Here is a 56,770-nt window from a genome sequence, read left to right as displayed (position 1 = left end):
GAGGACGGCGAACCGGAGGAGGCCGAGGACGGCGGCGGTTCCCGGGCCGCGGCCGAGGTCACCGGCCTCGACCTGGACGAGGACCCCGACGCCGTACCGGCGGGGCCGCTCGGTGATCTGGGGCTCCTGTCCGACCTCGGGGTGTCCGAGAAGGACCTGCTGACCCTGCGCACCGACGCGCTGGCGGAGATCGCCGACGCGCTGGGCGCGGCCGATGTCCTGGAGGCCGTCCGTTAGGGTCCGCGGGTGACCGCACCACCACCGACACCTCCCTCACCCCCGCCCACCGATCCCGTACGGGATCCGTGGCAGGCATCCATGCGCCAGGCCCTGCACGAGGCGGCGCAGGCGGCGTCGGCCGGCGATGTGCCGGTCGGCGCCGTTGTGCTGGGCCCGGACGGCGCCCCGCTGGCCACCGGACACAACGAGCGTGAGGCGACCGGCGACCCGACCGCGCACGCCGAGGTCCTCGCCCTGCGCCGTGCCGCGTCGGTCCTCGGCGGCTGGCGGCTGACCGGCTGCACCCTGGTGGTCACCCTGGAGCCGTGCACGATGTGCGCGGGCGCGCTCGTCCAGTCCCGCGTCGCCCGGGTGGTCTACGGGGCGCGCGACGAGAAGGCCGGAGCCGCGGGATCGCTCTGGGACGTGCTGCGGGACCGTCGGCTCAACCATCGTCCCGAAGTGGTCTACGGCGTCCTGGAGGAGACCTGCGCGGCCCAGCTGACGGCGTTCTTCCGCGAGCGCTGAGGCCGCCTCCCGGGGGTTCGGCCGCCGGGCCGGGAATCGGATTTCGACCATGGCCCGGGATGGTCTAAGCTCTCTCTCGGTAGCGTGTCCGAGCGGCCGAAGGAGCTCGCCTCGAAAGCGAGTGTGGGGAAACTCACCGTGGGTTCAAATCCCACCGCTACCGCTCTCACGAAGGGCCCGACGCATCGCGTCGGGCCCTTCGAGCATGTCCGGCACGTATCCGTCCGGAGTCGGGGCGGGTACGGCTGTGGCCCCGGCTCCCGGTCGGGGACCGGAGACGGGGCCACGTGCCGCGTAGGCAGAGGTCGGGGGAAGCGGCATCGGGGGGACAAGCCGCTTCCCCCGGTGAGGACGGAGTCCGGTCGCGCCGCGGTCAGGGGGAAGTCGCGCGGCGCGGGCCTCATGGGCCCCGTCCCTCGGCCCGCCGCATGGATGCCATGAACGGGCCTGTCTTCCATGGTGCTCCTCGACAGAAGCCGCGACCGGGGGCAAAGGGCCTGGAACCACAGGCCCTTGGTCCCTAAAAGCCGCGTCAGTGATCCGCGACGGCCCCCGGAAACGAGCAGGTGTGCGGCTAGAATCTCCCGACTGCACTGGTGATCGACGGGGACAGGCGGGGGCGGGCTGTGGCGCACGCGAAGAAGATCGCGCTCTACTTGATTGTGGTCTTCGTGCTGTACACGATCATCACGTCCCCCGAACGCGCCGCCGACCTCGTCCAGGTGGGCTTCGAAGGCATATCGAGCGCCGCCCAGAGCGTCGGGGACTTCATGTCCGAGCTCGTGAAGTAGGAGAGATCCCATGATCCGCCACCTGGTCCTGTTCAAGCTGAACGACGGCGTCGAGCGGGACGATCCGCGGGTCGTCGCCGGGGCCGAGGCCTTCCGGGCGCTCGGCGGGAAGATCCCCGAGCTGCGGTTCTGGGAGTGCGCCTGGAACATCACGGACCGGCCCATCGCCTACGACTTCGCCATCAACTCCGCGGTGGAGGACGAGGAAGCCCTGAAGCGGTACGTCGAGCACCCGGACCACCAGGCCGCGGCCGGACGGTGGCGCGAGTTCGCCACTTGGGTGATCGCCGACTACCCGTTCTGACGTACCCGCGCGCCCGCCCCGAGGCCCCTCATCCTTCAGGAGAGGGGCTTTTCAGCATGTTTAAACCAAATCAGGGACAACACGACACTATGCGGTGCTTGCTTACAGTGGACATGTCTTGTGATGCTATGACCGCTTTTGACGGATGAGTTGACCGTAGTTGACCGCAAAGGGGTGGCGACACCGTGCCGGCCAGTACAGCGCCTCAAGTCCCGCCCCAGAACGTCCAGACCGACGACATCCAGACCGAGACCCCCGAACCCTCCGCGCCCGGCAGGACCCGGGGCGCGGACACCAGGGCGCTCACCCAGGTGCTCTTCGGCCGTCTCAAGGACCTCGAACCGGGCACCCCCGAGCACGACAGGGTGCGCACCGCCCTGATCGAGGCGAACCTGCCGCTGGTGCGGTACGCCGCGGCCCGTTTCCGCAGCCGCAACGAGCCGATGGAAGACGTCGTCCAGGTCGGCACCATCGGCCTCATCAACGCTATCGACCGCTTCGACCCGGAACGCGGCGTGCAGTTCCCGACGTTCGCCATGCCCACCGTGGTCGGCGAGATCAAGCGCTACTTCCGGGACAACGTGCGCACCGTGCACGTGCCGCGCCGGCTGCACGAACTGTGGGTCCAGGTCACCGGTGCCACCGAGGACCTGACGACCGCTCACGGACGCTCGCCCACGACCGCCGAGATCGCCCAGCGGCTGAAGATCTCCGAGGAGGAGGTCCTCGCCTGCATCGAGGCGGGCCGCTCCTACCACGCGACCTCGCTGGAGGCGGCGCAGGAGGGCGACGGGCTGCCCGGCCTGCTGGACCGGCTCGGCTACGAGGACCCGGCGCTGGCCGGGGTCGAACACCGCGACCTGGTACGGCATCTGCTCGTCCAGCTCCCCGAGCGGGAGCAGCGGATCCTGCTGCTGCGCTACTACAACAACCTGACGCAGTCACAGATCAGCGCCGAACTGGGTGTCTCCCAGATGCACGTGTCAAGACTTCTGGCCAGAAGCTTCGCCCGCCTGAGGTCCGCAAACAGGATCGAGGCGTAACCGGAACGGGTAGACCCTCCTGGGGCCCGTATCCGGGGCGTAAAAGCCGCACACCCCCTGTTTCCTGCGCGGTTTCACCGTTCACTTGTCGACTTGTCACTACAGCGTGTTGCCGACATGTGACATTCTGCTGGAACCGCGTTTGCCGCAGCCCTACCTCCGGTATTCAGGTGGAGGCTGCGTTCCTCCGATGGTCGTGGCCACCGCGACCGTCCGCGACCTCAAGGGGGTGGCATGTCCGTAGACCAGGGCAGCTCGAAGGTGCTCACGCTCACGAAGAGCGCGCCCGCACCTGCCGTGCTCACCAGCTCGTCGGAAGCCATCGACACCCGTACGCTGTCCCGCTCCCTGTTCCTGCGGCTCGCCGCTCTGGGACCCGCCTCGGGACCCGACGGGACGGACAGCCCGGAGCGGGCCTACGTCCGGGACACACTCATCGAGCTCAACCTCCCGCTCGTGCGCTACGCGGCGGCACGGTTCCGCAGCCGTAACGAGCCCATGGAGGACATCGTCCAGGTCGGCACGATCGGCCTGATCAAGGCGATCGACCGCTTCGACTGCGAGCGGGGCGTGGAGTTCCCCACCTTCGCCATGCCGACCGTCGTGGGGGAGATCAAGCGCTTCTTCCGCGACACCTCGTGGTCGGTGCGGGTGCCGCGCCGGCTCCAGGAGCTGCGCCTGGCGCTCACCAAGGCGAGCGACGAGCTCGCCCAGAAGCTCGACCGTTCGCCGACGGTCCCGGAGCTGGCCAAGGCGCTGGGCGTCTCCGAGGAGGACGTGGTCGACGGGCTGGCCGTCGGCAACGCCTACACGGCCTCCTCGCTGGACTCCCCCTCCCCGGAGGACGACGGCGGCGAGGGCTCGCTGGCGGACCGTCTGGGGTACGAGGACGCGGCCCTGGAGGGCGTCGAGTACCGCGAGTCGCTCAAGCCGCTGCTGGCCAAGCTGCCGCCCCGCGAGCGGCAGATCATCATGCTGCGCTTCTTCGCCAACATGACCCAGTCGCAGATCGGCGAGGAGGTCGGCATCTCGCAGATGCACGTCTCTCGGCTGCTGACCCGGACGCTCACCCAGCTCCGGGAGGGCCTGATCGCGGACTGACCTCGCGCGCACCACCCGGCACGCGGTGTCCCCGCACGGGGCGTCGCGCGGGCGTACGGCTCCATCGGCCGCCGGGGCGGCACCACCGCCGCTCCGGCGGCCGTGCCGTGTTCTCCGCGGGACCCCGGGGCCGACGGCGGGTGCGCCGCGGTCCGGGATGCCGACGGGGTAGAGGGTGGAGGACGGGGACGTGGTTCGGTCAGCCGAGCGCGAGCCAGGCGACCGCGCCGAGGATGACGACGACCGCGACGACGGCCACGATCACGCCGGTCTTCGGGCCGGACGGGGCCGCCGCGGTCTGCTGCCTGCGCTGCGGCTCGCCCTCGTCGACGAACGCGCGGAACATCTGCGTGCTGCCCGCCGGGTCGTGAGTGCCCTCGGGGCCCGGCTGCGGGGCGTGGGGGTTGTGTGCCATGGCCCGAGACCCTAGCGAACTCACCGGTATCGCCCAACCCCCGGGTCTCCTACGGCTGATGCCCCGTCACGGGCCGGTGGTCCTCCTGGCACCTCCGGCGCGGACCCCGGGCGGGGTCGACGACCGGCCGCGCGGCGTGCCGGACGTGCGCGCGGGGCGCCACGGGCGCCCGTCGCGGGTGTGCCGAGGAACACACGTACGGCATCGCGCCCCGTGTGCGCTGGGGGCTTGACCGCGACCCTACGGAGGCTTTTGCGTTCCTTTACTTCTGCAAGCCCCGTTTCGTTTGCCTGGGGCAACCAACGGCTTCTATCGTTGCCCTAAGCAACAAGATGCACCCGTGAGATCTCTGGAGGGCCGGTGGCCGCACGGAGCCAGTACGAAGAACTGGCCCGTCAGCTCAGCGCCGTCGGAGCCGTCAAGCGGGGCCTCGCCCGCATCCTGCCCGCCGAGTGTCCCGGTGGCTCGGCCTCCGTGCTGACGCTCCTGAGCAGGTACGGCGAGATGCGGATCACGCGACTGGCCGAGCTCCTGGCCGTGGACATGTCTGTGACCAGCAGACATGTGGCCCACGCCGTGGAGAACGGCTGGGTGGAGCGGCTCGCGGACCCCACTGACAGGCGGTCCCGCATCCTGCGGCTGACCCCCGCGGGTGAGGAACTCCTCGACGACCTGAGCCGGCGGACGACCGAGATGTTCGCCCACAACCTCATCGACTGGTCCGACGAAGAAGTCGGGCAGCTCAACACGTTGCTGGCCCGGCTGCGGGACAGCTTCGCCTGCCGAGGCCCCGGTGGTTGCACCCCCGGACGGCACAGCGGCGACTGCCACGTCGGGCACTCCGACGACTCGTACACCCGTACACCCGTGTAACAGAAGCAAAGACAAGGAAATCCATGGCTACGACCACACCATCCGGTGTGCGGGGCGGCCACGCCAAGCACGGGGCCCCCGAAGCCCCCGCAGGCACGCCGATGACACACCGGCAGATCATGGAAGCACTGACCGGGCTGCTGCTCGGCATGTTCGTCGCGATCCTGTCGTCGACGGTCGTCTCCAACGCCCTGCCGGAGATCATCTCCGACCTCGGCGGCGGCCAGAGCGCCTACACCTGGGTCGTCACGGCCTCGCTGCTGGCCATGACCGCCACCACCCCCCTGTGGGGCAAGCTCGCCGACCTGTTCAGCAAGAAGCTGCTGGTCCAGATAGCCCTGATCATCTACGTGGCCGGCTCGATAGTGGCCGGTCTCTCGACCAGCAGCGGCATGCTCATCACCTGCCGTGTCGTGCAGGGCATCGGCGTCGGCGGTCTCTCCGCCCTCGCCCAGATCGTGATGGCCGCGATGATCTCCCCGCGCGAGCGCGGGCGGTACAGCGGCTACCTCGGCGCGGTCTTCGCCGTCGCCACCGTCGGCGGCCCGCTGCTCGGCGGTGTCATCACCGACACCAGCTGGATGGGCTGGCGCTGGTGCTTCTACGTGGGTGTGCCGTTCGCGGTCATCGCCCTGATCGTGCTCCAGAAGACCCTGAAGCTCCCGGTCGTCAAGCGCGAGGTCAAGGTCGACTGGTGGGGCGCGTTCTTCATCAGCTCCGCCGTCTCCCTGCTGCTGCTCTGGGTGACCTTCGCGGGCGACAAGTACGACTGGATCTCCTGGCAGACCGTCGTCATGGTCGTGGGCGCCGTGCTGCTCGCGCTGATCTTCGTCCTCGTCGAGTCCCGGGCCCGCGAGCCGATCATCCCGCTGCGCCTCTTCCGCAACCGCACCATCACGCTGGCCTCGGCCGCCTCGCTGTTCGTCGGTATCGGCATGTTCGCCGGAACCGTCTTCTTCAGCCAGTACTTCCAGCTGGCGCGCGGCAAGTCGCCGACGATGTCCGGTGTCATGACCATCCCGATGATCGCGGGGCTCTTCCTCTCCTCGACCCTCTCGGGCCAGATCATCACCAAGACGGGCCGCTGGAAGGCCTGGCTGGTCAGCGGTGGCTTCCTGCTCACCGCGGGCCTCGGGATGCTGGGCACCATCCGGTACGACACCGCGTACTGGCACATCGCGATCTTCATGTTCGTGATGGGTCTCGGCATCGGCATGATGATGCAGAACCTGGTCCTCGCCACGCAGAACCAGGTGGCCCCGGCCGACCTCGGCGCGGCCAGCTCCGTCGTCACGTTCTTCCGTTCCCTGGGTGGTGCGATCGGCGTCTCGGCGCTGGGTGCCGTCCTGGGCAACCGCGTGACCCAGTACGTCAAGGACGGCCTCGCCGACCTCGGCCCCGAGGGCGCCAAGCTGGGCCACGGCGGTACCGGCGGCGGAGGCATCCCCGACCTGGACGCGCTCCCCGCCCCGTTCCGCACGGTCATGGAGGCGGCTTACGGTCACGGTGTCGCCGACGTCTTCCTGTACGCCGCACCGGCCGCGCTGCTCGCCTTCCTGCTGACGCTCTTCATCAAGGAGGTCGCCCTGAAGACGAACGCCGGAAACGACAAGGTCCCGGCCACCGCCGAGGCTCCCGTGGAGGCCACCGTCGGTGCCCCCGCCGCGGTCTCCGGGACGACGGCGCAGCTCCCCGCCGTCGAGGTCCAGGACGCCCCGCAGGCTCCGGTCGCGGCGCTCGCGGACACCCCGCCCGCTCCGCAGGGCGGCACCCCCGTCCGCGGTGTGGTGCGCGGCGCGGAGGGCGCACCCGTCGCCCAGGCCGCCGTCACCCTGATCTCGCTGGGCGGCCGGCAGCTCGGGCGCTCCGTCGCCCAGGCCGACGGCGGGTACGTCCTGGACGCGCCGGGCGCGGGCAGCTACGTCCTGATCGCCTCCGCGGACGGTTTCCAGCCGCAGGCGTCCACCGTGGTCGTCGGCGACGAAGCCCTGGCGTACGACATCCTGCTGGCCGGCACGAGCGGTCTCGCCGGGACCGTGCGGACCGCCGAGGGCGGTGCCCCGGTCGAGGGCGCGATGGTCGTGGTGACCGACGTCCGCGGTGACGTCCTCGCCACCGGTGTCTCGGACGCGGCGGGTGAGTTCGTCTTCGGCGAGCTGATCCCCGGTGCGGTGACGGTCGCCGTGACCGCCGCCGGCTTCCGCCCGCTGGCGCTGCCGGTGGAGATCGGCGGCCAGGGCGTCACCCGTGCCGACGCGGTCCTGCGGGCCGGTGCGCTGGTGCGCGGTGTCGTCAGGGCCGGTTCCGGCCGGGCGCCGCTGCCGGACGCCCGTGTCACGCTGATCGACGCGGCCGGCAACGTGGTCGGCACCTCGACGACCGGGGAGGACGGCGTCTACGCCTTCACCGACCTGGACGCCGGTGAGTACTCCGTGGTCGCGACCGGCTACCCGCCGGTGGCGGGCTCGCTGACCGTGGCCGGCGGCGGGATCGACGGCCACGACATCGAGCTCGCCCACCCGGGCGAGTAGACACCGAAGATCCACAAAGACCCCTGGCGGTACAGCGCTTCGAGCGGAGAGGCTGTGTCCGCCGGTGGAAATGGGCCCCGTGGCGGGAACGGCAGGCAGGGGACGGCCTGCCGTTCCCGCCCGGGGCCCGACTCATCGAGTCACCGAGTGAGTGAGCAAGGAGAGAGAACGGGATGGGACTTCGAGCACACGTACGCACGCGGGACGGCTGGGCCGTCCAGCACGCGGTCGTGACGGTGACCGACATGACGGGCACACAGGTGGTCCGGGCCACCGCAGACGAGGACGGGGCCGTCCGGACCGACGACCTGCTGCCGGCCGGGGCCTACACGGTGATCGTCACGGCGGTCGGATACGCCCCCGCCGCCTCGACCGCACTCGTCGCGGCCAGCGGCCGGGTCGAGGCCGGCACCGTGGTGCTGGCCCGGCAGGGCGGTGTGGAGCTGCCGCCGCCGGGCGCCTGGTCCCTGGACCCGGTGCACTCCTCGGTGGCCGCGGTCGCGCAGCACCTGGGGATCTCCAGCGTGCACGGCCGGTTCACCGAGTTCAGCGGCCGGATCGACATCGCTGCGGACGTCCAGCGCTCGCGCGTGGAGGCCTCCATCAGCGCCGCCAGCATCGACACCGGCAACGGCATGCGGGACAAGCACCTGCGCTCGCCGGACTTCCTGGACGTGGAGCGGTTCCCGGAGATCACCTACCGGTCCCGCGCCCTGACCCCGGCCGGTCCTGACCGCTGGACGGTGAACGGCGTCCTCAGCATGCACGGCGTCGCCCGGGACGTCGACCTCGACCTCAGCTACCTGGGCACCGGCCCGGACCCCTGGGGCGGGGTGCGGGCGGCCTTCCACGCCACCGCGGAGCTGCGCCGGGACGACTTCGCGATGAACTACAACCAGGTCGTGCAGGCGGGCATCTCGGCCATCGGCACGACCCTGCGGGTGGAGCTCGACATCCAGGCCGTACAGGGGGACGTGGTCCCGGCCTGATGCGAACGGGAAGCCCTAGGCTGGCCGCATGGCACCGAACATCGCGACCAACACCACCGTCGAGCTCGCGGATCTGCTGGACTTCGTTCGTCCCCGGCACCGGGCGATCCTGCTGACCACCCGGTCCGACGGCCGGCCCCAGGGGTCCCCGCTGACCTGCGGCGTGGACGACGCGGGCCGGATCGTCGTCTCGACGTATCCCGAGCGCGCCAAGACCCGTAACGCCAAGCGGGACGAGCGGGTCAGCGTGATCGTCCTGTCGGACGAGTGGAACGGCCCCTGGGTCCAGATCGACGGCTCGGCCGAGGTGATCGACACCCCGGACTCGGTCGAGCCCCTCGTCGAGTACTTCCGCAACATCTCCGGAGAGCACCCGGACTGGGACGAGTACCGGGCGGCGATGGTGAAGCAGGGGAAGTCGATCATCAGGATCACCCCGGAGCGCTGGGGCCCGATCGCCACCGGCGGCTTCCCCGCGCGGCTGTCCGACGGTGGCTGACATGAGCGGGCCACCGCCGGAGACCGGGCTGCTCGACCGCGCCCGGCTGCTGACCGCGCCGGGCCTGGACGCGTCGGTGGTCCGCGCGCTGGAGCGGATCACCGGGCGCCCGGCGGAGCAGGCGCCCGGTGCGGTGCCCGAGGGGCCCGTCCTGTACGTCGGGGACACCCTGCCCGACGCGCTGCGGGACGGGCGGCTGGTGTGGTTCCACAGCGTCTACGCGGGCACGGACGCGCTCCTGGCCGCCGGTCCCTGGCCGGACGGGGCACTGCTGACCCGGACCGTGGGCCGCATGGGTGAGCGCATCGCCCAGTACGTGCTGGGCTGGATGCTCGCCGAGTGCCAGTCGGTCCCGGAGCACACCGCGCAGCACGCCCGTGGCGTCTGGCACCGCCTCCCGTCCTCGCTCGTGGCCGGGGACACGGCGGTCGTCCACGGCACCGGGCGCATCGGATCCGCGGTCGCCGCCCTGCTGCGGGCGTGCTCCGTGCGCACGGTGGGTGTGCGCCGCACTCCCGGCGGCCCGCTGCCCGGCTTCGACCGGGTGGTGGCGGTCGGCGGCGCCGAGGAGGCGGAGGAACTGGCCGCCGCACGCTGGGTGGTGTCCACGCTGCCGCTGACCGGGGCCACCGAGGGGTTCTTCGGCGGCCGGCGGTTCGCCGCGATGCGGGGTGCCTCGTTCGTCAACGTCGGCCGGGGCGCCTCGGTCGACCTGGACGCGCTGGAGGCCGCGCTGCGCGACGGCTCGGTTCGCCGGGCCGTCCTCGACGTGCTGCCCGACGAGCCTCCGGGCCCCGACGACCGCGTCTGGCGGCTCCCGCGCACGGTGGTCACCTCGCACTCCGCCGGACTCACGGCCGACGAGGACGTCGTCACCGACTTCGAGGCGTGCTGGGACGCGGTGGCGCAGGGCAGGACACCCGCGCTGGCGGTGGACACCGGGCGCGGTTACTGACGCCGGAGCTCCGGGGCCGTACGGTCCTCCGTACGGCCCTCACCGCGGTCCGCCTCCCGTGCGCACATCGCCTCGATCCCGGTGACGAGGATGTCGAGGGCGAGCAGGAAGTCGCGTTCCCGCATCTCCTCCACGGTGGTGCCGCCGCGGGCGTCCATGATGGCTTCCGACGGCTCGACGATCCGCTTGAGCTCGGGATCGGCCCGGACGGCGCCGATCGCCTGCTGGTAGAACTCGTCCTGGCTGAGCCCGGCGTCCTTGGAGCGCTGCACGATGTGCCCCTCCTGGGTGCCGAATCCGTAGACGAACTGGAAGACGGCGGACATCGCGCCCGTCTGGCTGCCGAGCGGCAGCCCGGTGGCCCGGACGACGTCCTGGACGGCGTACGAGAACAGCATCGCGTTCGGGCCGATGTTCAGATATTTCCCGATGAGCGCGGACGCCCAGACGTGGGCGACCAGCATCTTCCGGTAGCTGGTGGCCAGTTCGCGCAGCCTCTCCGGCCAGTCGGCGTCCTCGCGGGCCGGGCCGATCTCGCCGTAGACCGTGTCGAGGGCCAGTTCCAGCAGATCGTCCTTGGTGTCCACGTACCAGTAGAGGGACATCGCCGTGACGTCGAGCTCGGCGGCGAGGCGGCGCATGGAGAACTTGGTGAGGCCTTCGGCGTCCAGCAGCCGGACGGTGGCCGCGGTGATCCGCTCCCGGTCGAGGCCGGCCGGCTGGTCGGCCTTGCGGGTACGCGCCGGTGTCCGCCGGTCCAGCCACACGCTGACCCGGGCGGAACTCTTCGCTCGGTCTGCCGCGGATCCCATGGCGCGTTCTCCTGTCCTGCCGACGGTACGGACATGTGGGGCGTCCGTCTCCACCGAAGCCGTACGCCGCTCACTGCGTCACGGCGTACGGCACGGTGTCCGTCCGATGCTATGCCCGCTGCTCAGACGCCGGGTCCACCGGACTGGGGCCCGGTGGCGCGGCGGCCTGGAGGCGTCCGGCCCGGCGCAGCAGCACGGCGGTCAGCAGCCCGCCGGCCAGCACCGCCACCGCGCCCACCAGCTGACTGGCCGCCAGTCCGTCGGCGAAGGCGCCGGTGATCCGGTGCCGCTCCCCCTCTCCCCGCGCGGCGGCCAGCGCGGCGGGCAGCGAGGCCGCCCCGACGGAGGCCGGCACGAGGGCCGTGAAGCGCGAGGTGAGTACGGCGCCGAGCACGGCGACGCCGAGGCCGTTGCCGAACTCGGCGAGCGTGCCGTTGACCCCGGCCCCGACACCGGCCTTCTCCGGCGGGATGGCGCTCATGATCGCGTTGGCCATGGCGGGCATGGCGAGGGCGATGCCCGCCCCCATGACGACGAGGCCGCCCAGCATGCCGCCGTAGGCCTCGCGTCCGAGCAGGGCGACGGCCGCGAGACCGGCGGCCAGCAGACTCATACCGGTGGCGATGGTGGCGGGCGTGCCCATCTTCGGCACGAGACGGGCGCCGAGTCCGGCGAGGTTGAGCACGATCACGGTCAGCGCGAGCGGGGCGGTGCGCAGACCGGCCTCCAGCGGGCTGTACCCCAGGACGAACTGGAGGTGCTGGGTGAGCAGGAAGAGCGAGCCGCCCATGCCGAAGGCCACGAGGATCGAGCCGGCGACCGCGCCGACGAACCGCTGGTTCCGGAAGAAGTGCATGTCCAGCATCGGATGGGGGATGTGGAGCTCCCACAGGACGAAGCCGGTGAGGAAGGCGATCCCCGTGAAGGCGGTCAGCAGGACCTGCCCGGACGTCCAGCCGTGTTCGGGGCCGGAGATGATCGCGTAGACGACGGCGGCCATGCCGAGGGTGGAGAGCAGGGCACCCAGCAGGTCGGGACGGTCGCCGCGCGGGTTCTTCGACTCCGGGACGAGCCGGACGACGGCGACGAGGCCGACGACCGCGACCGGGATGTTGATCAGGAAGATCGCGCCCCACCAGAAGTGGTCGAGCATCACCCCGCCGAGCAGCGGGCCCGCGGCGAAGCCGAGCGAGCTGACCGTGGACCAGATGCCGATCGCCTTGACGCGTTCGGTGTCGTCGAAGATCTGCACCACCACGGCGAGGGTGGTCGTCAGCAGCAGCGCGCCGCCGATCCCCATGCCGGCCCGGGCGGCGATCAACTGGCCCGGGGACTGGGCGAGTCCGGCCACCAGCGAGCCGATGCCGAACAGCGTGAGGCCGATGACGAGCATCTTCTTGCGGCCGTAGCGGTCGGAGGCGCTGCCCGCGGTGAGCAGCAGACCGGACTGGACGAGGGAGTAGGCGTTGATCATCCACTGCACATCGGCGGTGGAGGCTCCCAACTCGGTGGTGAGGGAGGGGATCGCGACGTTGAGGACGGTGTTGTCCAGCAGCACGGTGAGCTGGGCGAGGCAGATGACGCCGAGGATCAGCCAGCGCTGCGGATGGCCGCCCAGGGGGGGCGGGGTCGTGCCGTTCGGCGGCGGTGGCTGTCATACGGGCTCCTGTCTCCGAGCTCTTCTACGGCGTACGGGACGTTTTCTCGTACACCGTAGAACAGGCTTGTACGCCGTACAACTCGTTTAGGGGCGCGGCGGACGCGGGTAGCTCTCCCGGCGCGCCGGGAGCTGTCGGGAAAGCGGTGGAGAGGTGGTTCGGGGTGTCTCTGCGTCGCCGTACGGCGGGCCTGTCGATCGCCGCGGGCCTCTTGGCGACGGCGTTCGCGCCGCCCGCGGGGGCCGCGGAGCGAGGGCACGTGGTGCCCCTGCGCGTCGCGACATACAACATCCACGCGGGCGCGGGCATGGACGGGGTCTTCGACCTGGACCGGCAGGCGGCACAACTGAGAGCCCTGGGCGCGGATGTGATCGGCCTCCAGGAGGTCGACGCACACTGGGGCGCGCGCAGCGAGTGGCGCGATCTGGCGTCCGAGCTGGCCGAGCGGCTGCACATGAACGTGTCGTTCGCGCCGGTCTACAGCCTCGACCCGGTGGCGGTGGGTGAGCCCCGGCGGGAGTTCGGGGTGGCGGTGCTGTCCCGGTACCGGATCCTGGACGCCGAGAACCACGAGATCACCCGCCTGTCGACCCAGGACCCCGATCCGGTCCCGGCGCCCGCCCCGGGCTTCGGAGAGGTACTGCTCCGGGTGCGGGGGCTGCCGGTGCGTGTGTACGTGACGCACCTGGACTACCGACCCGACCCGTCCGTGCGGACCGTTCAGGTCGCCGAGACCCGGCGGATCATGGCGCGGGACCGGGGGCACAGGATCCTGCTGGGTGACTTCAACGCGACCCCGGACGCGCCTGAGCTCGCCCCGCTCTGGAAGGAGCTCACGGACGCCGATCCGGGGGCGCCGACGTTCCCGGCCGCGGACCCGGTGAACCGGATCGACTTCGTCGCGGTGTCCAAGGCGGGGAGGACGGGGGCCGGTCAGGTGCGGGTACGCGAAGCGGCGGTGGCCGAGACCCTCGCCTCGGACCACCGCCCGCTCGTCGCCGATCTGGAGCTGCGGCGTTAGGCCGCTCCCTTCCTAGGAAGTGCTCCCGCTCACCGGCTGGGTGAGGTCGTAGAAGGTCGCGCTCTGGACGGTGACCTCCTTGAAGTTCTCCTCCACCCAGGCCGAGATCTGGGACGAGGTGCCTTCGGAACCCGCCCCGCCGCCGCCCATGCCTCCGGACACGAAGTAGTGGATCTCTCCGTCGTCCACGTACTGCTTGAACTGGGCGAGCGTGGGTGACGGGTCGCTGCCGTTGAAGCCGCCGATCGCCATCACGGGGTCGCCGGTGGCGAGCTGGTAGCTCGCGGCGTTCTGGGATCCCACGGCCGCGGCGACCCAGGTGTAGGCGTCGGCGTTCTGGCCGAGCAGCGTCGTGGCCTCGGTGTCGACGGTCGAGCCGCCCAGCAGTCCGCCCATGCCACCGCCGCCCCCGCCCGGGCCGCCCTCGCCCATGCCGCCTCCGGGCATGCCGCCGGCCTGCGCACCGTTCCCGGGCGCCTGGCCCTGGTTCTGGCCCTGGTTCCGGCCCGGGGTGCCGCCGGGCGCGGTGCCCTGGGCGTTGCCCGGTGCCTGGCCGCCGCCCTGCTGGGTGCCCTGACCGGGAGGCTGCCCGCCGCCGGGCCCGCCTTCGCCCGGGCCGCCGCCCCGGCCGCCGCCCGGTCCGCCCATGCTCGCGCCGGACGGCCCGGCGGTGACGATCGATCCCTGGTGCCCGGTGTTCAGCGTGCTGACGGTGTACGCCGTCGGCCCGGCCAGCGACGCGGCCAGCCCCAGCCCGACCGCGCCCAGTGCCAGGGTCCTGCCCAGCCGTGCGGCCAGCAGCAGCCCCACCGCTGCCACCGATCCGCCGATCAGCACGGCCCAGCGCAGCCAGGGGAGGTAGTCGGGGGTGCGCCCCAGCAGGACGTACGACCACACGGCGGTCACCGCGACGGCCGTCCCGAGCGTGGCCCCCGCCCACCAGCGGGACCGCTCCTCCCACAGGACCGTGGCGCCCATGCCGGTCAGCGCCGCGAGGTAGGGCGCCAGGGCCACCGTGTAGTACTGGTGGAAGATCCCGGCCATGAAGCTGAAGACGAGGGCCGTCATCAGCAGCGAGCCGCCCCAGGCGAGGAACGCCGCACGCGCGGTGTCGGTCCGCTTCGTCCGCCGGGTCAGCCAGAGACCGGCGACGAGCAGCAGCAGCGCGGCGGGCAGCAGCCAGGAGATCTGGCCGCCGATCTCGGAGTTGAACATCCGGCCGAGGCCGGTCTCCCCCCAGCCGCCGCCCTGGCCGCCACCGCCGCCCCCGCCGACGCTGCCGGTCTCCTCGCCGTTGATCCGGCCGAGCCCGTTGTAGCCGAAGGTGAGTTCCAGGAAGGAGTTGTTCTGCGATCCGCCGATGTACGGACGCGAGGACGCGGGCCACAGCTCCACGAGCGCCACCCACCAGCCGCCGGCGACGACCATCGCGAGGGCGGACACACCGAGCTGCCCGAACCGCTTCCGTACGGACACCGGGGCGCACACCGCGTACAGCACCGCCAGCGGCGGCAGGATCAGGAACGCCTGCAGGGTCTTGGACAGGAACGCGAGCCCCACCGCGACCCCCGCCCACACCAGCCACTTCGTCCGGCCGCCTTCCAGGGCGCGCAGCACGCAGTAGACGGTCACGGTCATCAGCAGGGCGAGCAGGGCGTCCGGGTTGTTGAAGCGGAACATCAGCGCGGCCACCGGCGTCAGCGCGAAGACCGCCATGGTGATCAGCCCGGCACCCGCGCTGAAGCGGCGGCGCACGGCGGCGTACAGGACACCGGCCGTCGCGACGCCCATCAGGACCTGCGGGGCCAGGATCGCCCAGGAGCTCAGCCCGAAGACGCGCACCGAGAGGGCCATCGGCCAGAGCGTGGCCGGGGGCTTGTCGACGGTGATGGCGTTGGCGGCGTCCAGCGAACCGAAGAAGAAGGCCTTCCAGCTCTGGCTTCCGGCCTGGACGGCCGCGGAGTAGAAGGAGTTGGCGTAGCCGGAGGCGCCGAGGTTCCACAGGTAGGCGAGCGTGACGGCCAGGAGCAGGCCGAGGAAGGCGGGCCGTGCCCAGCGCGGGTCCTCGGGCCTGCCCCGCCACACGCGCTGCGGCAGTGAGGGGGCCGGGCGGCCGTGGCCGGATGTGCGGTGCGGTACCGCGAGGCGGTCGGGATGGGTGGCGGTCATCGCGCGTCCCTCGGTGCGTGGGCGGCCCCCGGCCGGGCGCCGGGGTGGTCGGTGCGCCGGTCGGGGAAGACCCAGGCGCGGAAGAGCAGGAACCGCAGCACCGTCGCCGCGAGGTTGGCGGCGATCAGCACGGCGAGTTCCGTGCCGTGCGACGGCGACCCGGAGGCCGTGTCCAGGGCCGCGAGCGAACCGCTGGTCAGCGCGAGGCCGATGGCGAAGACGACCAGCCCCTGCGCCTGGTGCCGTACGGACCCGCCCCGCCCGCGTACGCCGAAGGTGAGCCTTCGGTTGGCCGCCGTGTTGGCGACGGCGGAGACCAGGAGGGCCGCGCCGTTGGCGATCTGCGGGCCGGCGCCCAGCCGGAAGAGGGAGTACAGGGCGAGGTAGACGAGCGTGGAGAGCGCACCGACCACACAGAAGCCGACCAGTTGCCGGGCGAGGCCGCCGGGCACCCCCGGTACGCCGCGGTCGCGCGGGTCGTCGCCGAAGGGCCGCGCCAGGCGGTCCAGCGGCAGCGCCCCGGTGGCCAGCGCGCGGCCGACCCGCCAGACGCCCTTGAGGTCGTCCGTGGCGGTCCGCACGATGTGCACGGTGGAGTCCGGGTCGTCGACCCAGTCGACCGGCACCTCGTGGATGCGCAGCCCGGCCCGCTCCGCGAGCACCAGCATCTCCGTGTCGAAGAACCAGCCGGTGTCCTCGACCATCGGCAGCAGCCGCTCGGCGACCTCCCGCCGTATCGCCTTGAACCCGCACTGGGCGTCGCTGAACCGGGCGGACAGCGAGGAACGCAGGATGAGGTTGTAGGACCGCGAGATGAACTCCCGCTTCGATCCCCGCACCACCCGCGAACTCCGGCTCAGCCGTGAGCCGATGGCGAGGTCCGAGTGGCCGGAGATGAGCGGCGCGACCAGCGGCAGCAGCGCGTTGAGGTCGGTCGAGAGGTCGACGTCCATGTAGGCGAGGACCGGGGAGTCGGAGTGGGACCAGACGGTGCGCAGTGCCCGTCCCCGGCCCTTCTCCTCCAGCCGGTACGACCGCACCTGGGGGATCACCGCGGCGAGCCGGTCCGCCACCTGGGGCGTGCGGTCGGTGCTCGCGTTGTCCGCGACGGTGATGCGGAAGGGGTAGGGGAAGGTCCGGGTCAGGTGGTCGTGCAGGCGGAGCACACAGGGTTCGAGGTCCTTCTCCTCGTTGTAGACGGGAACCACTACGTCGAGTACGGGAGCACCGGCCGCATCGACCGCCGCGGCCAGGAGGTGCTCCCGGGCCGGCAGAGTGCTCCAAGGGGTGTCGGTTTGCATGACATCGACACTCGCCAACCCCGCTGTCACACCCGTGTGCTGTGCCTGTGGCCGCCCTGTGAGTGCGCCACGGCGCCCTCCGGGCCGCTCACCGGGGCTCCGGCGGCCCGGTCCTCGTACACCGCGTCCGCCGGCAGCCGGACCGCGAACGCCGTGTCCCCGGGCACCGAGCGCACCTCCACCCGGCCACCGTGCGCGGCCACGACGGCCTGCACGATGGCGAGGCCCAGCCCCGTCGACCCGGCCTGCCGGGACCGTGAGGCGTCACCTCGGGCGAACCGCTCGAAGACGTGCGGCAGCAGCCCGTCGGGGATGCCGGGCCCGTCGTCCCGGACCTCCAGGGTCACCCAGGGCAGGTCGCCGCGCGCCGGGCACACCCGGACCGTGACGGTCGTCCCGGGCGGTGTGTGGGTGCGGGCGTTCGCCAGCAGGTTGACCAGGACCTGCTGGATCCGGGCAGGGTCGGCGTGCACGGTCGCGGGCACCTCGGGCAGCTCCAGCCGCCAGTGGTGGGACGGCCCCGCCCCGTGTCCGTGCGCGGCCCGGTCGGCCGCGCGGGCGTCGCTCACCGCGTCGACGACGAGCGGTGAGAGATCGGTGCTCTCGTAGGAGAGCGGCCGTCCGGCGTCGAGTCTGGCCAGGAGCAGCAGGTCCTCGACCATGCCGGTCATCCGCTCGGCCTCGGACTCGATCCGTCCCAGCGCGTGCCGGGTGTCCGGCCCGGCCTGCTCCCGTCCGCGCCGGGTCAGCTCGGCGTACCCGCGGATCGAGGCGAGCGGGGTCCGCAGTTCGTGGCTGGCGTCGGCGACGAACTGCCGAACCCGCGTCTCGCTCCGCTGCCGGGCGTCCAGGGCCGAACCGACGTGGCCCAGCATCCGGTTGAGGGCCGCGCCGACCTGGCCGACCTCCGTACGCGGGTCGGCCTCGGCGTCGGGGACGCGTTCCAGCAGGGCGACCTCGCCGCTGTGCAGGGGGAGTTCGGAGACCCGGGTCGCGGTGGCGACCACCCGGCGCAGCGGGCGCAGGGCGACACCGACCATCGCGGTGCCCGCGATCCCGGCGGCGACGAGACCGGCACCGGTGACACAGACCTCGACCAGGATCAGGGTGGTGATCGCCTTGTTGACCTCGGCGGTGGGGACGCCGACGAGGACGGTCGTACCGCTGCCCGAAGGGACGGCCTCCACCCGGTAACCGCCGAGGCCGGGAAGCTCCACGTCGTGCGCCTCGCCGTCCGGGGTGACGGCGGCCGCCTCCAGGGCGCTCGTCTGGGCGCCGGTCAGCGGCTCGGTCCTGTCCTGGGCCGGCAGGCTGCCCCGCTTGGTCACCTTCGACTCGATGACGGAGCCGTCCACGTACACGGCTCCGAACGTCTTGAACGGCTGTCCGCTGCCCGCACCGATGAGGTCCAGCGGGTCGGCGCCGCCACCGGGGGCGGGCTTGCCTCCGCCGTCACCCGGGGGACGCGGCTGGGCGCGTGCGGCGATGTCGTGCAGCTGGCTGTCCAGCTTGCCGTACATGTAGCTCTGGAAGGCGATCGTGGTGACCGAGCCGATCACGGCCGCGACGACCGCGATGAGCGTCACCGCGTACACCACGAGCCGGGTCCGCAGCGTCCACGGCCTCCCGGTGCGCGCGCGTGCTGAGGCCATCGGGTCACTCACCGGGCTTGATCAGGTATCCCGCCCCGCGCCGGGTGTGGATCATGGGGCTGCGCCCCGCGTCGATCTTCTTGCGCAGGTACGAGATGTACAGCTCGACGACGTTCGCCTGGCCGCCGAAGTCGTAGTTCCAGACGCGGTCCAGGATCTGCGCCTTGCTGAGCACCCGGCGCGGGTTGCGCATCAGGAAACGCAGCAGCTCGAACTCGGTCGCCGTGAGGTGGATGGAGTCGTCCCCCCGGCTCACCTCGTGGCTGTCCTCGTCCAGGACCAGGTCGCCGACGACGAGCGTCGACTCGCTGCGCGCGACGGCCGTGCCCGAGCGCCGGATCAGCCCGCGCAGCCGGGCCACCACCTCCTCCAGGCTGAAGGGCTTGGTGACGTAGTCGTCGCCGCCCGCCGTGAGCCCGGCGATGCGGTCCTCCACCGCGTCCCGCGCGGTCAGGAACAGTACCGGCACGTCCGGGGCCTCCCGGCGCAGTCGGCCCAGCACCGTGAGCCCGTCCATGTCGGGCAGCATCACGTCCAGGATCACCGCGTCGGGCCGGAAGTCCCGCGCCGCCCGCAGTGCCTCGGCACCGTCCCCGGCGCTGCGCACCTCCCAGCCCTCGTAGCGCAGGGCCATGGAGAGCAGTTCGGCGAGCGGGGCCTCGTCGTCCACGATCAGGACGCGCACGGGGTGGCGGTCCGGCCTGAGCAGTTCGGTGCGCCCCTGGGGCGAGGTCGTCGTCGTCATGCCTCAAGGCTGTGAGACGGCCGTGAGAGAGACCTTGCGCCCACCTGTGAATTTCCTGAGAAACGGGCCCACCGGCCGGCGGTCAGCCGAACAGCGCCCTCGCGTTCTTGTGGCACACGGCCCGCAACCAGTCGTCGCCGAGCCCCAGCCGCTCCAGGGCGTGCAGCTGATGGGCGTAGGGATACGGGATGTTCGGGAAGTCCGTGCCGAGCAGGATCCGGTCCCCGAGGTCCGCCAGCCGGCCGCGCTCGGTGACCGGGAACGGCGTGAACTCCTCGGTGAAGTCGGTGAACGCCATCGTCGTGTCGAGCCGCACCTCGGGGTACGCCGACGCCAGCGCCAGGAACTCCGCGTACTCCGGCATCCCCATGTGCGCCACCACCAGCCGCAGCCGCGGGTGGCGGGACAGCAGCCGGCCGACCGGTTCGGGCCCGGTGTACTTCCCCGGCGCTGGACCGGAACCGCAGTGCATGACCACCGGGACACCGGCCTCGGAGAGCAGCCCCCACACGGGCTCCAACAGCGGGTCGTTCGCGTCGTACGCCCCGACCTGGAGGTGCGACTTGAAGACCCGCGCCCCGCCCTCGACCGCCTGACGCACATAGCGCTCGACGCCCTCCTCCGGGAAGAAGGTCGCGGTGTGCAGGCAGTCCGGCACCCGCGCGGCGAACCCGGCCGCCCACTCGTTCAGCCAGGCGGCCATCCCCGCCTTGTGGGGGTAGAGCATGGCGGTGAACCGCAGCACCCCGAAGGAACGCAGCAGGGCGAGGCGTTCGTCCTCGTCGTGCCGGTAGGTGATCGGCCACTCCATGCCGGTCAGCGGCCCCGCCGAGTCGAAGTACGCCCAGACCTTGCGGAGCACCCGCTCCGGCATGAAGTGCGTGTGGACGTCGATGATCCCGGGCAGCCCGAGCCGCTCCCAGAACCGCACGACGTCGTCGCGGTCCCCGTCCCTGTGCCTGTTCGCGTCCCCGTCCCCGTCCCGATTCCTGTCCCTGTCCATCCGCCGCACCCTCCGCTCTCCCTTTGCCGGCCCGCGACGAGGCTTCTTCTCGACGGCCCGCCACGAGGCTTCGCCTGGCCTGCCCGCGACGATCTCAGAACAGTCCGTCCTGCACCCCACCGGCCCCCACGGCGACGAGCGGCACGCTCACCCCCGCACGCGCGTCGGCAGCGGCCAGCTGCCAGCCGGTGATCAGCCGGGTGTCCAGGACGACCGTGCCGTCGGCCGGGGTCTGCAGATACAGGTCGGGCCCGGCCCCCGCGACCAGGCGCCCGGCCACGACGCCGCCGTCCACCAGTCCGCTCACGGCCCGCACCGGCGCCCCCGCGCTTGTGAGGGCGAAGATCCCCGCGTGGTCGACGGCCTCGAACGGCAGCCGCTCCAGGGCCTTCGGCCACCCGGCCCCCTCCAGCGCCACGGCCCGCCGGTAGAGCCCCTCGACCTCGGCGGACCGCTCCTCCGTCCCCGGCAGCCCGCCCCGCACCGCCCGCTTGCGCGCGTACGGGATCCGGTCGGGCACCCCGAGGGCGGCGCGCAGCAGCTCCTCCGTACGCCGTGCGGCCATCAGCGGCCCGCGCCCCAGCCAGCTGAACACCACCGCCCCCTGTTCCCGCAACCGCGCCCCGCCCCGGGCCTCCCCGGTGATCCCGACCTTCACCGTCCCGGGCCCGAACCAGGCGAGATAGACGCGGTACGGGCGCGGGTCGTCGGCGAGCGTGTCGGCGGCCACCGAGTGCGCCCGGTCCAGCCGCGCACACTCCGGGCACCGCGCCCCCGTACTCCGGACCGGCACCACGGCCACCAGGGGGCACGGATTACCCCGGGCCCCCACACAGTGCCGCTCCCCCTCGGCACGGAACCCGAGCTCCCGCCCGTACGCCAGGGCGCTCACCCGCCGGACGTCACCGCCGCGCCACCCCAGCACGGGCCCGTCAGCAGGCCCCTCACCGGGCCAGCTCAACCCGGTGCAGTGCCAGCTCATGCGTCCAACTCCCCGCTCCACGTCACCGCACCGAACGACCGAACGACCGACCGACCGGGCCGCCGACGCCCGCCGTGTCGCCCGACAGGCATCTGAAAAGGGTAGGGGAAATCACGGTCGGACACTCTCCCAAAGGCGACCGTGGACACCCCCCGGGGAACAGTTCTCGACCGCGCCGCCGCAATCCGTTTCATGGACGGAGTCGCGATGAACGGGGCTCACCCCAAATGCGTTTCCGCATGGATCGAACCCGAAGCCGACACCCATATGAAAAGCGAGCTTCCGAAGGCCGTGGGCACCCCGCGGCAGATCGGGACTCGTCGGCGCTCCGCCCACACCCCCACCGGAGACCTGCATCCTGGGCCCGATGAAGCGGTACGACTTCACGCTGCTGCCCACGGGCGGCAAGCCCGGCTCGGCCGGGGAAGCCGAGCCCGGCCTGCCCGGCGACGATGACGACAAGCGGCCGGGCGCGGCGAAGCCCGGCTCGGGCACGGGCCACTCGGCGCAGGGCGGCGGGAGACCGGCCGGCCACCCGGCCGTCTTCACTCCGTTTTCACTCTGTGTGCTTTCAGCGACCGTCGGCACGCGCCGTAGGTCCGCTATGCGCACTTTTCTCCGCCTTCCCGTAACAGGGCGTCAACTCACGTGTCACAGGGCCGTCTTCATGCGAGGTCGACCGCAACGCCTCACCCGCAGGTAGGTGTCCTATGAAACAACAGCGCCCGCTCAGCCGGAGCGAGCGCGAGGACACCGCTCTCAGGAGTACCGATGCGCGTCAAGAAGATGTCCGCCCTCGCCCTCGCCGTCGCCGCCGCCGGTCTCTCGCTGACCGCGTGCGGCGGCGACGGATCGGACGCCGCCGCCGACACCAGCGGGTCCGCCACCGCGAGCAGCTCCACCGGCGGCCAGGACTCGACCGCGGATTCCGGTTCCTCCTCCGCGTCCTCCACCGGATCCGGCAAGGGTTCCTCCACCACCTCCGGCAAGGGCAGCGAACTCGCCGCCAACAGCGGGTCCACGACATCGGGCGCCCTGTGCAAGACCGACGATCTCACCCTCAGCGTCTCCCCCACGGGAGTCGAGGACCCCGACGAGAAGCAGATCGTCGTCAACCTGAAGAACGACGGCTCCGGCACGTGCAGCATGCGCGGCTTCCCGGGCGTGCAGCTCGTGGGCCCCGACGGCCTGGGCGACACCGGCCCCGACGCGGCCCGCACCGACACCTCGGGGGACGCCGTCACCATCGCCTCCGGCGAGGAGACCCGCTTCCTGCTGCACTACATCCCGGACACCAGCGGCTCCGGCAAGACCTACACCCGGCTCTCGGTCACCCCGCCCGACGAGAAGATCTCCGCGATCGTGAACCTCGGTGACCTGGCCATCACCGTCGCCGCCCCCAGCACGACCTCCCCGGACGTCTTCGTGGACCCCATCGGCTACCACGTCGGCTCCGGCAAGTGAGCTGAACGCAGCCCTTCACCCGATCCGCCCGGCCTCACCCGATCCGCCCGGCCTCACCCGATCCGCCCGGCCCGCCCGGCCCGCCCGCTCCGTCCGACCCCGGACGAGCCGGTCGGGGCCGCGGGGCCTGGGCACGCCCCGAGTCCGGACATACGCCAGAGGCCCCCGGGATTTCTCCTGGGGGCCTCTGGCCTGCTGTGCACTCGGCAGGATTCGAACCTGCAACCTTCTGATCCGTAGTCAGATGCTCTATCCGTTAAGCTACGAGTGCTTGTCGTCGGTCTTACCCGGCGGCTTCGCTCCCCGGGCTTTTCTGCCTGGTCGGCGTTGCGGGAACAACATTACATGACCTGCGCCGTGACGCGAAATCCATTAGTCATACAGCCCCTGACCTGCGGTTATGCCCGTCAGTGACGACCTCGGGGCCCGATCGGGACACCAGGGACGGCCCGGTCACGACCGAAGCCCCGTGCCAGGGGCACGGGGCTTCGGGATCTTGCGGAGGCGGAGGGATTTGAACCCTCGATGGGCTTTAAGACCCAAACCGCATTAGCAGTGCGGCGCCATAGACCGGACTAGGCGACGCCTCCAGCACACCTCGCGCGAACGCGAGTGGTGCGTGCAGATGATGACACAGTCGAGCGTGCTGTCACCAATCGCGGCTCACGGTACTAGGCAGGTGGGCGGCTAGGCAAAGCGCCCTGCGGGCGGGTCACCGGCGGGCGCGTCCCCGTTCGGCCCCCATGAGTTGCGCAACGTGCGGGCGTCCGGAGCGTTAGAGAAGGCGAGGGCTCCGCCCTCTGTCCGCCACCGCCCACCCGCCCCGCGCGCGTACGCCCACATGGCGCACGCCGGAGCGGTACCGGCGCGCCGACGGCGCGCCAGAACACACAGGAGCTCCCCTCATGCTGCGCCGCCTCACCCTCACCGCCGTGGCCTCTCTCGCCGCGCTGTCCGCCGCCGCGCCCGCCGCCACCGCCGTCACGCCCCTGCTGCCGCTGCCTCCGCTCCCGGTGCTCCAGCACGACCGGCTGCTCTCCCCGGCCGAGCCCGCCGACGGGACCCGGCTCACCGTCACCGTCTCGGACTCCGGCAATCCCACGGCCGACGGCACCTTCGAGCTGGAGTGCGGCCCTGCGGGCGGCAGCCACCCCCAGGCCCAGCGGGCGTGCGACCTGCTGGACGAGGCGGAGCAGTCGGGCAAGAACCCCTTCGTACCGACGGACCGGAACGCCATGTGCACCATGCAGGCAGGCGGGCCCGCCGCCGCCCGGGTCGAAGGCACCTGGCAAGGGCAGCCGATCGACGCCCGGTTCAGCCGCGCCAACGGCTGCGAGATCTCCCGCTGGAACAACCTCGTGCCCGTGCTCCCCACCGCGCGGTAGCCGGCGCGGTAACCGCCGTACCCGCCCCTCGGGTGATCGCCCGAGGGGCATCTACGCATGTCACAGGGAGCGCGCGGCCTCCGGCACAGGCCACCGGCGTACGCCGCGTGCACAGAACCTTGGTGAGAGCTCCCCCTCATCCGCCGCCCCACCGCCCCTCCCTGCCTTTAGACTCCTTCCATGACGGTCCGAGGCCCACGCGACGAAATGGGTCCAGCCGTCAGCACGGTGCGGTAATCAGGGAGGAAGCGTCTCGTGAGCAGCAGGCCATCCCGAGGCGCTGCTCGCCTCGCAGCCATACTCGACGCCCTCCCGGACGGGCTCCTGCTCGTCAACTGCAACGGCACGGTCGTCAACGCCAACACCATCGCCCTCGAGATGTTCGAGACCCCGGGCACCGCGCTCGTGGGGCGCGGACTGCTGGATCTGCTGCCGGAGTTCGACTCCAGGCTGATCCCGGGGTCGATGCGCAGGCCGGATGCTGCGGACGAGCAGGGCAGGACCAAGCCCAGGCGCATGATCGCGCGCCGGACCGACGGCACCGAGTACCCCGTCGAGGTCACCAGCGCGAGCCTGGACAGCGGTCAGGCCGCCTACAACGACATCCACTCCAGTTACACCGGCGACGAGCTGCTCATGCTCGTCATCCGGGATCTCACCGGCACCGTCGACACCGAGGCCGAGCTGGCCCGTTCGCAGCGGCAGACGGAGATGATCCTGCGCGCCGCCTCCGAGGGCGTCGTCGGTACGGACATGGACGGCCGGGTCGTCCTGGTCAATCCCGCCGCCGCGCAGATCCTCGGCTTCCGCGCCAGCGACCTGGGCGGCAAGGAGCTGCACACCCTCGTCCTGCACTCGCGGGCGGACGGCGAGCCCTTCCCGTACGACGGATCACCCCTGGCCGACACGCTCAAGTCGGGCCGCAAGCACCGGGTGCGCGGTCAGGTGCTCTGGGCCAAGAGCGGCGCGGCGGTGCCGGTCGACCTGACGACCGCGCCGGTGCGCGACGGCGACCAACTGGTCGGCGCCGTGATGACGTTCACCGACCGCAGGCCGTACGAGGAACTGACCGAGCAGCACACGGCCGAGACCGAGCGGCTCACCGAGCGGCACGCCGCCGAGATCGCCGAGCTCACCGAGCGCCACCAGGCCGAGACCACCGCGCTCACCGAGGCGCACACGGCCGAACTGGCCGACCGCACCGAGCGGTACGCATCCGAGCTGGAGGAGAAGACCGAGCGGCTCACCAGCCTCGGCGAACGGCACACCCAGCTGACCGCGGTCCTCGGTGAGTCCCTGCGCGGCCCGCTGGAGGAGCTGCGCGGCGAACTCTCGGCGCTCGCCGCCGACCCGGCCGGCCAGCTCTGGCCCGAGGCCAACCAGATCCTGCACCACCTCGCCGCGGGCTACGCCCGGATGGCGACGCTCGTCGACAACGTCCTCGGCTACCAGCGGCTGGACAGCGGCGCCGAGGAGCTGACCAAGCAGCCCGTGCTGCTCGACTCGGTGGTGACCGCCGGCATCGACGGCGCGGTCGAGCTGATCGGGCCGGGCCGGGCGCAGTTCGCGGTGCACGCGCCGCCGATCGAGGCCGAGGTCGACGCGGCCCGGCTGGTCACGGCGCTCGCCCACCTCGTGGCCGACGTGGCCGGGGTCGACTCGACGGGCCGGGCGAGGCCGGTGCCGGGTGGCGGCTATGTCGACTCGACCGTCGTCGTGGCGGCGGCGCAGCGGGGTGACGTCGTCCGGATCGAGGTGCGGGGGCCGTTCGCCGGGGGCGACCCGGTGCACGTACCGATCGTCCGGGGCATCGTCCGGGCGCACGGCGGGGTGCTCCAGACGCACGAGATGCCCGGGATGAGCGGCAGTGCGTACGTCCTGGAGGTGCCGATCGGCGCGGGCGCGGGAACGATCGCGCCTCCGCCCGAACCGGCGGCCGCACCGGTGTCCGAGCCCTCTCCCGCCCCGATGCCTGAACCGGCTTCCGGCCCGGTGGCGGCCCCGGTACCTCCCGCCGTGTCCGCTCCGGCGCCGCTTCCGGCGGCCGAGGCGCCCGCCGTGCCGGACGCGTCCGTAGCGGGACCGGCCGTGCCCGGGCAGGCCGTCGCGGAGTCCGAAGCGCAGCCCGCGCCGGGCGGTCGGCGCCGGGCGCGCAGGTCGTCGACGGACGCGTTCCTGGAGAGCCCCGTGGCGGACGGCCCCGCCGACTCCGTGGACGTCCCGGTGGCCGAGCCCACGGGGCGGCGCAGGGCACGTCGTGCCGTGGCGGCCGATGAGGCGCAGGCTGCGGAGGCGGCCCCGCCCCGGCAGGGTGAGGGTTCCGGGCGCAGGCGTGGCCGCCCCAGCCCGGCGGAGTCGGGTACGGAGGCGGCCGCTCCGGGCGAACAGTCCCGGCAGGCACTCGCGTTGCCGGCGCCGGTCGGGGCCCCGTCCGAGGGGTCCGTGGTGACGGCGGCCGAGGGTGCCCAGGGCAACACCGGCCGCCCGCAGCGCGGGCAGACCGTGCCGCCCCAGGGTGTTCCGCCCGAGACCGCGGCCCGTCAGGCATCCCCGGGGGGCGAGAACCAGCACGCCCTTCCGGCCGTGGCCTCACCGGATCCCGCGACGCAGCCCGGACAGCCCGGTCAGCCGGGCCGGCAGACCGGCGGCCGACGGGCCCGCAGGGCCCTCACGCTGTCCCAGGAGCGTTCCGCGCCGCCCGAGTCGGCGGGACCGCGTACGGCGTTCGCGCTGCCGCCCGCCGACGCCGACCGGGTGCCGCCCGCGACGCCCGGCGCCGTGGCCCCCGGGGGCCCCGCTCCCGGGCTGCCCGTCGCCCCGGGCGTCCCCATGCCCGCGCCCGACGTCCCGGGACGCGCGGGCGCCCCGGGGCGCCCCTCCGGCGACCAAGGTGTGCCGACGGCGCCCGGGGTCCCGGCCGAGCGCCACGACGCCGTACGCACGGCGCCCGACGCCGACCACACCCCGCCGCAGGCCCACCCCGTACCGTCCGGCCGCCGCAGGGCGCCTCGTACGGACGTCCCGGAGCAGCCGGCCGCCGTCCGGCCCGGTCATCCCGTGCCCGGACAGCCGCTGCCGGCCGTCCCGCCGCAGCCCGACTGGGTGGAGGCCGGCGCGTCGGGGCAGGGTCCGGCCGTGCTCACGGACCAGGACGACGCGCCCGCTCCGGCCGCCGACGCGCCGTGGGGGGTCCCCGACGGCACCACGCACACCACCGGCACCCTCGCGGCCGGTCCGCACCCGGACGCCGCTTCCGGTCCCGTACCGGACGCGCGGCGCCAGCCGCTGCCTGCCGAGGCGCCGACGTCCGCGTCGTCGGACTCCGCGCAGAGCCGTGCCTTCAGCGTCCGGACCCTGGGGCAGGGGGTGCCGTTCGCGCAGCACCTGGCGCACCAGCAGAACCAGACGCTCGGCGGTGCCGGCCGGCGCCGCAAGCTCGCCGCCCCGCCGGCCGCGGAGCCTCCGGCCCCGGCCGGACAGCCCGCGCCTCCGCAGCCGGTACCGCCCCGGTCCGCACAGCAGACTCCCGCGCCGCCGGCGCCCGCTCCCGTACCGCCGCAGTCCGGGCCCGTGAGCGCGCCTCCGGGCGGGACCACGCAGGGTTCGGGGTCCGGGCAGTTGCTGTCCGCCCCCGCCTCCGAGGGGCGCGCCTACGCGATAGGCGCACCGGACGAGGGAGCCGAGGGCCCGGAGCCGCTGGACGGGCCCGGAGGAGCCGTCGAGGTGGCCAACCGTCCGCAGCCGCAGCCCGTCGACGACGAGCTGCCCCCGGAGCCGCTGGACAACCCGCGCCGGCTCCTCGTCTGGCCCGCGCCGGACGTCACCACACAGCAGGCGCTCAGCGACCGCGGCTACCGTCCGGTGATCGTCCACTCCCGGGAGGAGGTCGACGCCCAGATCGCGGCCTTCCCCGCCGCGCTCTTCGTCGACCCGCTGACCGGTCCGATCACCCGTACCGCCCTGCAGTCGCTGCGCCAGGCGGCCGTGGCAGCCGAGGTGCCGGTGCTGGTGACGGCCGGTCTGGGGCAGGCGACCAGGGAGGCCGCGTACGGCGCCGACCCCGCCGTGCTCCTCAAGGCGCTCGCACCGCGCGACAGCGACCAGCACCCGCCGCGTGTGCTGGTGATCGAGGAGCACGAGGAGATCGCGCTCGCCCTCACGGAGACGCTGGAACGCCGCGGGATGCAGGTGGCCCGGGCCGCCGGCGACAGCGAGGCGGTCGAGCTCGCCGGCCGGATGCGGCCGAACCTGGTCGTGATGGACCTGATGCAGGTACGCCGCCGGCGCGCGGGGATCATCGACTGGCTGCGGGCCAACGGCGCGCTGAACCGTACGCCGCTCGTCGTCTACACCTCGGCCGGCCTCGACGCGTCGGAGCTCGGGCTGCTGGCTTCGGGCGAGACCGTGCTCTTCCTGGCTGAGCGTTCGACGAGCGACGAGGTACAGGCCCGGATCGTCGACCTGCTGGCGAAGATAGGGACGAACTGACGCGCCCGACGGCACGTCACGGGACGAGGGCGGTACGGGAGACCCGTACCGCCCTCGTCGTGCGTCGGACCGTGGCTCAGAGCCGGGTGACGTCGAGCTCGCCGTCCGCGTACTGCCTGCGGATCACCTTCTTGTCGAACTTGCCCACGCTCGTCTTCGGCACCGCCGGGATGATCGTCCAGCGTTCGGGCAACTGCCACTTGGCGACGGACCGGGCGAGGAAGGCCTTGAGCGCCGCGTAGTCGGCGGTGGCGCCTTCCTTGAGGACGACGGTCGCCAGGGGGCGTTCGCCCCACTTGTCGTCGGGGACGGCGACGACCGCGGCTTCGGCCACGTCCGGGTGCGCCATGATCGCGTTCTCCAGTTCGACGCTGGAGATCCACTCGCCACCGGACTTGATGACGTCCTTGGCCCGGTCCGTGAGGGTGAGGAACCCTTCGTCGCTGATCACGCCGACATCGCCGGTCTTCAGCCAACCGTCCTCGCTGAACTTGTCCTCGGGGCGCAGGTCCTCGCCGCCCGCCCCGCCGTAGTAGGCACCGGCGATCCAGGAGCCGCGCACCTCCAGCTCGCCCGCGGACTCGCCGTCCCACGGCAGGTGCTCACCGCCCGGTCCGACCAGCCGCGCCTCCACCCCGGCCGGGAAACGTCCCTGGGTGACGCGGTACGGCCACTCCTCCTCGGCGGTCAGTCCGGCGGGCGGGTTGGCCATGGTGCCGAGCGGGGACGTCTCCGTCATGCCCCAGGCGTGGCAGAGACGGACACCGAGCTTGTCGTACGCCTCCATCAGGGACGGCGGACAGGCCGCGCCGCCGATGGTGACGCGGGCCATGGAGCTGAGGTCGCGTGGGTGGGCGGTGACCTCGGCGAGCAGCCCCTGCCAGATGGTGGGGACGGCGGCGGCGTGCGTCGGCCTCTCGCTCTCGATCATCTCGGCGAGCGGGGCCGGCTGGAGGAAACGATCCGGCATCAGCATGTTCACACCGGTCATGAACGTGGCGTGCGGCAGCCCCCACGCGTTCACATGGAACTGCGGGACGACGACGAGGCTGGTGTCCTTGTCCGTCAGCCCCATCGACTCGGTCATGTTGACCTGCATGGAGTGCAGGTAGATGGAGCGGTGGGAGTAGACGACGCCCTTGGGGTCCCCGGTGGTCCCGGAGGTGTAGCACATGGCGGCGGCCTGGCGTTCGTCCAGATCGGGCCAGTCGTAGGCGGTGGGCCGGCCGGCGAGCAGTTCCTCGTACTCGTGCACCCGCGGGGCGGCGCCGTCGAGCACCGAACGGTCGCCCGGGCCGGTCACGACCACGTGCCGGAGGGACGGCAGGTGGGGGAGGAGCGGAGCCAGCAGCGGCAGCAGTGAACCGTTGACGATGACGACCTGGTCGTCGGCGTGGGCGACGACCCAGACCAGTTGCTCGGGGGCGAGACGCAGGTTGAGGGTGTGCAGCACGGCGCCCATGGAGGGGATCGCGAAGTAGGCCTCGACGTGCTCGGCGTTGTTCCACATCAGCGTCGCGACCCGCTGGTCGCCCGTGACGCCGAGTTCGTCGCGCAGGGCGTGGGCGAGCTGCGCGGCCCGCGCGCCGATCTCGGCGAAGGACCGCCGCTGCGGTTCCGGCTCGCCGGTCCAGGTCGTCACCTGCGACTTCCCGTGGATGGTCATCCCGTGCGACAGGATGCGGGTGACAGTCAGCGGTACGTCCTGCATGGTGCTCAGCACGGCGTCCTCCCGGTGGGCGCTACGCGGCAGTAAGGTTGCGCTGATTCTGCGCACATACCAAGCGGTATGTCACTACTTCCGGGAGTACGAATCGGTGAAGCGGGTGAATTCGGGGCGTCGGCCGCCCTTCCCGCTCAGTGCACCGGAGCCAGCTCAGGGTCCGCCCGGAGCTTCCCGAGCGCCCTGGAGACGGCGCTTTTCACCGTGCCGACGGAGACGCCGAGCACCTCGGCCGTCTGCGCCTCGCTGAGGTCCTCGTAGTACCGCAGGACGACCATGGCCCGCTGCCGGTCCGGGAGCCTGAGGACGGCACGCCACATCGCGTCGCGCAGCGACTGCTGCTCGGCGGGGTCGGGGGCCGGCGGGGCCTCCTTCTCGGGGACCTCCCCGCAGGCGTACTCGTCGACCTTGCGCTTGCGCCACTGCGAGGTGCGGGTGTTGAGCAGGGCACGGCGCACGTACCCGTCGAGCGCGCGGTGGTCCTCGATCCGCTCCCAGGCGACGTACGTCTTGGTCAGAGCGGTCTGCAGCAGATCCTCGGCGTCACTGGGGTTCGCGGTGAGGGAGCGGGCGGTCCGCAGCAGTACAGGCCCCCGCGCCTGTACGTACGACGAGAACGACGCGTAGCGGCGGTGTCCGGCGGGGGCGGCGTACGCCCTGGAGGCGCCGGTGCAGACTGGCGTGGTCATGTCTCCACGCTAGGAGCGGGCGGCCGCGGGGGGATCGGCCCCAGGTCCCGAAGCCGGGTCCGCCTCAGGTTGTAGGGGTAGGGCGGGCCCCACCTCCTGAAGGTGGAGGGCGGCCGGGCCGTCTCAGGGTCCTCACCCTGGCGCGCACCCGGCCCCTCCTCCCGGACGGCTCCCCTGGACGACCCGCCCGCCGCTCCCCTCCCCCGTGCGTCGCGTCACGGCGGCGGGGCGCCCCGGGACCCACGCGTCGGCGCCGTGCCACCGCGACACCTCACCGGGCCCGCCCCACTGCCCGCCGGTCTCACCAGAGCGGCGAGAAGTACACCGCGACGATGTCCGTGGACTGGTCGATCGAGGTGAAGGCCGAGCCGTTCACCTGCGCCGCGTTGCTGTGGTTCGACGCGCCGTCGCCGGTGGCCTGCTGGAGCGAGGTGGAGGAGTTGCCCGAGTTGTTCCCACCGACGCCACCGGACCCGATCGTCGCCACCGCGGCGTTCGAACCGTCGTTCGCGAACGAGCCGTTGTCGGCCACCGCGACCCCGCCGAACAGGGCGGCGGCGAGAGGCAGAGCGGCAACGGCGGCGAGAGCGCGAGCAGTACGGGTGTTGGCCATGTCAATTTCCTCCGGGAAACGAGAAGTTGGCTTCGATACCGCGTGATTCGACTGGTCCGACTGTTGGGCTTTTACGATCACGACGTCGCGAGACCAAAAGTGCCCAACGGCTCCCCGGCGAACCTCACGGGCCACCCGATTCCCCCGCAAGCGTGATGAACACCCGATAAACCTCACGCGGGCATCCAACTGATCGCGTTCCCCCGCGCACTCCGCCTCGGGAACGGCGGAAGAGGGCCGCAGCCCCTTGGCTCGCGACCCTCTCCTCGTCCCGGTGAAGCACGACGAGACGCCCTCTCAGGCCCTGTCGGTCAGCTCCTCGGCGAACACCTGCGACAGGGGCTGCGGCCCCACGTACTGCTGGCAGTTGCACTGGCCGGCCTCGTACCGCAGCGGCTTCTTGTTCTCGTCCCAGGCCGTCGGCGCCTCGACCCGCTCATGGCACCGGCCCTGCTTGTCGTGCTTGGCGAGGTGATGCGTGCACCCGCACACCGGCTCCGGCGGCTGGTGCGCGGCCTCCAGAGCCAACCGCTCCTGCTTCGCCGCCTCCAGCATCTCCATCTTGCGCTCGTGCCGGTTACGGAGAGCGGTGCGGGTGTTGTCGGCCACCCACGCGAAGCCCCCCGTCCAGAAGATGATGAGTAGCACCCAGAACCAACTCATTGGTTTCCCCTTCCCCCTGTGCTGCTGGGTTCAGGGTAGGCGCACGTGCGCCTCCTGACCCAGACGTGACGCGCGATCGACGCGCCCCCGAGGCCACAACACCCGTGACCGGCAGCGGCCGGATCGCCCCGTCGGCACGTGCGCCGACGGGGGCGGGCGGAGGAGCGGACGGGCGGACGGGGCGCGAAAGGGGCGCCTCTACGTGAGAGACGCCCCTGCTGATCAGCGTCTACGCCGACCTGCAAGCGGTGTATGTGGGATCTGCCCCCGGCGACTCGCGCCGGGACGGTTTTCACGAGAGTGCGGGGGGGAAGCGTCCTCGACGTGGTTGGCCTGCTGTTTTTCCGTACCAGGGACTCCCCGCCGCCGATGGCGGTCCACGTCGGATCCGCTGGGCCAGAAAAAGGTGCAACCTATTGCTTTGGCCCCTTGCAGACGAGTATGCCGCCCAGGCACCTGACACGGAAAACGCCCTCTGCCCGAATGGTCTCGTCGACCCGCTCCCGGGCGCGCTCGATCGTCTCCAGGAACGGAACGCCCATCTTGTCCGCCCAGGCTTCGTACGAGGCCAAATGCGCGACGACCGGTTCGGCGTCGGTCACCTCGATCACCCCGGGAAGGGGGATCGTGCGGATCTCGCCGAAGACCCTACCGAGGATCGCCGGCGCATCCTCCAGGGTGAAGCGGGCTGACAACTGCACTCGGGCCGGGCCCTCCTGGATGCCCAGCACATCGCCTGCGGCCTGGCGCCAAAGGTGCTCCAGTTCACGCTTGTCGGCATGACTGTTCGTGGAGACGATCGCCATGCCGCCGGGTGCCAGTACGCGGCCCAACTCCCGCACGGCCTGGGCCTGGTCCTCGACGTGGTACAGCATGTGCAGCGCAAGAACCGCGCCGAGGAGCCCATCCGCGATGGGCAGCTGTTGGACGTCCGCGACGACGGCTCCAGGGATGGCGCAGAGGATGCCGTGAGAGACGTCCATGGGCAGCACGTTCAGGTCGGGGCGGTCCTCTCGTAGCCGGGCGACGAACCTCCCGTTACCGCAACCCACGTCCGCGACCGCGCCTCTTACGACGGCCAGTTCGTCAACGACGATGCCCGGAAGATCGTGGCTCGGGGTCTGCCACTGATAGAGGGACTGGCGGGCGGCCAGGTGCTGACCCGTGCCGTACGCCTTGCTGGAAAGAAGGCTGCGATCGGTCACCGAATGATCATGCCTGGGCTGGGCGGTCATCGGGGCTCCGTAGGATCGGCGGCGAGAGCGGGCCGGACTGTCACCTCGTGAATGTGCGCGCGGAGATCAACTGCCGACTGTGCGCCACGGTACGGCTCGCTTCCGAGGAGCGCGGCCAGATTGCGAAGCCTGATGGTGATACTCGCCGTGTATCCCTCGGCGCCGAACACCTCCGAGAGCTTCGCACCGGCCCCTTCGACGTCACCGCTGGCAAGGTAGGCCGTGGCCAGGTCCAGATGGGCGGCCTGTAGATCGCCGAGGGAGCGGTCGCCTTCCGGCCCGGCCTGGTACAGCTCCACGGCGCGATTGGACGCGCTTACAGCCTGCCGGATCTGCTCGTCGCCCCCGACGGCCAACAGGGTGGTCCCGGCGTAGGCCCACTGCTTGGCCTCGGGAAACGAGAAGACCCCGGGCAACTCGTCGGGCGACTCCGGCCAGACGTGGGGACCTCGCACGGAGGTACGCGTGGGCGAGGACCCGGTGGCCCCGGAGAACCCGGGCCGCTACCCGCCGTGCGTCTGCCCCCGCTGCTCGCAGCAGGCCCGGAACGCCGTCGTGTCCTTCCGGATGGTGTCGTGATGCGTTGCCCGCACTGGCGCCGAGTGCCCCTCGACCTGGCACGGGAAGCACGGGAGGAGACGGCCGCCCCGTACATCGACAGGGCCGTGCAGTGCCAGCTGTCCGCGCACGACGAGGGTGAGCACTTCGGTCTCCTCACCGACACCGGCGCGTACGCCACCGCGCTGTGGCTCCGATGGCACGGGGCGGACGAGACGGAACTCGTCGTACTGCCGGACTGCCCGGTGACCGCCCCGGGCCCTGACGGCGAGGGCTGCTGCCTGTTCACCGACCACGCCAAGCAGCACACCTGGGAAGACGCCCCGGAGGAGGTCTCGTGCACCAACTGATCGCAAGCCCGCACGAGACCTGGCGTCTCGCTTCAGCACGTTCTCTGACCTGCTGCGGTGGGTGTGGGTTATGAAACACACGGTGACTCGCGCCACGACGGTTTTCAAGACCCTTCGACGGTGGAGCGGGTGTTGGGCTAGTCCGCTGGTCAGCCGGGTACGGGTACGGGTACACCAGGACGCCGTCGCCACTGTCGTCGTGCCCGCTGCGTGCCCCTCACTCGTGATCATGCCCACCGCCTTGTCAGCGACCCGGCCGTGACCTTCCGCGAAGGTACGTTGTCAATCATGGCCACCCAGATCTTCACCTTGGTCGGCGTTCTCATCGGCGCCTTGACGTCCTACTTCGCCACCGCCGTCGCCGAACGGGCCAAATTCCGGAGGGAGATGGCCACACGATGGGACGAGCGAAAGCTAGACACGTATATCGAGTACGTGACCTGCATCAAGGAGATTCAGAGGGCCGCCATGGATGCCGGACGGGCCCGTGAGCAGGGAGCGGACGCGTCTGGAGCGTTGGCGGCGATGGAGGAGAGCGAGAACAGGAGATCGATCCTCTTCGAGACCTTCATCCTGCTGAGCGACGCAAAGGCTGCCACCGCTGCCCACGCCGTCAACCAGCGGACGTGGGAGCTGCTGAGAATGGCCCGGGTTCCTTCGAGCGGAATGACCGAACTCCGCCCGATTCCACTGGTGGAGGCCCTGAACGGGCTCCATGAGGCAGCACGAGCAGATCTGACGATATCGAGCAGCATCCGGATCCGGTGAAGTCTGGTAGGGGGCCGCGACGCACATCGGCCACTGCCCGCGTCTACGGTCGGGGGCCGATCGAGCGGGCCTGAAATGGTCATCAGCGCGAAGCGCCGTGCACAGAGCCTCCATCGTCAGCTTCCGCCACCTCGTCGTCACGACCAGCCACGGGCCGGGCGTAGCGGACGGCAGGCCGGTGCGGTTGTCGACGAGTTGGGAGCCGTACGACCTCACCGCCGGCACACTCGTCGTCCTCCCCTGAGGGAGAGCCGCATGCCGGGGCGGGAGTCGTGAACCGCACGACCGCGAGCGGAGTCACCGTCAGCCATGCGGTGGAGCAGCCCGAACCCCGGCACGCGAGCGCCGAGGACGTACTACAGCGACCAAGGCCGCCCCGTAGAGACTGCGGACATCGTGGGCCCGCAGCACACTGCGAGATCGTCTACGAGATCCCGATCCCTCGCTGAGCGGCCGTACCCCCTTGCCGGAAACGTCGGAGCGGGCATGATGCGTGCGTGGGAATCGATGTGGAACTGCACTCTGCTCGCCCGGCGCGCAACTGGAAGAAGGCACGCAGGACGTTCTTGCGAGGTTGCTACGGGTACGCCGAGGCGTTGGCCGACGCGCTTGGGTCGCTTCACTATCTCGGCGTCCCTGGTCGCCTTCCAGCCGTCGATCTCTACGGAGACACGGTGATGAACGAGCAAGAAGCCGCAGCAGCGCTCGTCGAAGTGCCCCTCCTGAGAGAACAGTGCGCGGACGAGCGCCAGCGCGCGGCACTGGACGATCTCGCGGCGGTCCTCGAACAGTGCGCGGCCACCCCGGGCAGCTATGTGTGGTTCGCAGGTGACTGAGGCGCAGGTGCTGACATCTGTCTCGGTGCCCCCACGTGCCCCCTTCCGCGCCCGACAGAGCGGGAAACCAGGGGGAACGGCGGTGCCGGTGGGGAACGGGCATGGCAGAGGCCCCCGACCATACGTACTGGTCAGGGGCCTCTCGCCTGCGGTGGGTGTGGGATGCAAACCCACGGTGACTCGCGCCACGACGGTACTCAAGACCTTTTGCCGGTCGGGCGACTTCTGGGCTCCGTCGCAGGTCAGACAAGTAAGGGCCCCGAGACGGAACCGTTGTCGACGCCATCGTGTCCGCTGCGTGCCCCTCGCTCGCGATCGTGCCCCGCCACCACGTGGACGCCGTCGCCGCCGAGCTCAACGACCGCCCCAGGAAAAGCGCTCAGCTGGGAAGCCCCTCCGAGCCCCGGGGTCAACTCCCGCGAGCATCTGACCAAGCGGGCCGATCCGGGCGCCGGACACATGGACCAGCCCTAAGGTGGTGGCATGGCAGCGTCAGAGTGGGAACGACTCACACGCGCTCGGGCAGGTCAACGCATGAAGATGGTCGGGCGGCACATCATCCGACGTCCTCTGTTGATCGCTGGCCTCATCGGCGTGCTCGTCCTGTTCAATTTGGTGAAGGACGACTTTCCCCTGGCCTCCGGGCTGGCAGCCCCAGCCGGAACTTTTCTGATCATGGCCAGCATGGGCCGCTACCGCAGACCGCCTGAAGACCCGGCACCCGAAGACGCTTCGCTTCATGATCAGAGGTCGTCGGACTGAGCCGGTGGGGAGTGGCAGTCAGTCCGACGCAGCGGACGCCGAGCTGTCGTTTTCAGCGTCCGACCCGCTGAGCCAGGAGTCCGACGCCGCCGCCACCTGGTCGTCACGGCCAGCAACCGGTCGGGCGTAGTGCCGAGTGGTCACGCTCGCGTTCAAGTGCCCGAGCCTGTGGGCTGCGGTCATGACGCCGTACCGGTCGGCGACCCACGTGCCGTGCGAGGCGCGGAGATCGTGCGGCGTGACGTCGGTTAGCCCAGCCGCCGCAACCGCAGGGTCGAAGTAGGCCTTGCGCCACTGGTTGTAGCGCAGAGGCTTGCCTCCAGGCGTGACGAACAGGAGAGCGTCCTCCCCACCGGCCAGCGTCTCCAGGTGCCGGCCGATCCGCGCCGCGAGTGACGGCCCGACCCGCAGACCCGCGTAGGCGAGCAAGGAGATCAGCAGGTCACGCGGTTTCGTCGCACTGCGCACGATCCGTGAGGCTTCCAGCGGGGTGGAGGATGTGCGGCTCGGTCTGCGGCTGCGATCAATGAGTCGGCGGAGAGCGCGTCCGGTACTTCTGCCTCGACCGTCGTGAACCGGGTGTGCTCCTCCACGCGCGGGCGGAGGCCGGCGGCAGACAAGCGGGCGGCGATAGCCGCCGCGGTCACTTCCGAAGCGGACACAGCGCGTGGAGACAGCGGACATCGTGGTGCCCGCAGCGCACTGCGAGATCGTCTACGAGATCCCGATCAGCCGCTGACGAGCTGCCCCCGGCAGCTCCGAAGCCGTGCCCCAGCTGTGCCCCCCGCGTGCCCCTTCCGTGCCCGATAGAGCGGGAAACCAGGGGAAACAGCGGTGCCCGGCGGGGAGCGGGCATGGCAGAGGCCCCCGACCATACGTACTGGTCAGGGGCCTCTCGTCTGCGGTGGGTGTGGGATTTAAACCCACGGTGACTCGCGCCACGACGGTTTTCAAGAGAGTGCTGCGGGAAGCCTGATGTACGAGGCTGACCTGGTCGTTCTGTACGATCAGGGCCCCGCGCCACCGCTGGTGGTCCACACCTGGTCCATTAGGTTGGCTCCCCCTGCTTGCTACTCGGGCCCGACACCTGAAGTCTTGATCCGTAGGATCGGGCACAGCCTTGCGGGGTTCCGAGGGCCTCCCTAACTGTTCGTTCATGATCGCGATCACGGGCCGCCATGTGCCGTCGTTGCCGTCCCTAAGATCTCGTAACACGATCATGCTGACTGGTCCTGGTGGGGCGTGACCGATGTGATGATCCGGCCGTTCGTGAGGGTGTGGGTACTCGGCCGTGGATCGTGGACGATGAGTTGTGGGCGTTGATCGAGCCGTTGCTGCCGCCGTGCCCGGAGCGGTCGCCGGGACCGCGGGCGGTATCGGACCGGTTCTGTCTCTAAATCATCCTGTTCGTTCTCCACAACGGCATAGCGTGGCAACTCCTGCCCCTGAAAATGGGGTCTGCTCCAAGCGTGCTGGCGTCGCCTGGACCGGTGGCAGAAGGCCCACCTACACCAAGTCCTGCTCACGGAGCTCAACCCGACGAACTTGACTGGTCACGGGCGTGCGTGGAGGCTCCCACATCCGCGCGAAAGAGGGGGCCCTACACAGGTCCGTCGCCGGTCGACTGGGGGAAGACGGGCAGCAAGCATCACCTGATCTGCGACGGACGCGGCACCCCGCTCAAGGTCACCACCGCGGCCAACGTCAACGACGTCCTGAGTCGAACGGCGCTCAATTGCTCCCTAGCCGGGGACGTGGATACAGGCGAACAGCATCTGGGGCAAATCCTTCCAGGCCGACGATGCTATCTGCATAATTCAAAGATACTTTCAGGCCTTCGATCTGCTTAAGGGGGGTGATGTCGGTGATGTCCGGTAGCGCTGCGCGACAGTTGATGAAAATGCTCTTCAGGTTAGGGAATACGTCAGGGACCAAGTGCAGTTGTGTATCTGAGTCGTTGGGCGTCAACTGTAGGTGTGTCACGTTGGGCAGGGGTGCGGCCTGCCCGAGATCATAATCAGAGATATAGAATTCCGTCAGGTGGGGTAGCGAAGAGATTTCTCGCCACTCTGCAGGGGTCGGCCCTGTGTTGATCACCAAGGTTTCCAGAAGCTGCCACTTGGAAATACCCCGTAGGGGCGTTCCGATCCAGCCGCCCAGCCGCAATGCCGTCAATGCCAGCGGCGCGGGAATATCACCCAGGCTGCCGCACGGGAGGCGGGTATAGAGGGCAAGGTCCGTGAGTTCCGGCAGTGAATCCAGAGCGTTGAACGAGACGTCTATTGGAAACTGCAGGAGGCTCAAGTGTGACAGCGAAACTCCCGCAAGGTCGTCAATGTGTGCGAGCTGGTTGCACTCGGATAGGGCGAGTTCTTTCAAAGCGGGAAGTTGGTGGACAAATTTCAATTCCGTCAATGCTTGACCGGAATAGATATTTACTCTACGGGTGCGCCCTGGCGAGAGGTGCTCGATTATTTCTTCAGCGGTGAAGGACTCTCGAAAGGTGACGTCAGCGATAGGTTCCAGCAACCGCAGGGCATTGCGCTGATCTTCAGTGTTTACCACCAGACTTGGGAAGCCCCTGAAGGGGAGCAGGATGTCCAGTGCGTAGGATACAGAATCGAAGTTCTTCCAGCCGTCGACGAGTTCGTAGGGTGCTGACTCAGAATTCATGGACTGGGCGAAGCGATTAAGGAAGGCGTAAGCCTGATCGCCGCCGATGGTGGCAGCAGTCTGGATGACGGGGCCTACTTCGTCGTGTTCCAGTCCATGGGGCCCCGGCAGCAGATCCAGGATGCCTGGCCCGAGCGCGGCAAGTGTGGTCGCCTCTTCCGAGGAGCGGGGAGGCATCAAGACACGCGCACGTTGTTCGACCAGTCTGCGGACTTCGGGTTCGATTTCGGTGGCGTACTGCAGGCTGACGGCTGCTAGGAGGTGGAGTCTGCCTCTGTGTTCGCCCTCACTATCCCCGCGTTCGACGAGGCGGCGGAGGAGGTCGGCGCTCTCGGCTGGGCGGGCGTGGGCGACGGCCATGCGTATGACGTCCTCCCACTGGTCGTCGTGGGCATTGTTGACGAGCAGGGGGAAGTCGTGGGCTTCGATGGCGGCTTTGGCTCCGAGATAATCCTGGAAAGTGCGGTGAACGAAGTCGATGGTGTCCGCGGTTGGCTGGCGGAGGAGTCCGCTGCGGCCGACCAGGTGCGTCAGGACCTGGTCGGCAGTGCCCTGCTCGGCCACGGCCTGCATAGCCGGCAGTGCATCGTCGACCAGAGCCTTCGCAGTAGCTCGTTCCATCTCGGTCTGGCGGTTGCGGATGAGCCAGTAGGCCAGACGCTGCAGTAGCTGCACGCTCTGGTGTTCGGTGAGCTGAATACCCTCCGGGACGTCGATGCTGCGCTCAAGGTCGCGGCGCACGAGCAGCATCGATAGCGCTGCCTCGTACAACTCCATTCGGCCGTGCGGCAGATGACCGCGGCGGTCCCGGTGCAGCGCGCAGATCAACGCACACATCAGAGGGGTGCTGGAGAGCTGCGCCAGGTCACGCTGAGCACGCACTGTGACCTGGAGCGTTGTTTCGAGATCATGCAGTTGTGAGTGTTCGGCGTCGGTTGCCGCATTGTGTCGGGCTGCAGTGTGCCACCGGTGAACGAAAACTCCGATGTCGGCGGCGCTCATGGGCCTTACAGACAGTTCGGTGAAGCGCGATGAGCCCAGCCAGCCTTCGGGAACAGCTGACGGGCGCGTAGTGACCACGAAGCGGGCGTCCCTATAAGCCGCCAAGAGCCGCTCGAGCCAGTCCCGCGTGGCGCCCCGGTGCTCTTGAGGAACTTCATCAATGCCGTCGACCAGGACGAGTGCCTCCCCTCTAGCGAGTACAGCATCGGCCCAGCCCTCAGGTTGCGAGACGGCCAAGGGGGTACCGACTGCAGACAAGAAATCGTGTGGCTCCGGAAGCGGCCCCCGCCGCGCCAGCGTCCGCAGCGGCAGGACGAACGGAATCTGCCCCCGCCAGTCCGCCAGTTCCTCCGGCAGTCCATCGCGCGCCGTAGCGATAGCCAGCCACTGCAGCAGCGTTGTCTTTCCGCTGCCAGCGAGCCCTCGCAGAAGAACACGCCGACAGTCGGCCAACGCGTGCTCGGCACGCTTCACCACGACGGATGGCCGGTCCGCTTCTTCACTGCCTGCGGGCCAGTCCTCCAGCCTCTCCGCCAGTTCCAAGCTCAAGTACGCCGCGTCCATCGGCCAGCACGCACGTTCCGGCCGGCTCAGGTCCAGCCCTACCACGGTCAGCTGGGAGTGCCGTTCCGCCACGTAGCTGAGGTACCGCTCCTCGAAGGAAGGCTTCGTTTTCGGTCGTACTGGCCTGCGGCGGGCGGCTCCTATCGGAGAGCTCTTGCGTGCTCGCAGTACGGGTGCGGCGGCTTCGCGCAGGGCCAGTAGCGGGTTTACATCCGCACCCAGTGCCTGCGCCAAGGCCACCAGCGTGGCCTCGGAGGGCACCGCTTGACCGTTCATCGCCTGACTGAGCGTTGTCCGCCCCAGTCTGGTCCGCTGCTGCAACCCGCCCATCTGCAGACCTCGCTGCGCCCGGAGGGTGCGCAGCCGCAGCGCGAGCTCCGCCAGCGGATCCTCGTGCACGTCCCCCATGTCCTGCTTCTCCGTCCCCCAGGCGACCGTCTTCGTTCATCTTTGTTCGCCCTGAACCCCGGTGAACACCGGAACCGCGAAATTCCTTGGAGTCGTTGTCATCGATCACTTGGGGAAGAAGGCATGAACACTCCATCCATCCACTTGATGCTCCTGGCCCTGCTCCTCGCGGTCGTCACGCTCTTCTGCATGCTCGTAGCAGCGGCGGCCGGTCTGCTTGCCCGCATCGATGGAGCCACCTACCCCAGCGCCCTGCTGCGCGGAGCCGTGGCCTTCGCGGGCAGTGCCACCCTCTCCCTGGCACTACTGACCTTCGTCCTGGCCACACTGTGAACGGCGGGTGCGTTGTCGCACTTCGAAGGCGCGCGTGGCGCCCAGTACAGCGGAGCTGTCGGGATCGTGGAAGCCGGGGATACCCCGGTCACGGCCAGGACGGCGGGGCAGAGACAGCTGTCCCATCTGCCGCGGGGCTATGCCCCGGGCGAGGCGATCCCGTTGCGGACTGTGGAGGCGGCCGCATTCCGGTTCCCGCTGACCGATCCGGGCCACCAGGCCCTCAGCTCCAGGCAGATCGTGGCGATGATCGCTATGGCGCGGCGGGCGAGGGACCGGTTCCTGATCGCGCTGCTGGCGTGTGCAGGTCCGAGGATCGGGAAGGCTTTGGGGCTGTGCCGGGAGGATCTACATCTGCAGGTCTCTTCCCGGGTGCTGGGCTGCGGCACTGCGGGGCCGCAGCCCCACGTACGCCGCCGCAGTGACAACCCCAACGGTGCGCTGGCCAAGTCCCGGCGTTCGCGCATCGTTCCTGTCACCGCCGATGAAGTCATCAGCACCGAGATGCAGGAGTGGTTCGACGAGAACTGTACGTAGGAGCTTCACGAAGCACTTCTTACTCTGCGCTGACCATCATGTGTACGTGGCGACTGTGTACGCCGTCGGCCCGGTGAGTCCAGCATCAGAGCCATCACTCATGTCCAGGATCTCGAAGCCGACGTATCCCGCGTACTGTTCGAGCTCGCGCGGGAAGAGGACCCGTCTGCGGATCTCGTCCTGGGCCTCGTCCCCGGAGGGGAGTGCCCAGTGCCGGTGCATGGTGTTGGGGCAAGTCGTCCTGTCGTCCAGCTCGGCACGCGTCGGCTCCGGCTGGACAGACTCGGGTGAGTCCTACGACTCCCGCGGCCTCAAGAAGCGCGCCCGGCGGGCCACCCGCGAGGTGCCCATTCCCCCGGTCCTCGTCCGCCTGATCCGGGACCACATCGACGAGTTCGGCACGACCGACGACGGACGGCTCTTCCGCGCTGTCCGGAACGGCGGCCTGCTCAGCAAGGAGTACGGCGACGTCTGGAAGGCCGCTCGCCTGTCCGTCCTCACCGAACAGGAAGCAAAGACGCCCCTCGCTGAAGTCCCGTACGGACTTCGCGCTGCCTGCGTCTCCCTCTGGCTGGAGTCCGGTGTCTCCCCGGCCGAGGTCGCCCGCCGCGCCGGCCACAGCATCGCAGTCCTCTTCCGCTTCTACGCCAAGGCAATACATGGGTCTGAAGACAGAGACAACGCTCTGATTGAGAGTCGTTTGCTCTAGCGTCACTTCGACGCGACCTGCCCGCTCACCTCTCCAGCCGGAGCAGGAATAGCGATGGCAGATTCCCCACCAACCTCGGGCCTCTCAACGAATTGATCGAGAAAACCCTCCAGGCGGGATACGACGAATTCCCACTCATCGAGAACAACAGAGGAAGCATTCAGAAGACCTGAGCGGCCATGCAAAATATCCGATGACTTCTTGTAGATATGGCGAGACAGTCTAATTACGCCAAGAACCTCTCCATATCTACCCTGCTCGACAAGGCCGAGCACAAAAGCTAGTTGAGCATCCGCACCGTTTGAAATTGTCGGAGGCCGATCCGGCTTACAGACAAGCCTGTAGGCGTCAGACGAGACCCTCTCGATCCGAAGCCTCAACTCCAGAACCTTGATTCTGCGCAACGAGAGGTCGGTCACATCCATTCAGAAATCCCACTCACCAAGCGTCGAGCATGCATCAAGCCCTGCCTTGATCTCCAACTTCAAATCGGCCTTCGCTTCTTCTCCGCCATGTGCAGCGCTGTTCCACTTGGCAACGTGATGCCCACACGCCTGCCGAGCCTTGTCGACAGGGTGAGAATGAGTCGGATCCAAAGAGATGATCTGCTTAGCTGCATCGAGTCGCTTGGTGGTTGTCATCGCTCCATCCAGAAGCCCCAACGACGTAGCCACGTTCTCCCCAGAGAAAAGCGAGTATCGAACGACGCACTGCCTCAACGCCTCATCCAGCGCCTGCCGCAACAACCCTCGAATAATCTGAACCTCATTGAGGTATCCCGTAGACGACACCTTGGGTGAGAACTGCCATACCGACTCCGCATCCCTAATAAGGACGCGCCAAAGCTCGTCGGTCTTCTCAACAGAGATCTCTCCCCGGATCCCATCACGACTCACGACCCACGCCTCGCACACATGACTCCGTGCCAGAAGATGCTCCTTCAAACGCTCATCGTGAGTTAGAACGATGACGCGCCTCCCCTTGGCCAGGTCCGAGATCACAGCGGCGAGCCTGTCAACCCTGATTTCATCGAACGAATGGACGGGATCGTCGAGGATCAGAAAATTGAAGGGTCCAGAACCAGCCGTCGCAAACAGCGGAGCGAGCAAGAAGGCATTTCTCTGCCCCGCGCTCAGCATGGCAAGCTCCAGCTTGTTCCCGTCAGCTCCCTGTACGGAGATTTCAGCTCGCGTCCGCTTGAGGCTTACCGATTCCAGGACGATTCCAGCATCTTTTAGTAGACGCTCTACCTGTACACCGGCCTTTCCTTCGAAACGCACAGTGCGGCCAGCGCGGAGACGGTCCTCAAGTTCACCGATACACTTGCGTGTCGCCTCCCAGAGGGGAGCAGACTCAGCTTCCTCATTCTCCTGCTCCCAGGCCGCAATGTATGGCTCTAGTGTGGCTCTACGCCCCCGTCGCCACTGAGCGGAAATATCACTCAGCTCGATCGCCTTACTATAAAGACCCTTCCAGGACTCTCCTGAGAGTTTCGCTCGAATTCCGAGGAATCCCGTTACTACAGGGGCAACAGGCTGCTCGCCGTACGCCTCAAATGTCGCCAGAAGAGCCGCGTACTCAGATCGGAAACCGTCGAGCAATGGTTCATCGAAATCTGCTACGCCTGAGACTATGTCGAGAACCATCGGGATGATCTCAACGGCTCCACGAAGTGCCTTCAGTGAGGCGTTTGCCGCATTTCTCCTGGGGGCCGTCTCTGTCACACTTGCCAGGTTATCGGCAAGACGCTCCACCCAATCGGAAACCTCGCTGTCGCAGACCGGGCAGATGTATCCGCAGTTAGCAACCTGCTCGACTTCCGAATGGAGAGAAGTCAGGTGAACCGCCAGACGATGGTGAACTGTAGGAACGTCCCCTAGCACCAACTCCAGAGCGCGGTCGACATCGCGCAGCGAAGCATCCAGTCTTTCGATTCCAGCCGCTGTAACCTCAGGTAGCGCTGCTCCGACTTCAGTGAGGCCGTTCTCAGTCAGCCAGGCCCGCATGTCGCCCACATCCTCACTCCAGGACATGTCTGGAAGATGGTGCTGCGGTTCGAGTTCCAAGAAGTGGGCGTCTACCCTTGCCACTCTCTCCTTGGCACCCTTGAGTGCGGCTGCGAGACGCTTACGACTAGCAGTTGCGGAAGAACTGATCTCCTCAACGCGACGTTCCAGGTGATCAAAGCAGCCACCGAGCGCGAGCAGATTCTCAATATACCTCTGAAGATCTTCGTGCTGCTGCACACGCCGCTCTACATCAGCATACGAAAACACCGGCGGATGAGATTCCACGGCATAGCTCCAGGGGGTCTCCGAGATTTCAAAACTCGAAACTCCCCCACTGGAAAGCTGACGGATGGAATCGAATTTATTAACCTGCCCATCCTTGCCGATTCGGGCTGTAAGTCGAAGTGACTCTTCACCTCGCGTTAGAACGACTTCAACCGTAGATTCTTCTGCATCGCGGGCACAGTTCACTTTCTCCCATAGTGGACTCTTCCCGCTCCTTGCAGTCGCCGGAGCAACAGCTGCCCACCAGTCCGATCGACCCGAAAGCGCCGTCCGAATCCCATCAGAGATGCTCGACTTCCCAGACCCATTAGGCCCGTGAAGAATGGTCACGCCAGGCGTCGGGTCGAACTGGAAGGAAAAAGGAACAGTGGCGCCCTGAAACCCCTCGATCCTCAGTGAAACGAGGTCCCATGAAAGGCCACGCGTAGGATCCCATGCATCGATTCTCCCCGTTCCTCCGATCTCTTCGATCAGAGCGAGAAGGTTCCCCCAAGCCTGCCTTTTCTGGGGGCTGTTCGCACGAACCTGTGCGAACTTGCTTTCCTCGGCAAGATCCGCATACGTGAGGAGGCTCAGCTCGCTAGAGCCGGCCGAGGATCGGGCGTGACCGCCATCGGGGGCCGAACTGGTAGCCGTGTGACGATGAGGGTCCACCGATGCTCCCTGTGCAGAACGCTCCTTGCGATTTGCGATGCTACCCAGGTAACTAGAGCTGGTGCATGGGTTTTTGCCCGATTCCCTTCCCCTCTGCCTGATGCGCAAGTGGTGGTCCACGCCTGGTCCACACTCGGTGATCCAAAGCGGCACACAGGCGGTGCAGGGTGAGACAGCTCCTACAACGAAGGGGTGCCCCTGGTCGGGACACCCCTTCTGATCAGCACGATCGCCGACCTGCTGCGGTGGGTGTGGGATTTGAACCCACGGTGACTCGCGCCACGACGGTTTTCAAGACCGTTCCCTTAGGCCGCTCGGGCAACCCACCCCGCGTCGCCGTCGGGCCCGGGAATCCGGTCCGCCGCGACGCGAAGGACAGCCTAGCCGGTCAGCTGTCGCCCTTGCGCTCACCCAGGACGACGTCCACCGTCGACGTCTTGCCGCCGCGCTGGTAGGTGAGCGTGACCTTGTCTCCGGGCTTGTGGGTCCAGATCTCGCCGATCAGGGTCGGTCCGCTCTCGACCACGGTGTCGTTGAACTTCGTGATCACGTCACCGGCCTTCAACCCCGCCTTGGCGGCGGGCCCGTTCGGGGTGACCGCCGGGGTGCCGCCCGCGCCGTCGTCCGAGATGACCGCGCCGCCGGACTTCTCCTCCATCGTGACCGTCGCACCGATCACCGGGTACACCGGCTGACCGGTCTTGATCAGCTGCTCCGCGACGTTCTTCGCCTGGTTGACGGGGATGGCGAAGCCCAGGCCGATGGACCCCGCCTGGGACTGGCCCACGCCGCCGCCGCTGGTCGACTGGATGGCCGAGTTGATGCCGATGACCGCGCCGCCCGCGTCCAGCAGCGGTCCGCCGGAGTTGCCCGGGTTGATCGAGGCGTCCGTCTGCAGGGCGCTCATGTACGAGTTGGCGCTGCTCGAACCGTCGCCGGAGGCCACCGGGCGGTTCTTCGCGCTGATGATGCCGGTGGTGACCGTGTTGGAGAGGCCGAACGGCGCGCCGATCGCGATGGTCGAGTCGCCGACCGCGACCTTGTCCGAGTCACCGAGCGCCAGCGGGGTCAGTCCGTCCGGCGCGTTCTTCAGCTTCAGCACTGCCACGTCGTAGCCCTCGGCCCGGCCGACGACCTCGGCTCCGTACTTCTTGCCGTCGGAGAAGGTGGCCGTCAGCTGGCCGCTGTCCGCGGCGGAGGCCACCACGTGGTTGTTCGTGAGGATGTGGCCTTCCTTGTCGTAGACGAAGCCCGTCCCCGTGCCGCCCTCGCCCTCGCCCGACTGGGCGTCGATGGTGACCACGCTGGGCAGCGCCTTCGCTGCGACGCCCGCGACCGTGCCGTCGGCGCGCTTGAAGTCCTTGGGGCTGTTGGAGGCCGCCACCGTCGTCGAACCGGAGGACCCCGAGGCGTTGCTGTCGGCCGCCCAGTAGCCGAGGGCGCCGCCGATTCCGCCCGCGACGAGGGCCGCCACGGCCACGGCCGCCACCAGGCCGCCCGCGCGGCGCTTACGGGGTGCGCCGTGCTCGGCGTGGTGAGCCGGCGCGCCCCAGGGCTGGGGGCTGCCGCCGTCGGCGTACGACGGGACGGCGGGCGGCGGAGGCGGCCAGCCGGCCGACCCGGCGGGGGGCTGAGCCGGTGCCGGCGGCTGGGCGGGCTGCTGCGGCTGCGCGTACGGGGAGGCGGACGGCACAGTGCCGTCCCCCTGGTGCGCCGCGGGGCCCTGGGCCGTCGGCGCGTCCGCCGGACGGGCAGTCCCGGACGCGGGCATGTCACCTACGGGCGGGGCGCCCTCAGGAGCGGCAGCCGGCACAGGAGGTACGGACGGAACAGACGGTGCCGGCGGAACCGCGTCGTTCTCGTTGCCCTCGTTATCGGTGCTCACAGCTCTTTACTCCTTGGTTCCACTCGGCATTCGGCAAGAGATCCGCTGTGCACGTGTCTGCGGTCAGCTTTTCCCACAGCACGTCAGGCCACTGTAAGCAGGACCTGTGCATCCGCACGCCAATCTTTACATCCGGCAAAACGGTCCGCCCCGACAAGGTGGCCGCGTCCGCCGTGTCCCGGTGACACCATGGCGCCGTGACCCACGCACGCCTACCCTCGACTCCTTCCCCTATCCAGGTCATCGCCCACCGCGGGGCCTCCGACGACGCTCCCGAGCACACCCTGGCCGCCTACCGGAAGGCGATCGAGGATGGTGCCGACGCCCTGGAGTGCGACGTACGGCTGACCGCGGACGGACAGCTCGTCTGTGTGCACGACCGCAGGGTGAACCGCACGTCCAACGGCCGGGGCGCCGTCTCCGCACTGGAGCTGGCCGATCTGGCGGCCCTCGACTTCGGCTCCTGGAAGGACCGCGAGGAGTCCCCGGACTGGGATCCGGTCCCGGGTGAGCTCACGTCCGTACTGACCCTGGAACGCCTCCTCGAGCTGGTCTGCGAGGTGCGGGCGGCGGGGCGGCCGCTCGAGCTGGCCATCGAGACCAAGCACCCCACCCGCTGGGCCGGGCAGGTCGAGGAACGGCTGCTCCAGACCCTCAAGGGCTTCGGCCTGGCCGATCCTCCGGCCGACGGGCCCTCCCCGGTACGCGTGATGAGCTTCTCCGCGCGGTCCCTGTACCGCGTCCGGGCGGCGGCCCCCACGATCCCCACGGTCTGTCTGATGCAGTTCGTCTCCCCCCGGCTGCGCGACGGAAGGCTGCCCGCCGGGGCGAAGATCGCAGGCCCGGGCATGCGGATCGTACGCAACCACCCGGGGCACATCGAGCGCCTGCACCGCGCGGGCCACCGGGTGCACGTCTGGACGGTGAACGAACCGGAGGACGTCGAGCTGTGCGTACGCCTCGGCGTGGAAGCAATCATCACGAACCGCCCGAAACAGGTTCTGTCACAACTAGGACGCTTTTAAGATCATTTAAACGGAGTGCACCGGCGCATTCACTCCGCATCCGATCGTTACGAGTGCATCACTGACAGGGCTTTGGCCGGTTTCCGGCTCAGCCCAGGGGGGCATCCAATCCGTGGCGTGGGGCGAAGGAGGTCTCGGGGGTGGCGTTTGTGGTGGCACAAGAAGTGCCGACGTCGTCAAGCATGGCCGTTCCCCATGGCCCTGCGGGCGTGGGGCAGGCGCGTCGTCGTATGCGCGAGGAGCTGCGGGGCAACGGGGTGCCCGACACGGTGGTCGACGACGCCGTACTGATCCTTTCCGAACTGCTCAGCAACGCCTGTCGGCACGGCAGGCCACTGGACCGCACGGCGGACCTGGGTGACGGCGACGTCAGGGTGGCGTGGCGGGTGGAACCGGCGGGCGGACTGACCGTCGAGGTCACGGACGGCGGCGGCCCGACCCGGCCGGTCCCGGCCACACCGTCGGTGACGGCGCGCGGCGGGCGCGGACTGAACATCATCAATGCCCTCGCCGAGGAATGGGGAGTGCGGGACGGTGCCCGGGGCGAGGTCACGGTCTGGGCCCTGGTCTCCGGGGGCGCCATCCCTCAGCCGTTCACCCCGCGCGGCCGGTCGACGGCCCACCGCGCTCCACGGCTGACCGCGCTCAGCGGCCACGGGCTCGGCCCCTTGGGGACCCTGGGCCCCCTGGACGGGATGGGCTTCGCCGACGCACTCGACGCCTTCGACGACGCGGGCTGAGACCGGGCCTGACGAGGCACGGTGACCGGGCGGCCGTCCGGCACGCCACCCGGACGACGGGCCCCCGCGAGCACGGCCGTCGGTGATCCCGGCGGGGGGTGACGGCGTGTGCGCCCGGGCGGTGGCGGGGACGGCTAGGCTCGCGCCCGAGACCGCACTGTCGCAATCGGGAGAACGCCCACCATGGCCAAGAAGCGCCCTCAGTCCAAGGCCGGGAAGCCGCAGCTCAAGGACGGTGAGATCCCGGTCGTCGGAGCCCGCGAGCCCTGCCCGTGCGGATCGGGCCGCCGCTACAAGGCCTGTCACGGCCGGGCCGCGGCCCAGGCCGTGACCGAGCTGGTCCAGCGCCCGTTCGAGGGTCTGCCCGGCGAGTGCGACTGGGTCGCGCTGCGTGAGCTGGTCCCCGCCGCCACGGTCGCGCTGACCCTGAAGGGCGGGCTGCCCGAGGGGGTGCCGTCCGTGACGCTCGCGACCGTCCTGCCGATGGCGTGGCCGGCACTCCGCCGTGACGACGGCTCCGTCCTGCTCGCCCTGCAGAACGACACCTCCTCCGGTGACCTCAGCCGTGACCTCGCGGACACCCTGCAGCGGGCGTTGGAGGCGGAGCCCGGTTCTCCTGTCACCGCCCGGCGTGTACCCGCCGACGGCCCCCGGCTCCAGGACCTCCTCGCCCCGGACGCCGCGTTCGAGCCGGTCGTGCACCCCGGTTTCGAATTCTGGGTGCCCGACTCGGAGAACGCCGCGCCGGAGGTGTCCGCCTCCCTGGAGCGGGCCAACGCCGCGGCCATCCCGACCACCCGGCTGACCGGCGTGGACGCCGCGTACTGGTGCGAGACCCCGGAGAAGAACCACCTGCGCTGGGTCATGCCGCACCCCGAGGAGCAGCTTCTGGACGCCCTGGCCCGGCTGCACGCCGCCGGTGCCTCCTCCCTCGGTGAGGGCACCAGGCTGGTCGGTTCCTTCCGGGCCCACGGGCTGATGGTCCCGGTCTGGGACCTGCCGAGCTCCATGGGCGCCCAGGACTGCGAGAAGCCCGCGGCGCAGTTCGCGGAGCGGCTCACCGACGCCCTCGCGTCGGACGCGCCCCTCACCGGCGACGAGCGCCGCGCCCGGGGCGGTCTCACCAACCGTCAGGTGACGCTCAGCTGACATCGCCGGAGGTCGAAGCCGCTTCGGTGACACCTGTCACACCCTCGTACTCGCCGGTAAATCACTGTCCGAATAGGCGAGATCGAATTTGCAAGCGGCAGATCTCTTGTTACGGTTCTGGAAGCCCGGTCGCTGGTGCATCCCCCGTCGCCAGCGACCGGGCGTCCGCGTTCCCGGATACGGACCGCCCGGCGGGTTCGCCGGTGCGATCGGCCCGACGCCCCCTCGGGGACGGGCCCGACCGGCGGCGCGGCCACCGCGCCCCTCGCCGGTCCGGCCGCGGTCGGTACTTCCGTCCCGCCCCTCCGCCGCCGCCCTTGTGACGCGTGCGCCCTCATTTCCCGTACGGCACCACCTCGTTCACTCCGTCCGCTTTCGGACAGAGATGAAACGGGACGCGGGCGGCATCCACCCAGAGGTGGAAACCGCCCGCGATCGAGCCGTCCCGTGCGCCCGCGTCAGTACGCGAGTCTGCTCCCGTCGCCCGGAGCGCCGGTGCTCGCCTCGACCAGCGCGTCCAGCACCGCCTCCACGTCCGGCAGCCACGGCGCGACCGGGCCGGCCGAAGGGTGCCGCTCCCAGCGCACCTGTCCCGTCCCCACCTCCGAGGGAGGCAGGACGAGGTAGCCGCCCTCTCCGTGGAAGCGCAGCGAGCTGGGCACCCAGTCCTTGGAGTGCAGCAGCTCACCGAGCCGTTCCAGCGTGTACGGGGCGACCAGCAGCGACCACCGGGTGGGCGTCGCCACGACGGGGCCGAGCCGCAGCCCCATGGCGTCGAGCGCGGCCACCGCACGGGCGCCCGCCACGGCCGGGAGGCTCAGCGCGCACGGCGCCTGCCCACCGGTGGCCAGGACGAGCGGTGCCGTGGGTCGGTTGGTCCACCACCACCGCACCATGCGCGCGTCGGTGGTCGCCGCGAGGAGGCCGGGGTCGAAGGGGTGCGCGCCGGGCACCACGCACTCGGGGTCCGGGCAGGCACAGCCACGCCCGCGCTCGCCGCGCGTGCCTGTCGTGGCCAGCCCCACCCCAGGCAGGAGAGGCCATCTCCAGACGGTGGCGCAGGTCAGCGCCGCGTCGAGCCGGGCGGAACGTGCCGTGCGCCGGAGCCGGCGCCTGCGTCGCCTTCCGAGGATCTCGCGCATGAGCGCTCGTTCCTTTCCGTTGAACGCCGAGGTCCACTTCACACCACGCGCTCGTCGTACCGCGCGTGCGTCTCTTCACTGTGCGTGCATGTCCGTCGGGAGTGCGGTACGGACACGTAGTCGGTGCCGAGAGTGCGCCGAGTCGATCGGGAGTGGAACCAAACAGATCAGAGTGGAACCGAACAGAATGGTGCGGAGCCGAGTCCAGTCAAAACATCGCGCAGGCGGCGTGTACTTCGGGCTTGCCGCCCCTTGTGCAGACCCCGCCACTGCGGAGCGGGGTTGCGGCCGTCACGGGTGAGGACGCCCGGGCTCGTTGTCGGGTTCCGGGGCAGCGACAACTGCCCCTGGCCGTACACGATTACGTACCCCGCTTGCCCGGGATGACGCTCCCCCGGATCTCTTCGTCCCGAGGGCGCTCCCTACCGAGCACGCCCAGTCGACCGCAAAAAGCCGCACGGGGGTGCATTTTCCAGCCAAGTTATCGGCTTACCGGACACCGTAAATACGGCACGGACAATGCTGGACATCACTGCACTTCTGCGTGTAGATGTGGGGGCGTGTACCTGTGGTTGCACCGATAGCGACGCAGCACGACATGGGGGTTTGCGATGCTATTCGACAAAACGCACCGGTCGGAAAGCCGAATGCCATGAGCGCCCCACACCTCCCGAAAGTGGCTGGAATCGATCCGCTGATTCCTGTTTCAACGCAGACTGCCGCGCCCCCGCCGGATGTTCCGGCCGTGCCGGGCGCCTTCCTCCAGGACCGGCTGGCCGGCTGGGTCTCCGACCTCACCACGCTGCACGAGCTCACCGAGTCGCTGGCCGGGACCTGCGCCCTCGACGGCGCACTCCACGAGCTCCTGAGCGCCGGAGCCGCCCTGGTCGGCGCCCGCCGCGGGCTCCTGGTCCTCGAACCGGGCGACGGCGGCGGCCCCTCCCGCACCGTCGGTCTGGGGCTCACTCACGCGGAGCTCGGACACATCGAGACCGTGCCGCGCGGCGCCACCGCCTACGGCCGGTTCCTCGACGGCCTTCCTGATACCGGCGGCCCCCAGGCCAGCCCCGACATCCTCGGCGACCCGAGTCTCGACGCCCACTCCCGCGAGGTCGCGCTGCGGATCGGATACGCCGCCAGCTACGCCCAGCCCCTGACCACCCCCGCCGGCCGGCTCGGCGTGGCCGTCTGGCTCTACGACGAACCCGCCGAACCCCTGGAACGCCAGCGCCACCTGGTCGGCCTGTACGGCCGCTACGCCGCCCAGCACCTGGCCCGCCTGCTGGAGCTGGAACGCGCCAGGGCGGACACCGCCGCCATCCGCGAGGAACTCCTGCCCAGCCGGCTCCCGCACACCCCCGGAGTGCGGCTGGCCGTACGCCACCGGTCCGCGCCCGGCGGCGGCGGCGACTGGTACGACGCCCTGCCCCTTCCCGACGACGCGCTGGGACTCGCCGTCGGCTCGGTGCACGGCTCCGGGCCGAGCGCACTGGCCGCCATGGGCCGGCTCCGCGCCGGGCTGAGGGCGTACGCGGTGCTGGAGGGCGAGGATCCCGTCGCCGTCCTGTCCGACCTGGAACTCCTGGTGCGGCTGACCGAACCGGCGGGCTCCGCCACCGCCCTCTACGCCTACTGCGAACCCGGACACCGCACGGTCGTACTGGCCGGTGCCGGCCACGCCCCGCCCCTGGTGACCGGCGATCTGCGCACCGAGTTCGTGGAGACGTCGCTCTCCGCGCCGCTGGGCATGCTCTCCTGCTGGGAGGCGCCGAGCGCGGAGTTCAGCCCGCTGCCAGGAGAAACGGTGCTGCTCTACACGGACGGGCTGCTGCGACGCACCGGCGGCCCGACGGACCGGGCGTTCGCCCGGCTCCACGCGGCGGCGGCCGGCGTGCCGAAGGCCCTGCGCCTCGACCCCGGGGCCGTCGCCGACCACGTCCTGCGGACCGTGCTGCCCGAGGGCCGGGGCCGGGACGACGACGCCGAGGACGTCGCCGTCCTGGCCGTGCGCTTCGACTGACGGCACCCCCGGCCGGTAAGAGGTCTTCCGGCCCTGGGCCCCCTTCCGTACGCCCGTACGATGGAGAGGGCCCAGTGTCGTATAAGGAGAGACAAATCGTGTCTGACGAGCTCACCCCGGAGAACCCGGAAACAGCTGAAGCAGAGCCGATCAAGCAGCGGAAGAACGGCCTGTACCCGGGCATTTCCGAGGAGCTCGCCGAGAGCATGAAGTCCGGCTGGGCCGACACCGAGCTGCGTGGCCTGGAGCCGATCGCGCAGGCCGGCCACACCGCCGCCCGCCGCGCCGCTCTCTCCGCCCGCTTCCCGGGCGAGCGCCTCGTCGTCCCCGCGGGCAACCTCAAGACCCGCTCGAACGACACCGAGTACGCGTTCCGCGCCTCCACCGAGTACGCCTACCTCACCGGCGACCGGACCCAGGACGGCGTCCTGGTGCTCGAACCGACCGCCGGCGGCCACACCGCGACGGTCTACCTGCTGCCCCGCTCGAACCGTGAGAACGGCGAGTTCTGGCTCGACGGCCAGGGCGAGCTCTGGGTCGGCCGCCGCCACTCCCTCGCCGAGGCCGAGCAGCTGCTGGGCGTCCCGGCGAAGGACGTCCGCGAACTCCCGGCCGCCCTGGCCGAGGCCACCGGCCCCGTGCGCAACGTCCGCGGCCACGACGCGGGCATCGACGCCGCGCTGACCGACAAGGTCACCGCGGAGCGCGACGAGGAGCTGCGCGTCTTCCTGTCCGAGGCCCGCCTGGTCAAGGACGACTTCGAGGTCGCCGAGCTGCAGAAGGCCTGCGACGCCACGGCGCGCGGCTTCGAGGACGTCGTGAAGGTCCTCGACAAGGCCGAGGCAACCAGCGAGCGCTACATCGAGGGCACGTTCTTCCTGCGCGCCCGCGTCGAGGGCAACGACATCGGCTACGGCTCGATCTGCGCCGCCGGCCCGCACGCCACCACCCTGCACTGGGTCCGCAACGACGGCCCGGTCCGTCCGGGCGAGCTGCTGCTGCTCGACGCGGGGGTGGAGACCGACGAGCTCTACACCGCCGACGTGACGCGGACGCTGCCGATCAACGGCTCGTTCACCCCGCTCCAGCGCAAGATCTACGACGCCGTGTACGAGGCGCAGGAGGCGGGCATCGCGGCTGTCAAGCCGGGCGCCGCCTTCCGCGACTTCCACGACGCCGCGCAGCGGGTCCTCGCCGAGAAGCTGGTCGAGTGGGGCCTGCTGGGCGACCTGTCCGTGGAGAAGGTCCTGGAGCTCGGTCTGCAGCGCCGCTGGACGCTGCACGGCACGGGCCACATGCTCGGCATGGACGTCCACGACTGCGCCGCCGCCCGTACCGAGGCCTACGTCAACGGCATCCTGGAGCCGGGTGTCTGCCTCACCGTCGAGCCCGGGCTGTACTTCCAGGCCGACGACCTGACCGTGCCCGAGGAGTACCGCGGCATCGGCGTCCGGATCGAGGACGACATCCTCGTCACCGAGGACGGCAACCGGAACCTCTCCGACAAGCTGCCCCGCCGGGCCGACGAGGTCGAGGCGTGGATGGCCGGCCTCAAGGGCTGACCCACCGGCGCGGACGGCCGCGCCGCACCCGCCCCGGGGGCGCGCTGCTCAGGACACCATGAGCAGCGCGCCCTCGCGCCACTTCAGCACCTTGTCGAAGCTCACCACGGCGCCCCGGCCCGGGCGGTTCCCGAAGGTGACGTGGTCGGCGAGCTCCTCGATGAGGCAGAGCCCCCGGCCGCTCTCCGCCATGATCGAGGGGGGTTCCCCGGGAGGGACGGCGCAGGCCACGCCCCCGGGGGACGGCTGCCCGGCCGGCAGGTGTGAGTCCGACGGCTGTCCGGCGGACGGATGTGCGGCGGTGCGAAGCGTGCGCCGGGCCGGGAAACCGGGTCCCGAGTCGGCGACTTCGATACGGCATTTCTCGCCGTCCAGATAAGCGGTGACCCGGTACTGCTCGTTCGTCTGTCCGGACCGCTCGTCCACGGCCTGTCCCGGGTCGGCGTCACCGGCCTCCCCCGCGCCCGGCCGGCCGCCGTGTTCCACGGCGTTCGCGCACGCTTCACTGAGCGCGACCGACAGGTCGTAGGAGATGTCCGGATCGACCCCCGCTGTCTCCATGGTGCCGAGGAGAAAACGACGGGCGAGCGGAACGCTCGCAGCTTCGCGCCGCAAATGGAGTGACCACCACATGCTCATGCTCCAGCCTCCTGGCTGCGGCTCGACATACGGTTACGTATTGCCGGGGTAGGCACTCGGTAAGCCCGAAAGCGCCGTGACAGCGCTCATTCGGCGGACGCGAACGCCCCGCATCCCGGTGTATGACCGGCCGGACTCCCGTCCACGGCCTGCTCGGCACGGCGTCCGCTCCGATCCCGCCGGCCGTCGCACGGACCCTGTGAACAGGCCCAACACACTCCGATCACCCCTGATGGGGACAGAAGGCGACCTTCCGGACCTGCCGTACGGGACCCGGGGTCGCAGTGCGATGATGTCCCGGCCATGTCT

General features: G+C 70.1%; 48 protein-coding genes, 4 tRNA genes and 5 pseudogenes (2 of these 57 cut by a window edge). 31 read left to right on the top strand and 26 right to left on the bottom strand.

Features of this window, described 5'->3' with window-relative positions; all coding sequences use genetic code 11:
• The 7 genes from SACTE_RS17065 to SACTE_RS17035 all read left to right on the top strand — a co-directional run.
• Positions 1-237 carry the 3' end of a hypothetical protein gene (locus SACTE_RS17065; protein ID WP_014047274.1) on the top strand. 339 nt of this gene lie to the left of the window's left edge, so only the last 237 of its 576 coding nucleotides appear in the window; the start codon falls outside the window, past its left edge; the stop codon is at positions 235-237.
• Between the two features lie 81 nt (positions 238-318).
• Entirely contained in the window at positions 319-747 is a 429-nt protein-coding gene (gene tadA / locus SACTE_RS17060; RefSeq protein ID WP_014047273.1) for a tRNA adenosine(34) deaminase TadA, read from the top strand.
• A gap of 78 nt (positions 748-825) precedes the next feature.
• Positions 826-910, top strand: a tRNA-Ser gene (locus SACTE_RS17055).
• Positions 911-1,343: 433 nt separating this feature from the next.
• On the top strand, positions 1,344-1,538 hold the full coding sequence (locus SACTE_RS17050) for a hypothetical protein (RefSeq protein ID WP_019992457.1): 195 nt from the start codon (positions 1,344-1,346) through the stop codon (positions 1,536-1,538).
• Between the two features lie 10 nt (positions 1,539-1,548).
• A complete protein-coding gene (locus SACTE_RS17045; RefSeq protein ID WP_014047271.1) occupies positions 1,549-1,842 on the top strand; it encodes a Dabb family protein in 294 nt (97 codons plus the stop codon).
• 185 nt (positions 1,843-2,027) lie between these two features.
• Entirely contained in the window at positions 2,028-2,885 is an 858-nt protein-coding gene (locus SACTE_RS17040; protein ID WP_014047270.1) for an RNA polymerase sigma factor SigF, read from the top strand.
• Between the two features lie 234 nt (positions 2,886-3,119).
• Positions 3,120-3,986, top strand: coding sequence for an RNA polymerase sigma factor SigF (locus tag SACTE_RS17035; RefSeq protein WP_014047269.1), 867 nt, complete (start codon positions 3,120-3,122; stop codon positions 3,984-3,986).
• A 199-nt stretch (positions 3,987-4,185) separates the two neighbouring features.
• Here the strand turns inward: SACTE_RS17035 and SACTE_RS17030 are convergent, their stop codons facing one another.
• Positions 4,186-4,401: a hypothetical protein gene (locus tag SACTE_RS17030; RefSeq protein ID WP_014047268.1), complete on the bottom strand. Its 216-nt coding sequence runs from the start codon at positions 4,399-4,401 to the stop codon at positions 4,186-4,188.
• Between the two features lie 360 nt (positions 4,402-4,761).
• On the opposite strand from SACTE_RS17030, the gene SACTE_RS17025 reads away from it, so the two are divergent.
• The 5 genes from SACTE_RS17025 to SACTE_RS17005 all read left to right on the top strand — a co-directional run bounded on the left by SACTE_RS17025 (position 4,762) and on the right by SACTE_RS17005 (position 10,248).
• Positions 4,762-5,274: a MarR family winged helix-turn-helix transcriptional regulator gene (locus tag SACTE_RS17025; protein WP_014047267.1), complete on the top strand. Its 513-nt coding sequence runs from the start codon at positions 4,762-4,764 to the stop codon at positions 5,272-5,274.
• Between the two features lie 23 nt (positions 5,275-5,297).
• A complete protein-coding gene (locus SACTE_RS17020; protein WP_014047266.1) occupies positions 5,298-7,805 on the top strand; it encodes an MFS transporter in 2,508 nt (835 codons plus the stop codon).
• 173 nt (positions 7,806-7,978) lie between these two features.
• Positions 7,979-8,794: a YceI family protein gene (locus SACTE_RS17015; RefSeq protein WP_014047265.1), complete on the top strand. Its 816-nt coding sequence runs from the start codon at positions 7,979-7,981 to the stop codon at positions 8,792-8,794.
• A 28-nt stretch (positions 8,795-8,822) separates the two neighbouring features.
• Complete coding sequence (locus tag SACTE_RS17010) at positions 8,823-9,293, top strand: PPOX class F420-dependent oxidoreductase (protein WP_014047264.1); 471 nt, start codon at positions 8,823-8,825, stop codon at positions 9,291-9,293.
• A gap of 1 nt (position 9,294) precedes the next feature.
• Entirely contained in the window at positions 9,295-10,248 is a 954-nt protein-coding gene (locus SACTE_RS17005; RefSeq protein WP_014047263.1) for an NAD(P)-dependent oxidoreductase, read from the top strand.
• Here the strand turns inward: SACTE_RS17005 and SACTE_RS17000 are convergent.
• A complete protein-coding gene (locus SACTE_RS17000) occupies positions 10,242-11,060 on the bottom strand; it encodes a TetR/AcrR family transcriptional regulator (protein ID WP_014047262.1) in 819 nt (272 codons plus the stop codon). The two genes, SACTE_RS17005 and SACTE_RS17000, sit on opposite strands and share 7 nt — an antisense overlap.
• Positions 11,061-11,169: 109 nt before the next feature.
• A pseudogene (locus SACTE_RS16995) lies at positions 11,170-12,718 on the bottom strand (MFS transporter).
• 163 nt (positions 12,719-12,881) lie between these two features.
• Between SACTE_RS16995 and SACTE_RS16990 the strand changes: the two are divergent.
• The gene (locus tag SACTE_RS16990) at positions 12,882-13,739 is read left to right on the top strand and encodes an endonuclease/exonuclease/phosphatase family protein (RefSeq protein WP_026358955.1); all 858 of its coding nucleotides are present in this window, start codon (positions 12,882-12,884) and stop codon (positions 13,737-13,739) included.
• 12 nt (positions 13,740-13,751) lie between these two features.
• Here the strand turns inward: SACTE_RS16990 and SACTE_RS16985 are convergent, their stop codons facing one another.
• From SACTE_RS16985 to SACTE_RS16960, 6 genes are all read right to left on the bottom strand, one after another.
• Positions 13,752-15,908, bottom strand: coding sequence for a glycosyltransferase family 39 protein (locus tag SACTE_RS16985; RefSeq protein WP_014047260.1), 2,157 nt, complete (start codon positions 15,906-15,908; stop codon positions 13,752-13,754).
• Complete coding sequence (locus SACTE_RS16980; protein WP_014047259.1) at positions 15,905-17,209, bottom strand: bifunctional glycosyltransferase family 2/GtrA family protein; 1,305 nt, start codon at positions 17,207-17,209, stop codon at positions 15,905-15,907. The genes SACTE_RS16985 and SACTE_RS16980 overlap by 4 nt, the downstream gene beginning before the upstream one ends.
• A 26-nt stretch (positions 17,210-17,235) precedes the next feature.
• Positions 17,236-18,861, bottom strand: a complete 1,626-nt coding sequence (locus SACTE_RS16975; protein WP_014047258.1) for a HAMP domain-containing sensor histidine kinase — start codon at positions 18,859-18,861, stop codon at positions 17,236-17,238.
• 4 nt (positions 18,862-18,865) lie between these two features.
• A complete protein-coding gene (locus SACTE_RS16970) occupies positions 18,866-19,606 on the bottom strand; it encodes a response regulator transcription factor (protein ID WP_014047257.1) in 741 nt (246 codons plus the stop codon).
• An 82-nt stretch (positions 19,607-19,688) separates the two neighbouring features.
• Positions 19,689-20,609: an amidohydrolase family protein gene (locus SACTE_RS16965; protein ID WP_014047256.1), complete on the bottom strand. Its 921-nt coding sequence runs from the start codon at positions 20,607-20,609 to the stop codon at positions 19,689-19,691.
• A 94-nt stretch (positions 20,610-20,703) separates the two neighbouring features.
• Positions 20,704-21,591 carry a DUF2797 domain-containing protein gene (locus tag SACTE_RS16960; RefSeq protein WP_014047255.1) on the bottom strand — a complete coding sequence of 296 codons (888 nt, stop codon included), beginning with the start codon at positions 21,589-21,591 and terminating at the stop codon, positions 20,704-20,706.
• A 771-nt stretch (positions 21,592-22,362) separates the two neighbouring features.
• Between SACTE_RS16960 and SACTE_RS16955 the strand changes: the two genes are divergently transcribed.
• Positions 22,363-23,055, top strand: coding sequence for a DUF4232 domain-containing protein (locus SACTE_RS16955; RefSeq protein WP_014047254.1), 693 nt, complete (start codon positions 22,363-22,365; stop codon positions 23,053-23,055).
• Positions 23,056-23,253: 198 nt separating this feature from the next.
• Here the strand turns inward: SACTE_RS16955 and SACTE_RS16950 are convergent.
• Positions 23,254-23,326: transfer RNA gene (locus tag SACTE_RS16950), tRNA-Arg, on the bottom strand.
• A 228-nt stretch (positions 23,327-23,554) separates the two neighbouring features.
• Positions 23,555-23,645, bottom strand: a tRNA-Ser gene (locus SACTE_RS16945).
• A 315-nt stretch (positions 23,646-23,960) separates the two neighbouring features.
• Here SACTE_RS16945 and SACTE_RS16940 point away from each other — a divergent pair.
• Positions 23,961-24,440 carry an SSI family serine proteinase inhibitor gene (locus SACTE_RS16940; protein ID WP_014047253.1) on the top strand — a complete coding sequence of 160 codons (480 nt, stop codon included), beginning with the start codon at positions 23,961-23,963 and terminating at the stop codon, positions 24,438-24,440.
• Between the two features lie 255 nt (positions 24,441-24,695).
• Positions 24,696-28,928: a PAS domain-containing protein gene (locus SACTE_RS16935; protein WP_014047252.1), complete on the top strand. Its 4,233-nt coding sequence runs from the start codon at positions 24,696-24,698 to the stop codon at positions 28,926-28,928.
• A 76-nt stretch (positions 28,929-29,004) separates the two neighbouring features.
• Here the strand turns inward: SACTE_RS16935 and SACTE_RS16930 are convergent, their stop codons facing one another.
• The 6 genes from SACTE_RS16930 to SACTE_RS16905 form a co-directional block, all read right to left on the bottom strand.
• Positions 29,005-30,651, bottom strand: a complete 1,647-nt coding sequence (locus SACTE_RS16930; protein WP_014047251.1) for a long-chain fatty acid--CoA ligase — start codon at positions 30,649-30,651, stop codon at positions 29,005-29,007.
• A 134-nt stretch (positions 30,652-30,785) separates the two neighbouring features.
• Positions 30,786-31,340 (bottom strand): SigE family RNA polymerase sigma factor, encoded by a 555-nt coding sequence (locus SACTE_RS16925; RefSeq protein WP_014047250.1) that lies wholly within the window; start codon positions 31,338-31,340, stop codon positions 30,786-30,788.
• 301 nt (positions 31,341-31,641) lie between these two features.
• Entirely contained in the window at positions 31,642-31,953 is a 312-nt protein-coding gene (locus tag SACTE_RS16920) for a hypothetical protein (protein WP_014047249.1), read from the bottom strand.
• Positions 31,954-32,250: 297 nt separating this feature from the next.
• Entirely contained in the window at positions 32,251-32,616 is a 366-nt protein-coding gene (locus tag SACTE_RS16915) for a hypothetical protein (protein WP_014047248.1), read from the bottom strand.
• Between the two features lie 413 nt (positions 32,617-33,029).
• Complete coding sequence (locus SACTE_RS16910) at positions 33,030-33,851, bottom strand: class I SAM-dependent methyltransferase (protein WP_014047247.1); 822 nt, start codon at positions 33,849-33,851, stop codon at positions 33,030-33,032.
• Positions 33,848-34,306, bottom strand: a complete 459-nt coding sequence (locus tag SACTE_RS16905) for a hypothetical protein (RefSeq protein ID WP_176724291.1) — start codon at positions 34,304-34,306, stop codon at positions 33,848-33,850. Before SACTE_RS16905 ends, SACTE_RS16910 begins: the two co-directional genes overlap by 4 nt.
• A 123-nt stretch (positions 34,307-34,429) precedes the next feature.
• Between SACTE_RS16905 and SACTE_RS16895 the strand changes: the two genes are divergently transcribed.
• The 5 genes and pseudogenes from SACTE_RS16895 to SACTE_RS16875 all read left to right on the top strand — a co-directional run bounded on the left by SACTE_RS16895 (position 34,430) and on the right by SACTE_RS16875 (position 37,125).
• A complete protein-coding gene (locus tag SACTE_RS16895; protein ID WP_014047246.1) occupies positions 34,430-34,759 on the top strand; it encodes a hypothetical protein in 330 nt (109 codons plus the stop codon).
• A gap of 288 nt (positions 34,760-35,047) precedes the next feature.
• Positions 35,048-35,527 (top strand): hypothetical protein, encoded by a 480-nt coding sequence (locus SACTE_RS16890; protein WP_014047245.1) that lies wholly within the window; start codon positions 35,048-35,050, stop codon positions 35,525-35,527.
• Between the two features lie 160 nt (positions 35,528-35,687).
• A pseudogene (locus tag SACTE_RS33295) lies at positions 35,688-35,976 on the top strand (GntR family transcriptional regulator); the annotation flags it as partial.
• Between the two features lie 48 nt (positions 35,977-36,024).
• A complete protein-coding gene (locus SACTE_RS16880) occupies positions 36,025-36,363 on the top strand; it encodes a hypothetical protein (protein WP_026358958.1) in 339 nt (112 codons plus the stop codon).
• 534 nt (positions 36,364-36,897) lie between these two features.
• Positions 36,898-37,125, top strand: coding sequence for a hypothetical protein (locus tag SACTE_RS16875; protein WP_019992467.1), 228 nt, complete (start codon positions 36,898-36,900; stop codon positions 37,123-37,125).
• An 18-nt stretch (positions 37,126-37,143) separates the two neighbouring features.
• Here SACTE_RS16875 and SACTE_RS16870 read toward each other — a convergent pair.
• A pseudogene (locus tag SACTE_RS16870) lies at positions 37,144-37,642 on the bottom strand (tyrosine-type recombinase/integrase); the annotation flags it as partial.
• A gap of 144 nt (positions 37,643-37,786) precedes the next feature.
• On the opposite strand from SACTE_RS16870, the pseudogene SACTE_RS34025 reads away from it, so the two are divergent.
• Positions 37,787-37,864 (top strand): annotated as a pseudogene (locus tag SACTE_RS34025) (GntR family transcriptional regulator); the annotation flags it as partial.
• Positions 37,865-38,856: 992 nt separating this feature from the next.
• Here the strand turns inward: SACTE_RS34025 and SACTE_RS16865 are convergent.
• Entirely contained in the window at positions 38,857-41,772 is a 2,916-nt protein-coding gene (locus SACTE_RS16865) for an NACHT domain-containing protein (RefSeq protein WP_014047243.1), read from the bottom strand.
• Positions 41,773-41,895: 123 nt separating this feature from the next.
• On the opposite strand from SACTE_RS16865, the gene SACTE_RS34395 reads away from it, so the two are divergent.
• Entirely contained in the window at positions 41,896-42,105 is a 210-nt protein-coding gene (locus SACTE_RS34395) for a hypothetical protein (RefSeq protein ID WP_014047242.1), read from the top strand.
• A 66-nt stretch (positions 42,106-42,171) separates the two neighbouring features.
• Positions 42,172-42,642, top strand: a complete 471-nt coding sequence (locus tag SACTE_RS16855; RefSeq protein ID WP_019992470.1) for a hypothetical protein — start codon at positions 42,172-42,174, stop codon at positions 42,640-42,642.
• 36 nt (positions 42,643-42,678) lie between these two features.
• Here SACTE_RS16855 and SACTE_RS16850 read toward each other — a convergent pair.
• A pseudogene (locus SACTE_RS16850) lies at positions 42,679-42,870 on the bottom strand (SAM-dependent methyltransferase); the annotation flags it as partial.
• On the opposite strand from SACTE_RS16850, the gene SACTE_RS16845 reads away from it, so the two are divergent.
• Positions 42,863-43,351 (top strand): hypothetical protein, encoded by a 489-nt coding sequence (locus tag SACTE_RS16845; protein ID WP_019992472.1) that lies wholly within the window; start codon positions 42,863-42,865, stop codon positions 43,349-43,351. The pseudogene SACTE_RS16850 and the gene SACTE_RS16845 overlap by 8 nt on opposite strands.
• Before the next feature lie 2 nt (positions 43,352-43,353).
• Here SACTE_RS16845 and SACTE_RS34285 read toward each other — a convergent pair whose 3' ends face one another.
• The 4 genes from SACTE_RS34285 to SACTE_RS16830 all read right to left on the bottom strand — a co-directional run bounded on the left by SACTE_RS34285 (position 43,354) and on the right by SACTE_RS16830 (position 48,184).
• A complete protein-coding gene (locus SACTE_RS34285; protein WP_141708006.1) occupies positions 43,354-43,776 on the bottom strand; it encodes a hypothetical protein in 423 nt (140 codons plus the stop codon).
• Positions 43,777-46,299, bottom strand: coding sequence for an ATP-binding protein (locus SACTE_RS33285; protein ID WP_014047241.1), 2,523 nt, complete (start codon positions 46,297-46,299; stop codon positions 43,777-43,779).
• Positions 46,300-46,542: 243 nt separating this feature from the next.
• Positions 46,543-46,627: transfer RNA gene (locus tag SACTE_RS16835), tRNA-Ser, on the bottom strand.
• A 60-nt stretch (positions 46,628-46,687) separates the two neighbouring features.
• Entirely contained in the window at positions 46,688-48,184 is a 1,497-nt protein-coding gene (locus tag SACTE_RS16830) for a trypsin-like peptidase domain-containing protein (RefSeq protein ID WP_014047240.1), read from the bottom strand.
• A gap of 197 nt (positions 48,185-48,381) precedes the next feature.
• Between SACTE_RS16830 and SACTE_RS16825 the strand changes: the two genes are divergently transcribed.
• The 3 genes from SACTE_RS16825 (at position 48,382) to SACTE_RS16815 (ending at position 51,098) form a co-directional block, all read left to right on the top strand.
• Positions 48,382-49,209: a glycerophosphodiester phosphodiesterase gene (locus SACTE_RS16825; protein ID WP_014047239.1), complete on the top strand. Its 828-nt coding sequence runs from the start codon at positions 48,382-48,384 to the stop codon at positions 49,207-49,209.
• Between the two features lie 140 nt (positions 49,210-49,349).
• A complete protein-coding gene (locus SACTE_RS16820) occupies positions 49,350-49,949 on the top strand; it encodes an ATP-binding protein (RefSeq protein ID WP_014047238.1) in 600 nt (199 codons plus the stop codon).
• A 183-nt stretch (positions 49,950-50,132) separates the two neighbouring features.
• Positions 50,133-51,098: a DUF5926 family protein gene (locus SACTE_RS16815; protein WP_014047237.1), complete on the top strand. Its 966-nt coding sequence runs from the start codon at positions 50,133-50,135 to the stop codon at positions 51,096-51,098.
• Between the two features lie 458 nt (positions 51,099-51,556).
• Here the strand turns inward: SACTE_RS16815 and SACTE_RS16810 are convergent, their stop codons facing one another.
• Positions 51,557-52,240: a bifunctional DNA primase/polymerase gene (locus SACTE_RS16810; protein ID WP_014047236.1), complete on the bottom strand. Its 684-nt coding sequence runs from the start codon at positions 52,238-52,240 to the stop codon at positions 51,557-51,559.
• 598 nt (positions 52,241-52,838) lie between these two features.
• Between SACTE_RS16810 and SACTE_RS16805 the strand changes: the two genes are divergently transcribed.
• Together SACTE_RS16805 and SACTE_RS16800 are read left to right on the top strand one after the other, a co-directional pair.
• On the top strand, positions 52,839-54,260 hold the full coding sequence (locus tag SACTE_RS16805; protein ID WP_078492635.1) for a PP2C family protein-serine/threonine phosphatase: 1,422 nt from the start codon (positions 52,839-52,841) through the stop codon (positions 54,258-54,260).
• A 98-nt stretch (positions 54,261-54,358) separates the two neighbouring features.
• Positions 54,359-55,822 (top strand): aminopeptidase P family protein, encoded by a 1,464-nt coding sequence (locus SACTE_RS16800; RefSeq protein WP_014047234.1) that lies wholly within the window; start codon positions 54,359-54,361, stop codon positions 55,820-55,822.
• Between the two features lie 48 nt (positions 55,823-55,870).
• Here the strand turns inward: SACTE_RS16800 and SACTE_RS16795 are convergent, their stop codons facing one another.
• Complete coding sequence (locus SACTE_RS16795) at positions 55,871-56,461, bottom strand: ATP-binding protein (RefSeq protein ID WP_014047233.1); 591 nt, start codon at positions 56,459-56,461, stop codon at positions 55,871-55,873.
• A gap of 303 nt (positions 56,462-56,764) precedes the next feature.
• Between SACTE_RS16795 and SACTE_RS16790 the strand changes: the two genes are divergently transcribed.
• Positions 56,765-56,770: the start of a hypothetical protein gene (locus tag SACTE_RS16790; protein WP_014047232.1), read on the top strand. Its footprint extends 831 nt past the window's final position; 6 of the gene's 837 nt are visible here — the first part of the coding sequence; its start codon is at positions 56,765-56,767; its stop codon lies off the right edge, out of view.

The sequence above is a fragment of the Streptomyces sp. SirexAA-E genome (assembly GCF_000177195.2).
Taxonomy (GTDB): Bacteria; Actinomycetota; Actinomycetes; order Streptomycetales; family Streptomycetaceae; genus Streptomyces; species Streptomyces flavovirens.
The sequence above is the reverse complement of the archived record's forward strand: the minus strand, read 5'-3'. Positions and strand labels throughout refer to the sequence as shown.

Coding starts and splice junctions, on each gene's coding strand:
- tadA (WP_014047273.1), top strand. CDS start 319: ATGCGCCAGGCCCTGCACGAGGCGGCGCAGGCGGCGTCGGCCGGCGAT.
- SACTE_RS17045 (WP_014047271.1), top strand. CDS start 1,549: ATGATCCGCCACCTGGTCCTGTTCAAGCTGAACGACGGCGTCGAGCGG.
- SACTE_RS17035 (WP_014047269.1), top strand. CDS start 3,120: ATGTCCGTAGACCAGGGCAGCTCGAAGGTGCTCACGCTCACGAAGAGC.
- SACTE_RS17030 (WP_014047268.1), bottom strand. CDS start 4,401: ATGGCACACAACCCCCACGCCCCGCAGCCGGGCCCCGAGGGCACTCAC.
- SACTE_RS17020 (WP_014047266.1), top strand. CDS start 5,298: ATGGCTACGACCACACCATCCGGTGTGCGGGGCGGCCACGCCAAGCAC.
- SACTE_RS17015 (WP_014047265.1), top strand. CDS start 7,979: ATGGGACTTCGAGCACACGTACGCACGCGGGACGGCTGGGCCGTCCAG.
- SACTE_RS17010 (WP_014047264.1), top strand. CDS start 8,823: ATGGCACCGAACATCGCGACCAACACCACCGTCGAGCTCGCGGATCTG.
- SACTE_RS17005 (WP_014047263.1), top strand. CDS start 9,295: ATGAGCGGGCCACCGCCGGAGACCGGGCTGCTCGACCGCGCCCGGCTG.
- SACTE_RS17000 (WP_014047262.1), bottom strand. CDS start 11,060: ATGGGATCCGCGGCAGACCGAGCGAAGAGTTCCGCCCGGGTCAGCGTG.
- SACTE_RS16985 (WP_014047260.1), bottom strand. CDS start 15,908: ATGACCGCCACCCATCCCGACCGCCTCGCGGTACCGCACCGCACATCC.
- SACTE_RS16980 (WP_014047259.1), bottom strand. CDS start 17,209: ATGCAAACCGACACCCCTTGGAGCACTCTGCCGGCCCGGGAGCACCTC.
- SACTE_RS16975 (WP_014047258.1), bottom strand. CDS start 18,861: ATGGCCTCAGCACGCGCGCGCACCGGGAGGCCGTGGACGCTGCGGACC.
- SACTE_RS16970 (WP_014047257.1), bottom strand. CDS start 19,606: ATGACGACGACGACCTCGCCCCAGGGGCGCACCGAACTGCTCAGGCCG.
- SACTE_RS16965 (WP_014047256.1), bottom strand. CDS start 20,609: ATGGACAGGGACAGGAATCGGGACGGGGACGGGGACGCGAACAGGCAC.
- SACTE_RS16960 (WP_014047255.1), bottom strand. CDS start 21,591: ATGAGCTGGCACTGCACCGGGTTGAGCTGGCCCGGTGAGGGGCCTGCT.
- SACTE_RS16955 (WP_014047254.1), top strand. CDS start 22,363: ATGCGCGTCAAGAAGATGTCCGCCCTCGCCCTCGCCGTCGCCGCCGCC.
- SACTE_RS16940 (WP_014047253.1), top strand. CDS start 23,961: ATGCTGCGCCGCCTCACCCTCACCGCCGTGGCCTCTCTCGCCGCGCTG.
- SACTE_RS16925 (WP_014047250.1), bottom strand. CDS start 31,340: ATGACCACGCCAGTCTGCACCGGCGCCTCCAGGGCGTACGCCGCCCCC.
- SACTE_RS16920 (WP_014047249.1), bottom strand. CDS start 31,953: ATGGCCAACACCCGTACTGCTCGCGCTCTCGCCGCCGTTGCCGCTCTG.
- SACTE_RS16915 (WP_014047248.1), bottom strand. CDS start 32,616: ATGAGTTGGTTCTGGGTGCTACTCATCATCTTCTGGACGGGGGGCTTC.
- SACTE_RS16910 (WP_014047247.1), bottom strand. CDS start 33,851: ATGACCGCCCAGCCCAGGCATGATCATTCGGTGACCGATCGCAGCCTT.
- SACTE_RS16895 (WP_014047246.1), top strand. CDS start 34,430: ATGCGTTGCCCGCACTGGCGCCGAGTGCCCCTCGACCTGGCACGGGAA.
- SACTE_RS16890 (WP_014047245.1), top strand. CDS start 35,048: ATGGCCACCCAGATCTTCACCTTGGTCGGCGTTCTCATCGGCGCCTTG.
- SACTE_RS16875 (WP_019992467.1), top strand. CDS start 36,898: ATGAAGATGGTCGGGCGGCACATCATCCGACGTCCTCTGTTGATCGCT.
- SACTE_RS16865 (WP_014047243.1), bottom strand. CDS start 41,772: ATGGGGGACGTGCACGAGGATCCGCTGGCGGAGCTCGCGCTGCGGCTG.
- SACTE_RS34395 (WP_014047242.1), top strand. CDS start 41,896: ATGAACACTCCATCCATCCACTTGATGCTCCTGGCCCTGCTCCTCGCG.
- SACTE_RS16845 (WP_019992472.1), top strand. CDS start 42,863: ATGGTGTTGGGGCAAGTCGTCCTGTCGTCCAGCTCGGCACGCGTCGGC.
- SACTE_RS34285 (WP_141708006.1), bottom strand. CDS start 43,776: ATGGATGTGACCGACCTCTCGTTGCGCAGAATCAAGGTTCTGGAGTTG.
- SACTE_RS16815 (WP_014047237.1), top strand. CDS start 50,133: ATGGCCAAGAAGCGCCCTCAGTCCAAGGCCGGGAAGCCGCAGCTCAAG.
- SACTE_RS16810 (WP_014047236.1), bottom strand. CDS start 52,240: ATGCGCGAGATCCTCGGAAGGCGACGCAGGCGCCGGCTCCGGCGCACG.
- SACTE_RS16805 (WP_078492635.1), top strand. CDS start 52,839: ATGGGGGTTTGCGATGCTATTCGACAAAACGCACCGGTCGGAAAGCCG.
- SACTE_RS16795 (WP_014047233.1), bottom strand. CDS start 56,461: ATGAGCATGTGGTGGTCACTCCATTTGCGGCGCGAAGCTGCGAGCGTT.